Source organism: Dehalococcoidia bacterium (genome assembly GCA_040902535.1).
Taxonomy (GTDB): Bacteria; Chloroflexota; Dehalococcoidia; order DSTF01; family JACRBR01; genus JBBDXD01.
This window is the reverse complement of record JBBDXD010000023.1, coordinates 32,772-82,110: the sequence shown is the minus strand read 5'-3', so window position 1 is coordinate 82,110 and position 49,339 is coordinate 32,772. Positions and strand designations below refer to the sequence as shown.

The following is a 49,339-nucleotide window of genomic DNA, read 5'->3' as shown; positions in this document are numbered from 1 at the left end:
AGTCGTGGAACGAGCCTGACGCGATCTTCATCCGCTTGCCCTTCCCCGGGGCGCTCAGCACCCCGCCGGCCGCGGCCTTGCGCATCTCTTCGAGCTTCGCGTCGCGCACCCGGTACCAGGCCTCGTCGGTCGGCATCTGGTTGCCGTCCTCGTCCGTCTCGTAATCGGCGTCGTCCCACCTGTGGTGATACTCCGTGTAGAGCATCGCGCACTCGTCCAGCGGGATCAGCTCTGCGCGCGCTTCGGCTTCCTTCTTCTTGTACTCCGTCTCGGTGATCGGTTCGCGGGCGCTCATCGCGAACGCGGCCCGCACCGCCCACATCTCCAGCGCGCAGAACGTCGCCCAGCGCAACCAGTTTAAGCGCAGCTCCTCCTGCCGCGCCCGCTCGCGGATGACGAGGATGACGTTCGCCAGGTCGCCGTTGGCGGCGTTCATCATGCCGACGTAGCGGTTGATCTCGTTCGTCTGTCGATCGGGCGCCGCGCGCAGGAGGTTGCGGTCCTGCTCCTTGCCCGCCTTGAAGTCGCGGAGCGTCATGATGCCGCGCTCCTTCGGCGTGAGCAGCGGCAGCATCCGGTCGAGGCGCGAGTCGCTCACCGGCGTCCCTTCCGCTGGTCGCGGGGTTTGAGGATCGCCAGGATCTCCTTCACCTGTTGCTCCAGGTCGGCCGCCTGCAGGAGCCGGCCGGCGACGGTCGCCGCCGAGATCAACAGCCGGATGCGGTTGGCGGACTGCTCCATGCCCAGGGCATCAAAGGTCGCGATCTCCAGGACGCGCCGGACGCCCCTCACCGTGTCGAGGGGCTCCATGTGGTAGGCGCCCACGAGCGTGGACTCCCGCCGCCGTCGCTGGCCGCCGAGGCTCCGCGCCTTCGCCGCCTCCTCGACGTGCTCCGGCGAGTGCCAGAAGCAGAACGGGCTGTCGTGCATGGGCGTCGCGCTGCAGGCTTCGCCGTTCTTGGTAGGGGCGGAACAGGCGCGCGACCCTACCATTCGCTACCTCTGCTAGGCTCGCGCTCTGGTAGTCGGTGGCTATCCAGCGATAGTGACGGTCCCGCGTCGGCGATGATCGCGTCGATGAGTGCGAGCGGGATGCGCTCGTCTTCCTGCGTCGATAGCGCTACTTCGCGGCGGTACGCGATGCGCGGCGGCAGCGCCGCGATCGCAGGAGAGAGAGCGACACGCCCCGCAAGGAGCGCGTCGTTCTGGAGGCGGGTTACTGCGTGTGCGTCATTGCGTGCTTGGTCGCGGCCTTCAGCGTCGGGAACGTCTCGGGGCAGACGCCGCACCCGTACGAATCGTGGCTCGCCGTCTGTGCCGCCTTCTTCGTGGCCTTCTTGGCTCCCTTCTTCGCGCCCTTCTTGGCCCTCGGCTTCACGGTCTTGGCGCTCTTGGTCTTCGCCGTCTTCTTCGCCGGCTTGTCGATCTTGGGCTTGCGCTCCTTCGCGGCCTTCGGCGCCCGCTCCTTGAGCGTCCCTTCGAGCGACCAAAAGCGCCAGCCGTTGACCGCGACGCCGCCCGTCACCTCGCGGCCCGCCGACGACGGGCTGTTGAAGTCCTTCCCGTCCACCCGGTACCGCAGCCCCTCGTCCGTCTGCACGACCTCGCAGACGAACTCCTTCCCTTTGTGACGCGCCACGAGGCGCGTCCCCGCTTCCAAGGTCCTGTTCTCGATCGGCATCTCGCCGCTCCTTTCGCTCGCCCTCGCCAGGGGCACCTTCGTTGGCGAGCGCATACATCGCTCCGCTCCGCGACGAAGTCAACGGCTGTTCCTGCCGTCCGGAGCGATTGTGCAGCGTCGGCTTGTTCATCTCTGGACTCCGTTGACTTCGTTTCCGCACAGAGTGATGTATGGCTCCGCGAAAGGAGCGACCATGAACGACGACGACACACGCGACGTCCTCGAAGGGGTACTGGAAAAGATGGACGAGATCGCCGTGCTCCTGCGCGCCATCGGCAACACTCGCATCAACGCGTACTGCCTCGCCGCGTTCGAGGGTCGCGGCGGCGGCTGGCTCGGACAGTTCGAGCGCGACATCATCGAGCAGGAACTGCGGTCGCTTGACGGCGAGGAGGACGAGGAATAGACCCAACGACTCACTACCATCGCCTTCCTAGCGGCCCCGACCTGGATGCCCTCTTCGGTCGGGGCCGCTACCTCTTCCTCGATCACCGCGCGCACGACTTCGTAGAGGCCGGCCTCGATGCAGCCGATGCACTCACCCGTGTCTCGCCGCCGCACGTGCATCTGCGCGCCCCGTCCGTCCTTCGTGATCACGAACGGCTGAGGCACTGCGCCTCCCTGCCGCTGAACGCTTCCCACCTGGCGATCACTACGCTCGCATAGTGCGGGTCAAGTTCCGTGCCGTAGCAGACGCGTCCTGTGCGCTCGCAGGCGATGATCGTGCTACCCGATCCGAGGAACAGGTCGAGCACGACGTCGCCGCGTGAGGACGAGTTCTCCATCGCGCGTTCGATCAACGGCAGGGGCTTCATGGTCGGATGTGCTGCGCTTTCGGACGGGCGCTCGACGTCCCACACGTCGCCCTGGTCGCGGCCGCCGTGCCACTGGTGCTTGGCGCCCTCGCGCCAGCCGTACCAGAGTGGTTCGTACTGTCGCTGGTAGTCGGCGCGGCCGAGCGTGAAGCGATCCTTGCGCCAGATGATCGTGTCGGACCAGTGCCCGCCCTCCTCTTCGAGCACGCGCGAGACGAGCGGCAGTTCCTTCGACGACATGCAGCAGTAGATCGCACCGTCCACGCTGGCGAGGAGGTTGCGCGTCCAACCGCGGCAGAACGTCTCCCACTGCTCGTTCGGCATGGCGTCGTTCTGGATGCGTCTCTTCTTCTGCCCGCGCTGCTGGCCGCCGTGGTCGCCGAGCGCGACGTTGTAGGGCGGGTCGGTGAAGCACATCGGCGCCCGCTTGCCGTCGAGGAGCCGCTGTACGGCCGCCGTGTCGCCCGCGTCGCCCACCAGGAGCCGGTGGTCGCCCAACGCCCACAGCTCGCCCGGCTTGGCGCGTGTCGCGGCACGTGCCGCCTCCAGCGCCGCGTCCACGTCGAAGGCCTCGGGCTTCTCGCGCCGCTCGCGCACGTCCAGGCTCTTGAGCAGCGCGTCCAGCTCGTCTTCGTCGAAGCCCGAGAGGCTCAGGTCGACAGCCTCGATCGACGAGAGGTCGGCGACCATCCGCGCCAGCAGCTCCTCATCCCAGGCCCCGCTGATCTTGTTGAGCGCGAGGTTGAGGACGCGCGCCTGCTCCTGCGTAACGTCGAGGAAGATCACCGGCACGTCCTTCATGCCCAGACGCCGGGCGGCGGTGAGGCGCTGGTGGCCGCCGATCACCGTCATGTCCTCCCGCCGCGCCAGCACCGGCTGCACGAAGCCGTACTCGCGGAGGCTGCGCGTCAACGCCTCCAGCTCGTCGTCGGAGATCCGGCGCGGGTTCGCGGGGTCGGGCTTCAGGTCGTCGATCGGGACGTGCGCGATCTGCATCCGCGTTTCTGTCTTCATCAAACCTCCAAGCTCCGCTTGTACTCCTCGAAGCCCACCGTCGCGTGGTCTGTTCGTTCGGGTCGGCAGGCCGCTCATGGCGGATGCCGGCGCGCAGCCGCGGTAGCAGAGCGCTGCGCGTTCGCGATCGTTTTGACTTCAAATCAGGGTGCCCCCGCTCGCCCGTCGGTCCCGGTGCCGCTCGAACTCGCTGAACTCGTCCTCCTCCACCTGTGGCACGGCGCTCACGCGCGTGCGGCTCGACGGCGACATGCCGAACTCCCCAAGCAACAGGCGCATCTGGTCGAGCGCCTTGTTCGCGATCGCCAGGTACGGGCTCTGCATCGGGAAGCCGTTCGGCGACTTCACGACAACGCCGTACTTCTGGAGCGCTTGCTGGGCTTCGCACCAGCGTGCCCACGCATCGCAATAGAGCGCGAGCGCGGCGCGGTCGATGCGGGCGAGCAGCCCCAGTTGCGCCAGTTCCGGCGCGATGCGGCGCCATTCGCGCTTCGCCGTCTTGCTCAGTTCACGCGGGCACGTCGGGATGTCCGAGACGACGTCGGGTTCGTCGCCGCGCATCCGGTGCTTGCGCAGCGTGCCCCGCAGCCGCTTCACGTTTGTCGGCAGAGGCTTCGCTCCGGGCTTCACCGACACCCCCCAGGTCTAATGTGGCCACGCACACGCAGCCGCCACGCGCGAGGACGTGGCCGATTCCAAGCCGCAGCTCGCGATCGGCGACTGCGCGCCACTCAACCACGACGCGCCGCTGGTCGAGGGTGACGATGGTCAGGTAGATGTGGTTGCCCCCGGGCTGGAACTCCTCGATCACCTGGCGAACGCGGCCAATGAGGTCGAAGTCCCGTTCCGTGTCGCCGGTTTCGCGGATCGTGAAGCGGATGCTCGGAAGCCGGTCCGCGGCCAGTTCGGCCAAGGGCCGTCCCTCGCGCACGATCCGTAGCACTTCCGACTTTTGCGCGCGCAACTCCTCTTTGACGTCGTCGGTCAGCACGCCGCGGGGCGCGTCCACTACCAGACGGTCGTCCACCGCCTGAAGCCGCACGCCTCTTCGCTCAAGACTTCGCACCAGCGAGGTGGCGCTCATATCTCCATCACCTCGCGACCGTCAGGTGTGTGTAGACTCCCGGGATCGCCGTTCAACCGTTCAACCACGGCGACGGCAGTCCGAGCAGGTGAATCTGGCGCGGGTGCGCGGTCAGGTTGAACGTGCGGTTGAATGCCGCTTTCAACCACGGATTCAACCACCTTTCCAGATTCGCCTTCCGCTTCGAGGGTCCGGCGCGGTTGAACGGTTGAATCGACTGCGGGGTGCCGTGACACACACGCAGACAACTCCTCGACGGTGGGAAGCGCAGGGCGATCCTCCGGCAGCGGGTCTCCGGGGCGGATCTGGGCTGGCCTCCCCTTCCGCGTTTCATCATTAATGAGGTGGCCGAGCGAGATTGCGCGCTTGATGCGGTACCACGCCGTGTCCTTTGAAAGCTTGAGTGCGTCCGCGATGGCCTGTTTTGTCAGGGACACGCCGTCGGCGATGCGGTTCACGGCCTCGACCGTCTCACGAACCTGGGGCGTGACGCCGGCGCTGGACGCCGCCTGGAAGACGTCCATCAGAAGCGTCCGCGCATGTTCGTAATCGTCCAGCGTGGCTACGATCCGTCCGTCTGCGTCCAGTTCACGCTGCTGCTGGTGCAGAATGGCCATCGTCTCGACTGTGGTGAGGAGCTGGCGGAAGTCACGCCGCATCCGAACGTGATCTGCGGGAACCAGTTCGGCGAGCGCCGGCGCGAATGGCACAAGCACCTCGCGCTTTCCTTCGAGTTCCAGCCATCGCTGCAGAGCGACGAAGTCGGAGACATCCGGCAGGGCAACAAGACCGTTCAACGTCGCGGCGTGAGCCCGCATGACGTCGCGCGTCTGTCCCGGTGTGTCGGCAACGGTGACGGTCAGGGTGCGGGTGTCGAACTGGTGCGGAAGCGGCCGCGTGGAGGTCGTGACGAGCCCGGTGGGTCCGGGCTTTGTGATGCGCCGGACATGAAACTCACCCTTGCTGTCCTTCTCGACGACGTCGTAGGTCATTTCGTTGTCGGCCGCGAGTGACCGAACCGCCGATGCGGCGGAACTGTCGTCGTTGGGCAACGAGTCGGCCTCCGCAACGACGACAGCGCGGTGCTCGTAGGAGGCGTCGCTGTAGATGAGCGCGCGGGCGGAGCCGGCCTTCTCCAGGTAGTAGGCGGACTCCGGCATCAACGCTAAGGCAGCATCGATGGCACGATTCTTCCCCGCCGCCGACGGTGCGACGAACGCGAGGTTGAGCGGCCGACGAAGGAGCCGCGATGTGAGCGCGACGTACGCGAGCATCGGAGGCTTGGTGTCGCCGGCGTAGCCCAAGTCGCGCATGGCGGTCTCGACCTTCGCAAGAAGATCCGGCGCGAGAAACAGATCCCACGCCTTGGCGAGCGACTCCCTGGCGTCCTGTCGTGAGGTGTCGGCCTTGATCGCGGACACATATGGCGCGCTCCGAGCGAGTTCAGCGATGCGGGCCTGGAACTCGTCGGCATCACGGTTGCAGACGAGCCACAGGTCTGCCGCGTCCTTGGCGTCGACGGGGGCGGTGATGACCTGGACCGTGGGGAGTGCCGCGGCGACCTTTTCCACGAACGTGATGCCAGCGGGTCCTGGCTCCTGCCAGACGAACAGATGCGGGATTCCCTCGAACAGAGGCGCCCAGTCCGTCTTCATGGTGGAAGCGCCGGGAATCCCGACGGCGGTCACGCCTGCCCGCTTGCAGACCCACGTGTCGGACTCTCCCTCAACAAAGAGGAGGTAGTTCGTGCGCTCGCGTGCTTCCCGCACTGCCCACAGGCCGTAGGGGTAGGGATGGTCGCCGCGTCTCCACGAGAAACGATGCTCGCCCTTGAGGTTGAGACGCTTTCGGACCGCGATCACTTCGCCGGTGCGGTCGTCGTAGGGGATGTCCACGCATGGAGTCCGGCTGGCGCCGACGATGCCGTCCGTGACACCGAGATCGCGGAGGAACTTCTCCGAGAGTCCCTTGGCGTCGGCGAGCTCCGCAACCGATAGTCCGCCGCGTTGTGAGTGCGGAACGCCGAGCAATTCGGCAAGGTTGACGTACCCTCCGCCCGCGCCACAGGCGTCGCAGCACCATACGTGCTTCTCGGGATGCCAGCGTGCCGAGGGCGAGTGGTCGTCGTGGGCTGGGCACAGGAAACGGGTCTCGCGCCCTTCGCGCCGCGGTTGCCTCGACGCAATGGCCTCTTCAATCGCGGCGATGATCTCACGTTCCTGGTCAGCCATCACGCGCCCTCGTCGCTCCGGATTTCAGATCGCAGCCGCTCGACAAACTCCACGAGGTCGGCCACCGCCACTCTTCGGGAACCGCCGACCTTCAAGGAGGGGAGCGTGCCGCGCTGGATCAGGGCGTATGTCGCAGAGCGTCCCAGCGCCAAACGCTGCGCCGCCTCCTTGACGGTAAGTAGAAGCCGTTCTTCCATTCACGTTCCTGCAAGTCCGCCTGGTGCCTCCGGTTGACCCCGGCGTCCGAATCATTCTACACTGTCTTTCAGTGATATGTGTGGTGGACACATGAGGACGGTTTTGGACGAGAGCGAACTGCGCAGTTGGGTAGGCGAAAAGCTCGGGCGCGACGTCCCGGATGCCGTATGGTCCCTGCTCCGGGATGACGGTTTCCTGAACGTCAGCGATGACAACGGACGCGATGATCTCGCGCGCCGCGCCGCGCGGCTCCTCCAAGTCTTTTCGTCGAAGTCCATGCAACACCGCCGCGCTCGCGTCGTTCGCAGCGGTGAGGCGTCGCAGAAGCCAGCACTTTCGGCGTATGAATCGGAGCGCGCTCTGGCGATGTCCGAGTACTACGCCAAATACGCGGCGAGCCTGCCTGAGGTGCGCGCGTTTCGACACGATGTCCTCGGAGGGCACCTTCTCAGTGAGCAGGATGCCAGGGGCCTATTGAACTCCAGCGCTGCGCGCATGCTCACACCAGTCGAGTTCGAGCGGCATGGCATCCCGCTCGTCCACGACAGCGAGGTGCTATCGCAAGATTACGTCCGCGGCGAGAGATATTGCGCGGTGTTGAGCATCAGTCCACCGAATGTCCAGGTTGAATTCGAGCATCTTCTGAAGGATGTAGGAACGTTCTGGGAAGGGATGCCGGGAAACTACGTCCTCGAGTTTCGTCTCAAGGGCATGCGGCACGAGACGACGGTGTTCAACGGATCGGTGCTCGACCGGCTACGTCGAACAGCAACAACGCTTCAGCCTCTGCCATGGCAGAAGGGTGATGCAACTTGGTTTGTCCTGACCGGTGAGCGGCCCCGCACGGTCCCGATGCAGTCTAATTCCACCATTAAGTGGAGCAGCTTTGCCAACTCCGGCCAAATCGAGTTGCAGATCGAACCGTGGGTCTCTGCGGCAAGTGTCGCTGCAATGTACAAGAAGGCGCAGCGACGATTCCTGGGTAGAGAAAATCGCCCAATTAGCGCGCGCCGGCTCGCACTTTTCCGACTAGTCACGTCGGAGACCGATGAAAACCTGGAGATACCAAGCTGGCGTGTGCTCATGGATGAATGGAACGCTCGCTATCCGGCCTGGACCTATAAGAACGTGCGCAACTTCGCGCGTGACTATTGGAGTGCGCTGCGGTTCATCATGTTCCCCGACTACACGTCATTTCTACAGAGACTGGAGAATCAGCATGGCTAAACGAGCGAATGGCGAAGGCTCGATTTACTTCCGCAAGAGCGACGGTCGGTGGTCGGCGTCGATCAGTCTGCCGAGCGGTGATCGAAAGCACTTCTTGAACAAGGATCGCGACGAGGTCGCCCGCAAGCTCCGCGCCGCGCTCAAGGGACAGGACGACGGGCTGCCGGTCATCAGTGAACGTCAGACCGTGGCGCAGTTCATGCAACGGTGGCTCAACGCATCGAAGCCATCTCTCCGCGTCCGGACGTGGGACCGCTACGAGCAGCTCGTGCGGCTACACGTCACGCCGGAGATCGGCAAGGTCCAGCTGACGAACCTCACCCCGCTCCACCTCCAGCGCCTTTACTCGAAGAAGATTGAAGAGCGGCTGTCATCGACCACAGTCCATCACCTCCACGCGATGCTTCACCGAGCCTTGAAGCAGGCCGTGCGCTGGAACCTCGTGCAGCGCAACGTCGCCGACTTCGTGGACGCGCCAAGGGTCGGCCACTACGAGATCACTACGCTCTCCGCTCGCCAGGCATCCGCGCTACTGGCCGCTGCGGAGGGGAGTCGTCTGGAAGCGCTGTACGTCATGGCCCTGACGACTGGCATGCGGCAAGGTGAACTGCTCGGGCTGCGTTGGAAGGATGTCGACCTCGACCGAGCCAGCATCCAGATCCGCGGGACGATGCAGGCGACCAAGGATGGGCTGCGATTCGCTGAGACCAAGACGCGAGGCTCGCGACGCCATGTGCTTCTGCCGGCCCGGACCGTCGAGGCGATCCGCCGGCATCGGGTCGCGCAGAAGGAGGAGCGGCTTCGCATCGGCGCCGCGTGGGAAGACAACGAGCTCGTGTTCGCGAACGAGGTCGGCAAGCCGATCGCCGCAGGCAACCTGCTCAAGCGGTCATTCGAGCCGCTGCTCAAGAACGCCGGGCTGCCCCGTATGCGCTTCCACGACCTCCGCCACAGCGCCGCGACGCTCCTGCTCGAACAGGGCATCCACGCGAAGATCGTGCAGGAGATGCTCGGCCACACGCGCATCAGCACGACGCTCGATCTGTACTCGCACGTCACGCCCACGATGCAGCGGCAGGCCGCGGATGCGTTCGATGCCCTGCTAGGATGAAATCAGTTCGGGACGCCGCGATCACGCTTGGGGTTTGACCTCTCTCAACGTCGACTAGCCGTCAATCAGAAATGAGCGGGTAATCTCCCGCAGAAAGATCTCGGCCCATGCGCAAGAAGACGCAGAAGCGAAGCACCGCGCTCCAGGCGAACCGTAGTGCCGCCAACCGCTCATCATAAGAGAGGTAGACCTCGTCACCATGGCGTGCATCTTTGGACCAACTCTCGCCTTGTCGCCATCGCTCCAGCTGGAGGGCTGCTCTCATTCTGTCCCAGCTAATGCGCCGCGCACGCTGTTCATCGGCGTCCGCACGATCCACAAAGTATTGTCGGATTGACTCTATCGCTCTAAATGTTGAATACGGAGTGTCGGTAGGAGAGAGAATCGAAGTGCGGAGGTCGGAAAGAGATTGCCGGAGAGCTCCATGCCGCGAGGCGAGTTCCCATATCTCCGGCTCGGAGACACCTGAGTCCACCAAAAGCTCCCGTAGGTCGCCAAGCCTCGAATCGAACCTTTCCGTAACGGCACCAGTCACTTCCTCCAGGTGCACGTAGTACGCTGCCCCTTGATAGAAGCCGAGCACATCCACGGCCACCCTTGCGCAATCGGCGACGGAGTCCCTGAGCGTCGACACGCGGGGCGTGCCTCGCCCGACGTCGGGGCGCACGGTAGCGGTGATTCGGCTGTCTTTTACCTTGATATCGACGGAGAACCTTAGCTCCGGTGTCTGTACTATCAATTCCGGCAGGTCCACCAACAAGAACCTGTTCTCGGGAGTAAGCCGACCCGTGAAAACATACTCGGGACGGAGTTCCAGCTCGTCGGCCATTCTTACGCCTAACCTTTTTCCGCCGCGCCCGGCTCCGCCTAACAACGTAAGTAGCCGAGGCACGGCGCGTCCGCAGCCGTCCGTATCGGTTGCTGTCACCCGTTGCTGTCACCCATCGTACACGAACGAAAAACGGCGCCCGAGAGCGCCGTTTGAAGCTACAACATGGTCCCAGGGGCTGGATTCGAACCAGCGATACACGGTGTTACAGACCGTTGCCTTAGGCCACTTGGCTACCCTGGGGCACACGCATGTTATCGCATCGCGCACGACACGCTACGCGACGCCGCCCGCACCGCAATACGAGGCGCGCCCACAAGGCATTCCCTGCGCCATCTGCGTCGTCTGCTTCATCTGCGGACGCCCCGCGCCCGACGACTGACGACTGACGACTGACGACCCATCCGCTACCCTGCCACCGCACGCTGCGAGGTCGTGCGCGCTCCGGATGAATCTGTCCAACATCCGCAATCGCTTGCTCGTGTCGATGCTGCTCGGCATCATCGTGTTCGCCGGGCTGCTCGCGTATGGCGACTTCCGCGAGGTCGGCCGCAGCCTCGGCGACTTCCACTGGGAACTGATGCCGCTCATCCTGCTGGTGACCTGCGGCAACTACCTGCTGCGCTTCATCAAGTGGGAGTACTACCTGCGCCAGATCGGCGTCCGCGGCCTGGCGCGAAGGGACAGCTTCCTCGTCTTCTTTTCTGGCCTGGGCATGACGATTACGCCCGGAAAGGTAGGCGAATGGTTGAAGAGTTACCTGCTGAAGGAAGTACACGGCACCCCCGTCACGCGCTCGGCGCCGATCCTGCTCGCGGAGCGGCTGACGGACAGCCTCGCGCTGCTGATCATCGCCGGGTCGGGCGTGATCTTCTTCGGGCGGGAGCTGTGGCCGGTCGTCGCCGTGATCGCCGTCGGCTCGGGGATCGCGATCGGCGTGTCGAGGCATCGGCCGACGGCGCACGGGCTGCTCGGCGTGCTGGCGCGCGTGCCGTTCATTGGCCGCTTCGCGCCGCGCTTCGAAGAGCTGTACGAGAGCACGTACATCCTGATGAACCCGCGCGGCGTGATCCTCATGACGGCGCTCAGCGTCGCATCGTGGTTCTTCGAGGTGATGGCGTTCTACCTGACGCTCGCCGGGCTGGGCGCCGGCGCCGAGATCGATACGCTGCTCAAGGCGGCGTTCATCCTGCCGATCGCGACGCTGGCCGCGGCGATCCTGCTGACGCCGGGCGGCCTGTTCGTCGCCGAAGCGGGCATCACGTCGCTGACGCAGGAGTTGCTCGACCTCAGCAAGTCGGCGGCGACCGTCGGCACGCTGATCATCCGCATCGCGACGCTCTGGTTCGGCGTCATCGTCGGCCTCGTGGCGTTCGCCATCCTCACGCGCCGCCTGTCGAAGCAAGGCAAGCTGCTCGATGGAAGCGGGACGCGCGATGCGGGCGGCGAGATCGCCGTTGGGTCTGATCCGGCCGGTTGATCCGCGCACGGTGCGCGTTCCTCACAAGGGAGGTCACATGACAGACGTTCGAGCCACGAAGGCGCTCGTGACGGGCGTTGCGCCGATGTTTCTCGTGGACGACGTCGTCGCATCGGCCGAGTGGTACCGGGACACGCTCGGCTTCAACATCGGCGAGTACTACTCCGACGATCACGGCCACGACGAAGACGGCAACGACATTCCCGGCTCCCCCAGCGAGGTGTTCTTCGTGATCGTCGACCGTGATGGGCACCGCCTGATGCTCGGCAAGACCGTTCGGCGCGGACTGGGCGTGATCTCGAACGTGTCGTCCAAACAGTACTCGTGCGATACCTACTTCTGGTGCGAGCGCGTCGACGAGATCTTCGCGCACGCCAGGGCCTCAGGGGCGCAGTTCCCGCAGGAACCCGTGACACAGTTCTATGGCATCCGCGAGTTCCAGATCAGGGACCTCGACGGCCGCGTGCTCACGTTCGGCGCGCCGGCCGCAGGCGGCGCGGAGGCGTAGGTGGGCGAACCAGCGAACCATGCGGCCGGAAGATGACGCGGGCTGAAAGCCCGCGCCACATTAACTTCCTGCGCGCTTCTGCGCCTCGGCGGTTCAGCAACCACTGCCGACTGCCGACTGCCGACTGACGACTGACGACCCCGCGTCTAGACGCGGAACGGATGCGGCCCGAACTCCGCCTCGTAGAACGGCGCCACCGAGTCGCCCCGACGCGCCACGCGGTTGATCGCGCGCAACTCGTCCTCCGTGAACGTGACCTCCGTCGATGCCAGGTTGTCTTCGAGCTGCTCCATCGTCCGCGGGCCGATGATCGGGCTGGTGACGCCCGGCTGCTGCATGCACCACGCGAGCGCAAACTGCGACAGCGTCACGCCCTTCTCCTGCGCCATCGGCTCCAGCCCTTCGACGACGTCGTAGATGCGGTCGTTGAGCCGCCGCCGGTACAGCGGGTTCGACGTGTCGGCGAAGCGCGCGCCCTCCGGCGGCTCCTCGCCGCGCTTGTACTTGCCGGTGAGCAGCCCGCCGGCCAGCGGGCTCCACGGGATGACGCCGAAGCCGTACGTGCGCGCCGCCGGCAGCAACTCGCGCTCGATGCGGCGGTCCAGCAGGTTGTACGGCGGCTGCTCGACGACGAAGCGATTGAGCCCCAGCCGCTCCGACGTCCACAGCGACTCGACGAGTTGCCACGCCGCGAACGTGCTCGTGCCGAGGTAGCGCACCTTGCCGGACCGCACCAGGTCGTCGAGCGCGCGCAGCGTCTCGTCGATCGGGATATCCGGCTGTGGGCGGTGGATCTGGTAGAGGTCGATGTAGTCCGTCTGCAGGCGCTTCAAACTCTGCTCAGCCTGCTCGATGATGTGGCGGCGGCTGTTGCCGAGGTCGTTGACGCCCTCGCCCATCTTGCCGTGGACCTTCGTCGCCAGCACGACGTTCTGCCGCTTGCCGTTGCGCTTCAGCGCTTCGCCCGTCGCTTCTTCGCTGCGGCCGGTACTGTACACGTTCGCCGTGTCGACGAAGTTGATGCCGGCGTCGAGCGCCCGGTCGATGATGTCGTAGGAGTCGGTGGGGTTGGTCTTGCCGCCGAACATCATGCAGCCCAGGCAGAGGCTGCTGACCTTCGTGCCAGTACGACCCAGTGCGCGATATTCCATGCCTGTCTCCTGTCCGTCGATACACGTACGTAGATCGATCGTGGATCAGATGCGCCTTACGCGGTAGCAGCAACGACGTGTGCCACGAAATCCACCGCCCCCGAGAAGCAAGCTCCCCCTCTCCGCTCGGCGGAGAGGGGGCCGGGGGGTGAGGTTCCCCGTCACATCACCGCGATCGGATTCACCGGCGACCCCGTGCCGCCCAGCACGACCAGCGGCGCGATCGTCAGCATGAACTCCCATCGTCCGGCGGCCGCGCACGCCTCGGCAAGCGCATCGAAGTTCGCGTTGTCGAGCAGCGGCAGCCCCATGTACGGGATCGCGATCGAATGGATCGGCAGCGCGGGCGCGCCGTACGCCTCCTGCCCCGGCGCCTCCATCAGGTCCCAGCCAAGCAGCGCCGCGTCGTGCTCGTACAGGAACTCGAGCGCGGATGCGTGCAGCCCGGGCGCCAGCCACGGCGGCTCGAAGTCGGGGTTCGCCGCCCAGAACGCCGCCAGCCCCATGCGCACGAGCACCGCATCGCCGCCTTGCGGCGTCACGCCCTGCTCGCGCGCGATGTCCTCGAGTTCCCAGCCGTGTACGGGCGCGTCATCCGTCACGTAGCCGGTGTCACGGTGCCGCGGCACGTCGTACAGCACGCCGCGCGTGACGATGCCTTCGCGCCACGCATCGACCGAGTTGCACGTCGCGCCTTCCGGCGTGATGTCCGACGACGGGCGGCCGCCGTACAGCTTGCCGTCTTCCGTATAGATGTGGCACAGCGCGTCGATGTGCGTGTTGACGAAGCCGTGATACGAGACGCCGATGTAGTCGCTGCAGCCGCCATCGCCGACGTTCATGCGATGCTCCGCGGGCTGCGCGTTGCGTCGCGGCCCGGCGACGCGCGCCGTTGCCAGCGGATTCGCGAGCGAGACCTTCGTGCCGTTGCGCACGAGCGCCCCCGCCGCAATACGACGCTGAGGCGTGATGTGATTCAGCGTCCCGAGCTGATCGTCGTCGCCCCAGCGCCCCCAGTTGCTGAAGCGCCGCTTGTAGTCCTTGTAGTCCGCCGGCGTCGGTGGTGTGCGGTCTGCCAATGCCAAGACGTGCCTCCCTTCGAGAAAAGTATGCGCTCGGGAAGGCTTGAAGGCATCGGTCGCCTGCATACAGCCTCCGAGCCTGCCGCTCGTCGACGGACGGCGCACGGCGCACTGCGAATCGCGCTCTTGACCGCCCCTTTATTCGAGGGCTACGCTCTCGACACTAACCCCACAAACCTGGCGGGACCGCCAATCTGTCTCCCACGGAGGCCCCCATGCGCCACTCCACCATCCGCCTCTTGTTCATCATGTCCGTCGCCATCCTCGGCGCCCTAAGCCTGAACGTGCGCGCGACGCACGCGCAGGAAGAACCGGCCGACGTCGTCGATGCGTTCGCCGCCGCCGTCGAAGCGGGCGACGCCGCCGCGATTCTCGCCCTCTTTGCCGACGACACGTCCTTCACCGACATCAGCCTGATCGGCGGCTCGTTCGCCGCCATCGGCAAGCCTGCCGTCGCGTTGATCTTCGAGGAGATCGCCGCCCAGAACATCGAGATCGCGCTCAGCGGCGTCAGCGTCGATGAAGACACGGGCGAAGTCACCGGTCTTGCAACGCTTTCCGACAATGACTCCGACGCAGCAGGCGTCGGCCGTTACCTGCAGCCATTCTCGATTACCGTCGTCGATGGTCTGATAACGAGCGCGAACTTCACCTACAACGAGACTGATCCGCAGACCCGCGCGTACCTGGAATACGTCAGTGAGCAGGAAGAGGACGACGGCGGCGGCGAACCCGGCATCGGCGAACTGCTCATCGAACTCGGTCCCGGCCGCGATGGCAGTCAGCTCGGTCAGGCGTTCCTCTTCGAAGCGTCCCCCGAAGTCACCGGCGTCGGTATCCAGATCGCGGCAGGCGCGGCGGGCGCCCTTCAGCCGGCGCACATCCACGACGGCGACTGCCCCGGCGTCGGCGGCATCGCCTCGCCGCTCGCCAGCGTGCTTAATGGTTTCTCATTCGCGTTTGTCAGCATCCCGATCGCTGATTTGTCAGCGGGCGACTACGCCATCAACATCCACCAGTCTGAAGCGCAGGCCGGGCTGTACGTCGCCTGCGGCGAGGTCGGAGCCGTGGCGATCGAGCCGACGCCGCCCGCGCCAGCGCCGAGCCCGACGCCGGCGACGGGTGTGATCGCTCCCGACACGGGGACAGGTCCCTCGGACGGGACCGCCACGAGGCTGTGGCTCATCGCGCTGCTCGTCACGGGCGGCATCGGGCTGTTCGCGGCGGCAGCGGCGGGCGCAACGCGTCTGCGCCAGCGTTAAGCGCGCGCTTTAACACCAACGCCGGGAAGGCCCGCTCATTCGAGCGGGCCTTCTCCAATACCCACGGTCAAAGGGGCTGCTCAGTGACGCCCGTGCATCGCGTCGTTACGGCGCGTCGCTGACGAGCCGGTACCCCATGCCGCGCACGGTCCGAGTCTGGCTGGCTGCGTTTTCCGCCGCAACCGACGCGCGCGTCGTACGTCTCGGCCAGCGAGCGCCCCGGGCGCCACGTGACCTGCGCCGGTCGCGCCGAGAACACGCGCCCGCCGCCGTCTGTCACGGCCGCATCGAGCATGGACGCGGCCTCATCGCCGAGCATGGCGGGAAGCGCCGGCAAGCCCTCATCTTCGATCGCAAGCAGACGCCTTCGAGCTTCGTCCATCCGCCCAGTATGAGTTCGGCGCGTGAGGCGCCGATGAGGCGTACGTGAGAGGACTCTTAGAGTTGGCGCCGGAGCGGTAACTGCGTACAAGCATCGCGATGAGCGACGCGCTATCATCGCCTCGAACTACCGTAGGAGGATCGTTCCATGCCAGACGCAAAGACTGCCGTCACCGCCGATATCGTGCCGTTCCTGCGGTACAAGGACGCGCGCGCCGCCATCGATTGGCTGGAGAAGGCGTTCGGGCTCGAGACGGTAGCCGTCTACGGCGAACAGGACGGCGAGATCGGTCACGCGCAGATGCGCATCGGCAACGGCGTCATCATGCTGTCGACCGCCAAGGACGATGGCATGGGCATGAAGAGCCCGCGCGACTTGCCCGGCGTCAGCATGGGCATCTACGTGATCGTCCCTGACGCCGATGCGCACTACGAACGCGCGAAGGCGGCGGGCGCGCAGATCCTGATGGCGCCCGTCGATCAGGACTACGGCGGCCGCGATTACACCGTCCGCGACCTCGAAGGCAACGTCTGGAGCTTCGGGACGTACCGGCCGGAAGCGTGACGAGCGCGCTCCATGCCTACCGCGTTGCGCGGCGAACGACTGTCAACAGGATATTTTTGCCCGAAAGAGGCAAGCATTTTTCAGAAGGGAGTCTGTGATGATTCGCCGAGCCGTGAGCACCGCCATCACCGTCGCAGTTTTGATATCGCTGGGCGCGCGATTTGGCTACGGAAGTGTCGCCGCCTTTGGCGACGCCACGCCGACACCGGCGATTGATTCGACGCCATCTGCCGTGCCGGCGGCACCCAGCAACGTCACCCTCGATCTGTCCGGCCCGATCACGTGGCAGGACAACTCTGACAACGAGGATGGGTTCCGGATTGTCTACTCACGTCAGGCAGGAGATGCCACGCCACAGTCGGAGGAGTATCAGGTAGGCGCCAACGTCACGTCGGTCGCGCTCTCGGCAACTGCGCGTGCGTTCACGGGTGATATTGTGCGGGTGTCGGTCGTCGCGTTCAACGCGAGCGGTGAGTCGCAACCCGCGGTCCTGGCAAGAGCGCTCGAAGACTCCCCACCGCCGGTTCCCGTGGAGACGGCATCGCCCGCACCGCCCCAGTTGCCTGGCACCGGCACCTCGGAGGAGCCGATCACCGAGTCCCTCTCTCGTTGGCTGCTCGGGTTTGCGTGCCTGGCGTTCGTGATGGGAGCATGGACGGCGCTCGCCGCGCTGCGACGACGGTGACTGCCGCCAGGCGAGTGCGCGCGCCTACCGCGTTGCGCAGCGAACGACTACGCTCAGCCCGTGAACACACGCAAGCTCGGCACCACGGACCTCAGCGTCTCCGACATCTGCCTCGGCAGCATGCAGTTCGGCTGGACTACCGACGAGACGGCGTCGTTCGACGTCATGGACGCCTTCGTCGAAGCCGGCGGCAACTTCATCGATACCGCGGACATCTACAGCAGTTGGTCGCCCGGCAACCCCGGCGGCGTCTCGGAAGAGATCATCGGCCGCTGGATGAAGCAGCGCGGCAACCGCGACTCCCTTGTCATCGCCACGAAGGTGCGCGGCAAGATGTGGTCTGCCCGCGACGGCGAAGGCCTGGGCCGCGCGCACATCACGCGCGCCGTCGCGGACAGCCTGCGACGGCTGCAGGTGGACACGATCGACCTCTACCAGTGTCATTGGCCCGACGATGACACGCCGATCGAAGAAACGCTCACCGTCTTCGGCGAACTGATCGCCGGCGGCAAGCTGCGATACGTCGGCGCGTCGAACTACAGCGCGGATCAACTGCAACAGGCGCTCGACGTCGCCCGCGCGAAGTCGCTGCCGGCGTTCGTCAGCCTGCAGCCGCACTACAACATGGTGCATCGCAGCGAGTTCGAAGCGGACCTCGCCGCACTGTGCGAGCGTGAGCGTATCGGCGTCATCCCGTACAGCCCGCTCGCCGCTGGCTTCCTCACCGGCAAGTACCGCAAGGGCGCCGGCGTCCCGAAGAGCCAGCGCGCGGACCGCATCAAGCAGCGCTACCTGAACGACAGGGGCTTCGCCGCGATCGACGCGCTCGCCGCCATCGCCGGCGCCCACGCGACGACGATCGCCGCCGTCGCGCTCGCCTGGCTGCTCTCCAAACCGGCGATCACCGCCCCGATCGTCGGCGCCAACACGCGCGCGCAACTCGCGGACCTGCTGCCGGCATCAGATCTCCGCCTGTCCGATGATGAGGTCGCCACGCTGGATGGCGTGTCGGCGGAGTTCTGACGGCGCCGACTCCACTTGCCCGGCCCCGTACAATGGTGCGGAGGCGCACCATGGCGATCACGCGCGAAGAACTGGCCCGTCGCACGCGACGCCTGCTCATCAGCGTTGCGCGACGTCGCCAGAAGCCCGGCTCTGGCTCTCTTCTCAAGCTCACGGATTGGAGCGATATGGCGCAGTGGCCCGATCTCACCGGCGCGCTCGAAGGTCTGCGATGGGCGATCGTCGGAGCCGTAGCCACGCGTCTCTATATGCCGGAACGCGCGACAAGCGACCTTGACGTCGTCGTGCTCGCCGGAGATGCGAACACGGCGGAGGCGCGTCTAAGCGCCGCCGGCTACGAGAAGCTGGGCGCGCTCTCGATCGGCGGTTCGACGTGGCGCGCGCCCTCCGGTCAGCAACTCGATCTCATCAGCGTGGATGGCTCGCGGTGGGTGACCGCGTTGGAACTTGCGACAACGAACGCAGACCCGGCTGGCTCGCGTGTTCTCACGCTGCCGTTTCTCGTGCTGATGAAGCTCGAATCGGGGCGGCTGCAGGACGTCGCAGACGTCGGCCGCATGCTCGGCTTCGCCGATGACCAAGGACTCGCGGATGTGCGCAACGTGATCGGCCAGTACGCGCCCGAGGTGGCAGACGACCTCGCGAGCATGATCGAGTTGGGCAAGCTGGAACACGATTCCGGCCCGGATGCCTGAGCGTGCTCACACCGTACGGATACGCCGCTAAACCCCCAGCACGCTCCGCTCAGCCGGCAACGCGTCGCCATCCGCAGCCGCCGCCTCGCGGTCGACGATCTGGCGCTCGTAGATCAGCCGTTCGTAGTACGAAAGCACCCGCTGGCTGACGCGCTCCCACGCGAAGTGCTGTGCGTGCTCGCGGCCGCGCTCGGCCATCGCGTCGCGCCGTTCCGGGTCGCGCAACAACCCGACGATCGCGCCCGATAACGCCGCCGCGTCTTCGGGGCGCACCAGCAGCCCTTCGACGCCGTGCGTCAGCACGCCGGCGAAGCCATCGATGTTCGACGCGACGATCGGCAGTCCCGCCGCCATCGCCTCCAGCAGCACGATGCCCTGGCTTTCGAATCCCGTGTTCGGCGCGCAGAAGACGTGCGCCGAGTGGTGGTAGCGCGGCAACTCGTCGAACGGCACGTTCTCGCGAAAGCGCACGTTCTGCAGTTTGGCGCGCCGCACGGCGCTCTCGTAGCGTCCGAAGTCGCCGGCCCCGACGACGATCAGCCGCGTGCCGGGGATCGCGCGCTGCACGCCGACGAAGGCGCGGATCAGGTGCTTCAACCCCTTGCGCTTCTCCGGCCGCCCGACGAACAGCACGTTGAGCTTGCCGTCGCTGAATTCCGGCATCGCGTCCGCATCCCGCGCAAAGTGCTCGACGTCGACGCCGTTCGGAATGATGTTGTAGTACCCCGGAAAGTACTTTTCGATGTGCTTCACGGCGGCCGTGGATACGGCGATCTTGCCGTCGAGATTCGCCGCCCAGCGCTTGATCAGCCGCCGTCCGTACAGGTAGACGAAGTTCGAGTCGCGCGCGGCGTGCCACGTGCCGACGTTCACGCTCGTCGAATAGCGCAGGAACTGGACCGGCAATTGCGGCATGAACGGCTCGTGTACGTGGATGATGTCGAACTCGTGCTCGTCGAGGAAGCGCCGCACGTGCCCGGCCACGCGCAGCGAGAGCGTGATCCGCGCGACGGAGCCGCTCACGCGCAACGGTATCGCGCGTCCGATCGTCGTGATCGGGCAGATGTCGCTCTGCGCCTTCTTTGATCCCGCCGCGACGATGTGCGGTTCATGCCCGCGTTCGACGAACTGCTCCGCGAGATGGCGGATGTGGTTGTTGACGCCGCCGCTTACGCTCCAGTCGTACGGCGACACGAGCGCGATCTTCATGGCGCCACGTCCTCGCGCGGTGTCTCCGGCGGGTGACGGTAGCGTCCACGGCTCGTGATGAAGCTGCGGATCGTCGGCGCCCAGCCCATGTTGCGCGGCGTCGCCATCATCCCGCGCCACGACTGCACGGCGATGTTCCGGTAGCCCAGTTCGTTCATACGTGGCGCGCGCCCCGCGGCGCCTTCCGTCGTCTTCGCGTCGATCGCGCGGCGCAGTTCGCCGGCCGTCGTGCCTTCAAAGCGTGTGTACGCGCTGCCGACCGATGCCAGGAAGTGCGCATCGCTGCAGCCCAGCGCCGCCAGGTGATAACGTTCGCGGTTCAGCCTTCGCGCGCGTGCCGACGTGACGCGTCCCGCGGGGCTCAGGTTGTACTCCTCGATGCCGTCGAAGTGGATGCCGCCATTCGGCGTCAGCGCCACGCGATCGAGCACCCGCGCGTGCACGCTGCGCGTCAGCCACGACAGCGGATGGGGCACGATCGCGAGCCCGCCCTGGCGGTGGATCGCCTCGAGCGTCGGTTCCATGCGCCGGAACGACGGCACGGGCTCTTCGATGAACAGCGCCAGTAGGTGGCCGTCGAGCGTCGTCACTTCTTCACCCATGACGAGCGCGAAGCGATAATCACGTCGCGCGTGCAGTTCGCGCGCCTCATCGGCGGCGCGCAGCGTGTCGTGCTCGGTCACGGCGATGACATCAAGGTCCGTCGTCTGCTCGACGTACTCGAGCAGGTCGGGCACGGTCGCCATGCCGTCGCCGTAGCGCGTGTGGATGTGCAGATCGGCCTTACCCACGGCGCTCCGTCCAGAACACGATCGGCGCTACAACGCGCCGATCACGATCATTGTACTGCCTGCGGTTCGGACGCCTGTTCGTCGGGGGATGTGCGTTCCGCCTCCGCGACGTCATCCCGCCAGATGCGGTCGAGCACGCTCCACTGCCCCGGATCGTTGCGCAGGTGCGCCTCGAACAGCTTCAGCAGCGCCGCGCTGTTGACCCGCAGATCGTGCTCGTTGTTGCCGGTGCGCACCATCTCCAGCGGCGGTCCGATCTTCGCGTGTACCTTGAAGCCGCCCGTGCGCTTCACCCAACCGGGCAAGACCACGGCGTTCGTGCGCAGCGCCAGGTCGATCGCGCCCGTCGGAAAGCGAGCCTGCGCCCCGCACAGCTCCAGGTCGATGCCGCGGTTCTGGATATCGCGGTCGATCAGGATCGCCACGACGCCGCCGTTGCGCAGCCACGCCAGCGCCTTCTTCACCGCCGCGAAGCTCACCGGCTCGTAGACGTGCCCGTGGACGCGGCGCAGGTTCCACATCAGCCGCCCGAGTTCCGGCGGCTGCAGCGGCTCGACGAGCGCGAATACTTGGATGCCGACTGCCGCCAGCCCCTGCACCGCGAACTCCGGGTTCGCGTAGTGCGCCGATGCCAGCACCACGCCCCGTCCCGCCGCCTGCGCCTCCCGCACGTAGTCGACGCCCTCCAGGACAAGGTCGTTCTCGTAAAAACGCCGCACGTCCATCCGATGCATCCCGATGACGTCGGCGTAATAGCGCCCGGCGTTACGCGTGCACTGCCGCGCGATGCGATTCACCTCGTCTTCGGTTGCATCCGGCCCGAGCACATGTCGCACGTTGCTGCGCGTGTTTTCGCGGATCGACCGGCGGCGGTTGTACAGCCGGTCGCTCACGAAGCGGGCGATGCCGTAACGCCAGCCGAGCGGCAGCCGGCCGATCGTCTGGATCACGGCGACCATCAGGTAGTACTTCCAGAGCCGCGGGCGCGGGATCAACGCCACGCCTCAGGCCTCCCCGGCGACACGCTGCGCCGCCGCCGCGGTCACTCGCTTGCGGGCCCACATGCGGCGGAAGATGAACCACTGCCCGGGATACGCGCGGATCGTCTGCTCCATCGAACGCATGATCAGCCGCGTCAGGTCCTGCACATCGCGCGTAGTGTCGCCGCTCGCTCTGAAGTCGCGCAGCGACGAGTCGATGATCGGCCTGATGATCATGTCATCGTCTGGCCCGCGCAGCACGACGGCCGGCAGCACCCAGGCGTTCGTCCGCAGCGCGATGCGCGCCGGCGCCGACGAAACCAGCGCCGGCGCCCCGAAAAACTCGACGCGAATGCCGCCGGCGTCTTTCGGCGCAATATCGACGAGCATCGCCAGCATCTCGCCGCGCCGCAGCGCCTTGAACACCGTCGGCCCCAGCCGATCGTGCCCGATCACCTTCATGCCGAGCCGCTCGCGCGAGCCCTGCACCAGGTCATTCATCGGCGGGTAGCTGAACGTCTCCGCGATGGCGTTGATCGGGTAGTCGTAAGCCGCGAGCGCCGCCGCGCCCAGGTCCCAGCTACCGAAATGCAGCGTCGCGATGATCACGCCGCGGCGGGAGTCCCGCGTTTCTTCGAGCTCGGCCCACTGGTCGAAGCGCAGCCGCCGGCGCACCTCTTCGCGCGACATCGACGGGTAGTGGATGAAGTCGACGACGTACTTTCCGAAGTTGCGGAAGGAGTCCCGTGCCACGGAGTCGACGAACCTGGCGTCGTCGCTTTGCAGGACGTGCGCCAGGTTCGCGTTCAGCGCCTTGCGGTGGCGGGGAAAGATCACCCAGTAGCAGATGAGGGCGACGCGCTCACCGAACCAGTAGCCCAGGCGAAGCGGCAGCGGCCGGGTGACGAGGATCGCCAGGCGGAACAGCCAGTAGACGAGCCTGTCGAGCAATGCGGCCTCACCCTGCTATGAACTCCTCCACCATGTCGTGGGCCACGTCGTCCGGGAACTGCTGCGGCGGCGACTTCATGAAGTACGCCGATGGGCCAATCAGCGGCCCGCCCAGACCGCGGTCCAGCGCCAGCTTGCAGCACCGGATCGCATCGATCACCACGCCTGCGGAGTTCGGGCTGTCCCACACCTCCAGCTTCAGTTCCGCGTTCAGCGGCACATCGCCGAAGGTCGTGCCTTCCATCCGAATGTAGCACCATTTGCGGTCCAGCAGCCACGGCACGTGGTCAGAAGGGCCGACGTGGACGTCCGACTCCGGCAATTCGTAATCCAGCATGGATGTGACGGCGCTCGTCTTAGAGATTTTCTTCGACTCCAGCCGCTCCCGCTCCAGCATGTTCAGGAAGTCCGTGTTGCCCCCGAAGTTCAACTGGTACGTCCGGTCGACGCGCACGCCGCGCTCGCGGAAGAGCCGCGTCAGCATCCGGTGCACGATCGTCGCGCCCACCTGCGACTTGATGTCGTCGCCGATGATCGGCAGGCCCGCTTCCTGGAAGCGCTTCGGCCAGTACCCATAGTGGTCCCGTGCGATGAAGACCGGGATGCAGTTGACGAAGCCGCACCCGGCCGCCAGCACCTGCTCCACGTACCACTTGGTGGCTTCCTCCGAACCCACCGGCAGATAGCTGACGACGACGTCCGTCTCGGTGTCCTTCAGCAACTTGACGATGTCTTCCGTGCCGCCGCGCGACTTCGTGATCACCTGCGAGAGATACTTGCCGAGACCGTCGTGCGTCATGCCGCGCGAGACGCGCACGCCCTGGTGCGGCACGTCCGAGAACTTGAACGTGTTGTTCGGCGTTTCGAACACCGCTTCGCTCAGATCCTTGCCGACTTTGTTCGCGTCGATGTCGATCGCGGCGACGAAGTTGATGTCGCTGATGTGATAGCCGCCGAGCGTGGGGTGCATCAGGCCAGGGATCAACTGGCCTTCCCCGGCATCCTGGTAGAAGTACCGGCCCTGCACCAGCGATGACGCGCAGTTGCCGACGCCGATGATCGCGACGTTGATCTTGCCCTTCGAGCGTCCGTTCGCCGATGCGGCCGTCTTTGCGCTCGTCTTGCGGGCGGTCTTCGTTGCCATGCTTGTAGCCCCCTCGTCGTAGAACAGCCGGTGCTCGGGCATCCCGAAGATCTCACACACGGCTTCGATGAACTGGCGGCCGGGCTGCTTGGTGCCGGCCTTCAACTGCGACAGATAGCCTTCGCTCACGCGATACCCGCGCCGCTTCAACTCAGACAGCAGCCAGCGCTGCTTCTGGCCGCGCTCTTCGAGCACCTCGAACACCCGCGTGCGGATCATCGCCACCTCAGTTAAGTTTCATGAACCGTACGTGCCCACCTCGGACCCGGTCAAGTCACGAAAACTTTACCTTGTCCACAATATCGCGCGGCACCCAACCGCCCGGAATGGTGCGTACGCACCATCTTTTCTGGCCCCGGCGCCGCCAGCACACACCCAGGGCGCCGTTTTCGCTCGCGGCCGCATGGACCCATCCCCTTTGCTGTTTGCTGTCTGCTGTTTGCTGTTCGCCACCTGGTGTCTGTCTGGTTGTTCTCCGACCGCTGTTCTCCGACCTCCGGTCTCCGACCTCCGATGTCCGATCACGAACTTCCAGCGACCAGTGACCAGCGACCAACCACCAATCAGCTACGCTGCCCCCGCCATGCGCCAGCTCCTGCTCGATGCACGCTTCCGCCAGTACGCGATCGCCAAGCTGCTCCAGCTCGCCGGCCAGAACGCGCTGATCTACGGCCTGTTCATCCTTGTCATCGAGAAGCAGGAGTCATCGCTCAGCACCTCGCTCTTCGTCCTCTGCTCCGTGCTGCCGTCCGTGCTGCTCAGCATCCCCGGCGGCGTCGTCGCGGACGCGACGCCCCGCAAGATGACGATCCTGCTCATGCTCGTCGCGCGGCTTGCCATCATCCTCATGTTCATCCGCTTCGACGTCAGCCTGCCACTCGTGCTCGGCCTGACGCTCTTGATCTGGGCGATCTACCAGTTCTACTCGCCCGCCGAGAACGCCGCGCTCATCGCCGTCACACCGCCCGGCATGATGGTGCAGTCGAACGCCGTGATGTACATCGTCAGCCTGATCGCGCAACTCGGCGGCGCCGGCTTCATCGCCCCCCTGGCGCTGAAGACGTTCGACGCCAGCGGCCTCTTCGTCGTCACGTTGCTGCTCGTGTTCGGCGGCCTCTTCATGTTCGCGGGCATCCGAAACCTGTCCCCCGCCGAGCCGCCCAAGCACCGCGAAGGGCTCCTTCGGTCGTTCTCGTTCGGCCTCCGCTACTTCCGCGCCGACCCGCTGGCCACGCGCGCGATGCTCCAGTTCGTGCTCCTCAGCTCCGCCACGACGATGGTCATCGTGGCGGTGCCGCGGTACCTGGAAGACGTGCTCTCGACCGGCGTCATCAACGCCGTCTACATCTTCTCGCCTGGCGCGATCGGCGTGGCGTTCGGGCTCGCCGTGGCGCCGCTCATGACGCGCCTTCTCGGCGGCCCGACGGTCACCCTGCTGGGGTTCATCGCGTTTGCGGGCGCGCTCGCCGCCCTCGCGGCCGTCGACCCGCTATCGGAAGCGATGCGAGAGTGGGCGTACTTCGAATGGGCGCGCGAGACCTTCAACGTCAACCTGCCCGTCGCCACGACGATGGTCATCGTGCCGTTCGGCGGCCTCGGCATCGCGCTCGTGAACGTGTCATCGCGCGCGCTGATCTACGAACGTGCCGAGACCGCGCGCCTCGGCCAGATCTTCGCGACGAAGTCGGCGATTGGCAGCGTGGCCTCGATCATCCCGACGCTCACCGCCGGCGTCCTCGTCGACCGCGTCGATGTGCGATATTTCCTCGGCGCGATCGCGGCGCTGCTGATCGCATCGCTGATCCCGCTGCTGAGCTACGGCCGCAGCCGCGCCCGCATCCCCGCCGAACTGCTGATGCAAGAAGTCAGCGCGTCAGAATCGCCATAGAGATTGCTAGCAGCGACGGCCAAACCTTCCACGACTGACGGCTGACGGCTGACGGCTGACGGCTGACGGCTTGCGTCCCACCTTGTATCTCCCGCTACCGCAGGTAGCTCTCCAGCCCCTCCCGCAGCGGCGTCAGTCGCGGCTTCAGCACCGCCTCCAGGTTCGACGTGTCCGCCACCGCAGGCTCCGTGATGAAGTCGATCGCGTCCGCGCTCAGCGGCGGCCCGGGCAACACCGACGCGAATCGCCCGAGCGTCTTGCCGACGATCACCGGCTGGTGCAGCAGCCGTCGCTTCTTGCCCTGCACGTCGAGCGCCGTCTTGACGACGTCGTTCATCGACATCACCTCCGGGCCGCCCAGCTCGAAGACCTGACCTGCCGCCTCGGGCTTCAGCGCGGCGTCCGCCACCACGCGGCCGGCGTCGTCGATGAATACCGGCTGCATCGACTGCTTCCCGTCGCCGAACATCGGCACGAACGGCAGCAGCTTCGCGAAGCCGAGAAAGCGATTGAGCGACACGTCGTCCGGCCCGAAGACCCACGTCGGCCGCACGATCACCCACTCGAGGCCGCTGCCGCGTACGTACGCCTCGGCCTCCCACTTGTAGCGAAACCAGTGTTTGTCGGCGTCCTTGTCCGCGCCGGCGCCGCTCACGTACACGAAGCGCTTGACGCCGGCCGTCTTCGCGGCGTCCACCTGGTTGCGCGTGCCCTTCAGGTCGATGTCCTCGAACGTCCAGCCCTTGCGCCGGTTCTCGATCGGCGAATTCGGAAACTGCACGGCATTGACGACCGTATCGACGCCCTGCATCGCCGCGACGAGCGACTGGGGCTCGCGCACGTCGCCCTCGCGCGCCTCGACGTCATGGCCGAACTTCTTGCGGATCTTCTCATCGTCGCGGCCCAGTACCGCCACCGGCTGGTCCCGGCGCAGCAGTTCCTTGACGATCGCCGAGCCCACGAATCCTGTGCCGCCAGATATCAGGATCATCGCATCACTCCCTTTCCTGCGGGCGTCCCTCATCGATTGTGCAGGATTTCTCAATCCATTGTATGCCCGTAGCCATGCCGCGGGGGTCACTTCTCCACGGGAGTTCGCAGTGTATTTCCGTGATGCATCGCTGGCGGTCTTTGTCTTGACGGGCCTGAGTCGGAAGCCGTCGAGGCCCACATCGCCGGTTAACCTAGGGTCCGCGCCAGGCGTTTCTATTTGGTATGAAACGCATCGCCACCATCGGCATGATGCTCTCCGCGCTTTCACTGTTCGCCGCGACCTGCGTGACGGCGACGCGTCAAAACGCCCGGGACGGACCGTGGGTCGGCGAAGTCCTGAACACCGGGCGCGGCGTCGTCTCCGACTCGAAGGTCCACGCGGACATCACCGATGCGGCAGGGGCGCGATTTCAGGCGAGTGCGCGGACGTGTCCTGAGCAGCTTGCCCCCGGCGAGAAGGCCACCTACACCGTCTACATGCCCGGTCGCGAACCGACCGGTTATCCGCGCATCATCCCGACCGACGGACCGATTCCGCCATTCTCCGCCGTCATCCGGACCGAGAGCATCGACCACGACGATCGAGCCGTCGCGGCCGACATCCGCGTCCGCCTGCTCGAGCGGAACCTGGTCCGCGGCTACGCGTACGTCGAACTCAGCAACGACTCCAACGTCGACTACCGCGACGTCAAGTTGTGCGCCAACCTTCGCGCCCCAGATGGAACGCTCATCGAGACAGCGCACGCAGGCGTCTTTCCGTGGGACCTGCGGCGCGGTGCGCGCACGACGGCGATCCTCTACTTCAACGCTGCGCCGGCCGGTCAGCTTGAGTTCGTCACGCAGGCGAAGCTCGACTGCTGCGGCACCACGACGCTCGATCCCGACGACTTCCACGTCGAGTCGCGCCGTGAAGTGACCGACGCCACGGGCCGTCGCTTCGCCCTCGTCGTCGGCCAGTTCGAAAACACCACCGGCCGCGATCTCTACAGCGTCCACCTGGGCGCGCAGGTCGCAGGGTCGCCCGCCGATCGAGCCGATGAAGTTCCCGTCGGCTGCGGCATCGCGGCGCCGGCCGGCGAGCTCGTCCCCGCGACGTTCCTCCTGCCCCTGCCCGATGGCGTGGCCGCGCCGGACGTCGTCATCTCCGGCATCCAGGGCTTCCCCGGTAACACGCCGTCCTGGCGCTCGCTCCCCGTGAGCCACGTCCAACTCAACGGCAACCGCGTCACCGCGACCGTCTCCAATCCCGACGATCGCTTCTATAACATTGACGGCTCCTGTTTCCTGCTCCGCGATGGCAACGGCCAGCTGGTCGGGGCGGCGAGCACGTTCGCTCCCGGCGGCATCGACGCGGGTGAGTCGGCGGGGATTTCGGCAATCGTGCCATCAACCAGGCAAGCGGTGCGCGCCGAAGTCATCGTCTATGCCGCGCTGGCCATCCGCGTGCCCTGACTGCATCCGCCACCGCCGGACGATCGCACCCCGCACGCTAGCCATCGTCGATCAGTTCGTCTTCCATGAGCGCCAGCGGCATCCCGCCGGATGCGTCGTCACGGATCCCTCCGCAGCCACACGCGATCGTCTGCCCGCGCTTCCCTGCCGACACCATCCGCAACTCGTGGCCCTCGCCGTTATGCTCACTCGCGAAGTCAGCGAGCCGGCGCGCATGCTCCGCGAGCTTCGGATCGTCGAGCGGCAACACAACAGCCCCACGCGGAGATCGCGGACGTCCAAACAGGCTCACCTCTAACCTCTAATCTCCAACTTCCAACCCGAGGAATCCAGCCTCCAGCTTCCAGCCTCTAGCCGCCAACCTCCAGCCGACCATCCCGGTCGACCGGCACTTGCTCGTGCCGCACCTTCTGCGGCAACCCCCGCGCGATCGGCTCGCCGCGCACGAACGCCGCAATCGCGTGCGAGAGCGCGTCGGGGTTCTCTTGCCAGTACCCGCGTGTTGGCGCCGCGGCCAGGCGTGCGTGCGGCATAGCCTCGTACAGCATGCGCCCGGAAGCCTCAGGGTGGATCGGATCGCCGGGGTGCGTCAGCACCAGCGCCTGGTGTGCGATCTCCGAAAACCTGTCGACGGGCAGGCGCTCGTCGAACAGCACGCCGCGGATCGCCGGCACGACGCGCTCGCGCCGCTGCGATGCGAAGAACGCTCGCAGGCTGACGCCCGGCGTCGCCGCGTCCGCTGCCCGCACCTGCGGCATCCGCATCAGCATCGCCGACGTCAGCCGCGGCCCCAGGAACTGGTACATCGTCGCCAGCGTCCCGAAGAGCTTCCGCGCTTCGCCCGCTCCTTCGCCCATCGGCGGCGGCGCGCGCAGGATGAGCTTGTCGACCGCCGCCGGATGCGCGAGCGCCAGCACCAACGCCGTGCCCGCCCCCATCGACGCGCCGTACACGCTCGCGCGTTCCAGCCCGCGCGCGTGCATCACGCCCAGCATGTCCTCCGCGAGCGACGACCATCGATAGTCACGCCGCCGCGTCGTGTGCCCCGAGCGGCCGTGGCCGCGCGCATCGTAGGCTATGACGCGCACGCCGCGCTCAGCGATCGCCTCGATATTCTCGCCGAACGCCCGCCCCAGCTCCGTGCTGCCCATCAGCCCGTGCGCGAAGATCAGCGGCGGCCCTTCGCCGTGCTCCTCGTAGTACAGATCGACGCCGTTCACGCGCGCGTACGCCATGCCTACATCGTATCCCGCGACGAATGCCGCCGCGCTCGCGGACGCCGCGGCGGCATAGCAGTAGCATCCACGCAGCGACGCTCGCGGCGTTCGATGCCGCTCGTTGACAGACGCCCGTTCGCTTCGCCCGCCGTTCATTGACAGGCCGATGGCCCGGATCAACGATCGGGCATGCGCCGCCTCGTATCCGCTGCACTCAGGCACGCGCCCGTCATCGCCCTGGCGATGTCCCCGGTGCTCGCGCTCCTCGCCGCGTGCGGCGACGGCACGCCGCGCACGCGATCGGCTGGCGACGTGCCACAGCAGCGCGCAATCGGTCCCGACGCCCGTGACTTCGAGTGCCCCACGCGCGAACCCTCAGATCCGACGCCCATCCCGACGCAGGACATCACCGTCGAAAACCTCAGCCAGTGGTCGGGCACGGTGACGGCGCTGCATCGCGGACGCATGGACGAACTGCAAACACAACTCGTCGAGGCGCGAGCGTCGTTCGCCGGCGTCGAACGCAGGGAGACGCTGATCGACGGCTGGAGCGAGCCGGTCAGCGCAGCAGACGCCGCCGCACGCGCCGATGCCCTCATCGTCGGCAAGGTCACGGCTCAATACCTGGACTACGCGTCGAACGACCGCGGCGACTTCTTCGTGCTGGTGTCGGAGATCGAGACGGCGGACGGCGTCGTGCGTCTCGCGCAGGATGCCTATGTCGGTTGCGTGTCCGACGGCCCGCAAACCGACGCCCACATCGTCCTCGGCAAGAACCCCGTGCACCCGCTCGACTTCGCCGCCCGCTACGCGATCTTCGCCGAGCACGAGCCCGCCGTTGCGATGCGTCGCGCTCGATCCCCGGGCACACCTACGAAATCGACGATGACGGCGCCATTACGCGCAAGAACGCCGATCTGCCCGGCGTCAGCGCGCTCACCCGCCTCGACGACCTGACCGCACTGTTCGAAAGCGCGCACTGACGATCGCGTTTACGCTTGTCGCATGATCCGTGATGCCACACCCGACGATATCCCGTCGATCGCGGCGCTGATCCGCGCCCTCGCCGAGTACGAACGCCTCGCGCATGAAGCCGTGTTCGATGAAGACGAGTTGCGCGCGTACCTCTTCGGCGAGCGGCGGTACGCCGAGGTTATCCTCGCCGAGCACGCCGGCGATGTCGTGGGGTTCGCGCTGTTCTTCCACAACTTCTCGACGTTTCTCGGCAAGCCCGGCATCTACCTCGAAGACCTGTTCGTGCGCCCCGAGCATCGCGGGGGCGGCCACGGCAAGGCGCTGCTGTCGCGTCTCGCGCAGATCGCGGTCCAGCGCGGATGCGGGCGCCTCGAGTGGTCCGCACTCGACTGGAACGAGCCTTCGATCGCGTTCTATCGGTCGCTCGGCGCCGTCGCGATGGACGACTGGACGGTTTACCGCCTGACGGACGCTGCGCTGTCGGCGCTCGCGACGGCGGCTGATTAGCCGCGCTTCCTCGTGGCGAGCAGCAACACCGCGAACGTCGAGTCTATCGCCGGGTGCCGCTAGGCTACCGTCAGGGAGGCGAACATGGAAACACGTTGGGATGAAGTCCAGTCCAATGGCGCCAGGATGCGCTGCTACGTCACGCTGCCCGCCACGACGCCCGCGCCGGCGGTCGTCGTCATTCAGCATGCGGGCGGCGTCGACCAGTTCATCCAGTCGATGACCGAGCGCATTGCCGAAGCGGGCTTCGTCGGCATCGCGCCGGATCTGTATCACCGCGACAATTCCGCAAACGCCGACGATCCGCTCACGCGCATGGGCCGCCTCCGCGACCACAAGATCATCGTTGACGTCTCGGCGGCGGTGGCGCACCTGAAGTCGCTGCCGGAAGCGCGCGGCGACCGCATCGGCATCACCGGCTTCTGCATGGGCGGCCGCGTCGCGTACCTCATGGCGACGCAGGACGCGGAGTTCAAGGCGGTCGTCGTCTTCTACGGCGGCAGCATCATGCAGCCGTGGGGCGACGGTCCGGCGCCGTTCGACGAGTCCGCGAAGATCGGCGCGCCGCTGCTCGGGCTCTTCGGCGAGCAAGACGGCAACCCCAACCCGGACGACGTCGCGAAGATCGACGCCGCGTTGACCCGCCTCAACAAGCCGCACGAGTTCCACTCCTACGCCGGCGTCGGGCACGCGTTCATGAACGTCGGCCGTCCGGGCTATCGAGAAGAGGTCGCGCAGGACGCGTGGCAGAAAACCGTCTCGTGGTTCGAACGCTACCTCAAGTGACCACGCCTGAGCCGATCGGCGCTGGCACGCTGAAGCTGATCGTGCTCGACGCGCGGCGCGATCTGGTCGCGGTCGCCAAAGCCGCGCTTCACGCACACGTCCGCCCGCAAGACATCCGGCGCGCCGGCGCCAGCGCACTCATCGTGTATTGCACAGCCGCGCCCTCCGACGTGCGTGACTGGCTTGCGCCGCTGCTCGCCGAAGACGAGTCGGCGCTCGTCACGGAGTTCGAGCGCTGGTCCGCGCGCGGCGCTGCCATCGATCGGCGCTGGATGTTGCGCCGCGGCCACTAGTGATGTCACCCGCCGCGCGCTGGACGGCGATGGCCGTCGCGACGCTGATCGCCGCGGTCACGCTGTCGATCGCCGTCGCGCTCGACGACGTGCTGCCCGGCGAAGCGCGCGTCCTGCGCGAGATCCAGTCGTGGGACTGGCTCGGCGGCGCGTTCGCCGACACCGTGCGCTTCGTGACGACGACGCAGGTCGTCGTGATCAGCGGCATCGCCGTCGCCGTCGCGCTCTGGTTGCTCGGCGAGCGTCGTGCGGCCGTCACGCTCGCGATCGCGCTGGCGCTGCTCGAGATCGCGCAGCCATCGATCAAGGAGATCGTCGATCGCCCGCGGCCGAGCGCCGGTCTCGTGGAGATCCGCGGCAGCATCACGAGCCCGAGCTTTCCGTCGGGGCACGTCATGAGCCCGACCGTGCTCTACGGCGTGCTTGCGACGCTCGCGATGAAGCGCGGTGCCTGGTCGAGCGCGCTACGCGCCACGATCGTCGTCTTCAGCGCACTACTGCTCCTGGCGACGGCGCTCGTGAACCTTTACCTGGGAGTCCACTGGCCGACCGACGTGATCGGCGGCTGGCTCTGGGGCGCCGTCGTCGGGTGCGCCGCCTTCGCCATCGCGCGATGGCTGCCGCTGGAAGATCGACCGCGCTGAATCTTCGCCGACGGCCCGGACGTATACTTCGACGTTGCAGGCAGGGAGGTACGCGATGCGTGAGTTCACACGACGCAGATTTATCGTCGTCGGCGCGGCTGGCATCGCTGCGGCGTACGTGAGCGCCGCCTGCGGCGACGACGGCAACGGCGGCGTCGCTTCGCCTGCCCCCGACGCGACAGCCCCCGCAGCCGCGGCATCGCCCACGGTCGACGCAGGCGCCGACCGCGGCGCCGCCGGACTGCAGTGGTTCGGCCAGTCGATGTTTCTGCTCACGAGCCCGGGCGGCACGACGGTGCTGCTCGACCCCTTCGGCGAAATCGGCTACACGCTGCCGCCGCCCCTCAACAGCGACGTGGCGACGATCACGCACGAGCATCCCGACCACAGCAACGACGCGCTCGCCGGCACGGCGACCGTGCTGCGCGGACTCACCGCCGACGGCTGGGCGGACATCGACGAGACGATCGGCGACGTCAACATCCGCACGGTCCAGACGTGTCACGCCGCGTCGCAGGGCAGCGAACGCGGCCGCAACGCCGTCTTCGTATTCGAGACTGGGGGGCTGCGTATCGCGCACCTCGGCGACCTCGGTCACGTCCTTACCGACGAACAGCGCACCGGCATCGGGCAGGTCGACGCGCTGATGGTGCCCGTCGGCGGCGGATTTACGCTCGATGCCGCCGCCGCCACGCAAGTGGCAGGCCAGCTCGACGCGAAGATCGCCTTTCCCATGCACTACCAGACGGAGCGCGTGACGTTCCTCCGGGACACCGCCGAACCGTTCCTCGTCGGCAAGACCGTCGAGCGCGCCGGCAGCACCACGATCCGCCTCAGCGCCGCCGACTTGCCCGCCGCCCTGACCGCGTACGTCCTCGATTATGAGTGAACGCCAATCGCGTCATGCTGAGCGCGGCGAAGCATCCCGTCACGCCGCCGCACCCCACGCCCGATCGCCATACCGCCGATCGTAGGGACGTAGCTTTAGCTGCGCCCGAATGAAGTTACGTGGCGCAGCGAAGAATCCCGGCGTGCAACGCACCACCACACCGACCGGCCGCACACTCGATCGTCCCTCTCCGCCTCGCGGAGAGAGGGATAAGAGGGTGAGGTTCCGTCTTACCCCGCACACTCGATCGTCCCTCTCCGCCCGACGGAGAGGGATAAGAGGGTGAGGCTCCCCGCGCCCGTCGCCTCGCGTCATCCGTTATGCGATAATCGCCGCCACACGTCGAGAGCGAGAGCGGAGCACACGCATGGACTGGAAAACCCGTCACGCCGATAAGCTGATGTCCGCCGAGGACGCCGCGAAGATCGTCCGCTCGAACCAGAGCGTCTACCTGGGCATGTTCGGCAGTTGCCCCGAGGGTCTCGCGAAGGCGTTGTACGCGCGCCATCCGGAACTGGACGACGTCCGCATCTACCACTACGTCGCGCCGTTCCTCTGGTCGACGCCGGAGACGCAGGGCCACTTCCGCCTCGTCACGTCGTTCTCAACGCCCGCTGATCGCAAGCAGGTGCACGCAGGGCTCGCTGATTACCAGCCGGTCGGCGTGTTTCGCGAGTCGTACATCATGCAGCTCTTCAAGGACATGGACGTCGCCATGGTGAAGACGTCCCCGCCCGACGAGAACGGCTACATGAGCTTCGGCGGCTCGCTGTGGATCAACCGCACCGCCTGCAACGCCTCGAAGCAGATCGTCTGCGAGGTCGACGAGCGCTTCATCCGCACCTACGGCGAGAATTACGTGCACATCTCCGAGGTCGCCGCGCTCGTCGAGCACGTCGCCTCCGACGATCGCGCGGCGCCGATCCCGCCCCGCACCGACGAAGTGATCGCCGCCGCCGAGGTGATCTGCACGCTCGTCGCGAGCGAACTCGTGCGCGACGGCGACACGCTGCAGATCGGCATCGGCGACGTGACCGCAGCGATGGCGCTCTATCTCGGCGACAAGCACGACCTGGGGATCCAGACCGAACTGATCCCGGGCGGCGTCGTCGACCTGGTCGAGCAGGGCGTCGTCACCGGCCGCAAGAAGCGCATCGCGCCCGGCAAGGTCATCGGCTCGGCGTTCGCGGTGTTGCCGCCCGAGGAACTGCAGAAGGCGCACATGAACCCGAAGTTCGAGCTCTGGGACTTCTGCCACACCGATGACCTGCGCACGCTGCTGCGCGAGGAGAACTTCGTCGCGATCAACAACGCACTGCAGATCGACCTCACGGGCCAGGTGACGGCCGAGACGCTCAATGGCCAGGTCTACAGCGGCCCCGGCGGCCAGACCGTCTTCGCCACCGCCGCTTGTTCCGTCGAAGGCGGCCGCTCGGTGATCGCCGTCCCGTCCAGCTCGGCGGTCGATGGCCAGCGCTACTCACGCATCGTGCCCGAGTTGCCGCCGGGCACGGCCGTCACCGTCCCGCGCACGTTCGTCGACTACGTCGTGACCGAGCACGGCATCGCGCACCTGGGCGGCAAGACCGTCCGCGAACGCGCCGCCGAACTCGTCAGCGTCGCCCACCCCGACTTCCGGGGCGAACTCAAAGAGCACGCAAAGAAGCGCGGCTGGATGTAGCTGTACCTGCGCCACCCCGCACACGACTGCGCTGCATACCGTCATCCTGAGCGAACGCGAAGGATCCCGTCACGGCGACCCCCGCCATCCCGCAACCGGCGCGCCGCACACCGTCATCCTGAGCGTTGCATATCGTCATTCAGAGCGAAGCGAAGAATCTCCCAGCACGACACTCTCGACCGCGCACCAACCGCCGCATAGCGTCATCCCGAGCGAACGCAAGGATCCCGTCACGGCGACCCCCGCCATCCCGCAACCGGCGCGCCGCACATGTGATCCTGAGCGTTGCATATCGTCATTCAGAGCGAACGAAGAATCTCCTGGTGGACAGTCGCGTCGCGCACACCAACTCCGTTCACCGTCATCCTGAGCGTTGCATATCGTCATTCAGAGCGAAGCGAAGAATCTCCTGGCGGACAGTCCCGTCGCGCACACCAACTCCGTTCACCCTCATCCTGAGCGAACGCGAAGGACCCCCTCACGGCGACCCCCGCCATCCTCGCAGCCCACCTGCCGCACACGAGCGCCAGCGAAAAACAAAAACCGGCGATGAGTCGGAACCTCATCGCCGGCTGCTACTCGCTCTATGCCCGCCGCGCCCGCTACCCCTCGTCCTCGACAATATCGATCGCGCGCTCAGGACAATTCTCAACCGCCCGGTTCGCCAGCTCGACATCCTGTGGCGTCTTCAACACGCCGTCGCCGCGCGGTGTTGCGTATCCCAGTTCGTCGACCTTGAACATGCCCGGCGCCATCGCGTAGCACCGGTTGTGCCCCTGGCACTTTTCGCTGTCGACCGTCACCTTCTGAACCTTCATGACCCCCACACGATTGGCATGATGCGCGGGCCGCGGACCTGCCCGCCCGCCCACGTTACCACATCCGGATTCTCGAGCTTGAAGTTCGGAATCCGCTTCAACAGCTCCTCGATCGAGACCTTCATCTCCATCCGCGCCAGGTTCGAGCCGGCGCAGCGGTGAATCCCGACGCCGAACGCGATGTGCGGATTCTTCGCGCGGTCCAGGATCACCTTGTCCGGATCCTCGAACACCTTCGGGTCGCGGTTCGCCGCCGGGAAGTTCATCAGCACCTTGCTGCCTTCGGGGATCGGGCAGCCCGCGTACTCCGTGTCCTGCGCCACGTAGCGCGCCATCGTCACCGGCGAGTACGCGCGCAGCAACTCTTCGATCGCGTTCGGCATCAGCTCCGGCTGCTCGATGAGCCGCTTGCGGTCCTCCGGGTGCTGCGCCAGGTGCCACACCGCCGACCCGATCGAACTCCACGTCGTGTCGATGCCCGCGACCAGCAGCAGAAAGCACGTGCCCAGTACGTGCGACTCCGGCACCGGCTCGCCTTCGACCTTCTCGGCGAGCAGGCGCGTGATCAGGTCGTCGCCGGGCTTCGCCTTCCGCTCCTGGATCTGGTCATTCATAAACATGAAGATGTTGCGCGCCGACTCCTGCCGGAGCTGCGGGTTCGTCAGCCCCAGCTCCAGGAAGCCCCGCACCCACTCCGTGAACGTCGCCGTCATGTCCTTCGGAATGCCCAGCATGCTCGCGATGACGCGCGGCGGGATCTGCTGCGCGTAGTCCACCGCGCCGTCCGCACGCCCCTTGTCGATGAACGCGTCGATCAGTTCGTTGCACAGCTCGCGCGTCTCTTGCTCATACTCCGCCACTTCCGTCACGGAGAACGGCTTCAGCAGGAGCTTGCGCGCCCAGGTGTGAACCGGCGGATCCGACGTGATCGGCGGCGCCCCGACGTTGTACGTCTCGACCATCTCGGGCTCTTCTTCAAGCTCTTCGCCCGGCTGCGGCATCACGTCCGCGACCAGCACGTTCCGCGAAGAAAAGTTCTCGATGTCGCGCGCGATGTTGAAGAGGTCTTCGTAGCGCGTCGGCATGAACGACCCGCCCCAGCGCTCCGTGTGCGCGATCGGGCATTTGCCGCGGATCTCGTCCCAGATCGGGAACGGATCCTTCACGTACTCGGGGGAGAAAATGTCGTAGTCAGCCGTCCAGTTGCCTACAGGTTCAGCCATCGCGGTCGATCCTCCGTCGTCTGCCACGCCCGCCGCCGGGCGGCCTTTACTTAGCGAGCGCTAAATAGAATAATACGACATCCGTCCCGTGTGCAACATCATTCGTCGCCGGGCTGCCAGCTTCATCCTAAGCCGGCCTCAGCTTCGCGAAAAGCCCCCCGCGCTGCGATTTTCGTCGCCCCGGCGCCCGGCTTGACAAGCCGCACCCTCATCGACGGGTCGACGCCCCGCCCGGTTGGCGCTCCGGACGCCGCTACCGGCCGTCGCTGAGCCGGGCGGGGCGGCGATGCCAGCCGGCGCCCTGCCTACCCCGTACCGCTTCCGCAAGATCGCCGCTATGATCGCCAACGCGCGGCCACGGTCCGCCTGCAAGAAAAGACAAAGCGCCACCTGTGCGAGGAGAACGTCGACGATGAAAGCCGCAGTGTTCCACGGCCCCCAGCAACCCCTGACGATCGAAAACGTCGACATCGATGTGCCGGGCCCGCGCGAGATCGTCGTGCGCACCGTCGCGAGCGGCGTCTGCCATAGCGACCTCCACTTCGTCGATGGCTACTACGGCCACCCCGCACCGGCCGTGCTCGGCCACGAAGCAGCCGGCATCGTCGAGGCCGTCGGCAGCCTGGTCACCTACGTGAAGCCCGGCGACCACGTGATCTCTTGCCTCTCCGTGTTTTGCGGACAGTGCGAAATGTGCATGACCGGCCACCCCAGCCTGTGCGCTGACCCGTCGACCCGCCGCACTCCCGACCAGCCGCCGCGCCTCAACCAGCAGGGCGACGTGATGCACCAGTTCCTCAATATCTCGAGCTACGCGGAGAAGATGCTGCTCCACGAGAACGCCGTCGTGAAGATCCGCGAGGACATGCCGCTCGACCGCGCCGCGCTGATCGGCTGCGGCGTCATGACCGGCGTCGGCGCCGTCCTGAACACCGCCCGCATCGAAGCCGGCTCGACGGTCGCCGTCTACGGCGCCGGCGGCGTCGGCCTCGCCGCCATCCAGGGCGCGCTCATCGCCGGCGCCCGCATGATCATCGCCGTCGACATGATCGAAGCGAAGCTCGCGACCGCCCGCGAACTCGGCGCGACGCACATCGTCGACGCTTCGTCGAAAGACCCCGTACCGGCGATCATCGAGATGACGGGCGGCGGCGTCGACTACGCGTTCGAAGCGATCGGCCTCAAGATCGCCGCCGAGCAGGCGTTCAACAGCCTGCGCCGCGGCGGTACCGCGACGATCATCGGCATGATCCCCGTCGGCCAGAAGGTCGAGCTCGACGGCTACCAGTTCCTCTCCGAGAAGAAGATCCAGGGCTGCACGATGGGCTCGAATCGCTTCCGCGTCGACATGCCGCGCTACATCGACTTCTACCTGCAGGGCAGGCTCAAGCTCGACGAGATGATCAGCCGCCGCGGCAAGCTCGAAGACGTCAACGAAGCGTTCCGCGCCATGAAGGCCGGCGAGGTCGCGCGCACCGTGCTTATGTTCGACTAGCGCGCATACGGCGACCGTCGATCATTGCGACGCGCTTATAGATATAGAAGGCGACTAGCGCTCGTCGGATGACATCGAAGGGTGCAGCGCATTCGGCGCTATGCCATCGCCGGGCGCGCCTGCCCGCGACTCCTGCGCGAAGGAGATGCGCACGACGTCATCGCCGGCCGCGACTTCGTCGCCGTCCTCGAGCACGATGATCGGCGATGCCAGGAGCGCGCCGCCGACCGAAACTGCCGGTCCGGAGACCTGCTGCAGCAGGTAACGCCCGCCCTGACGCCAGATTTGTACGCGCGCCGGATCCGCTTCGCTGCCCAGCAGGAAGTCGCAACCCTCGTCTTCCGTCAGTTCCAGCTCGACAGGCCCCGAGGCTGCGGGGCGCAACTGCGGCCGCAACGCAAACGGTTCGTCCGCGCTGTCGTGGCCGTGACCCTTGGTGTGCTCGTGCACGACGGGCGCGTCACCGTCCACGCGCAGCGACAATATCCGTTCGTTCTCCGCTTCGATCCTCGCGTCGCGGTCGTCCGATCGCCCGCGGATGCGCTCCATCCAGGATCGCGGCGCTGGCCGCGCGTCCGGCGTGCGATCGACTGCCGCGGACGCTTCGATGTCTGCTGCGGCCGGACGCACGTACTCCGGCACGGGCGCTATGTCCGCCGCCTGCGAAGCGAATCGATCCATCGCGTGTGCGTCCGTCCGGACCGCATCCGCGCTGATCGCATCGACCGCAGCTTCGAACGACGTCGAATCGCTCATCTCAACGTCGTCCAGAACAACCGCCGTCGATTCCTCGATGTGTGCCGCGATCACGGGCTCCGACTCCGCCGAGTCGCTCGCCAGATCAACGGCGCTGGCCGTCGCGACCGCCGGATCCGCCGCGGACGCATCGTCCTCTGCCGCGTCGACGCAACTCGCGTCTTCGGGCTGAGCGACGGGCGCGGGTTCTTCGACGGCTGCTCCCCCGGCTGCCTCCGGCGCCGTCTCGACGCCCGCCGGTTGCGCCGCGCTGAGCCGATCATTCGCCTCGGCAGGCACCGCGTCATCGACGAGCGCTCCGCCGTGTCCGTCTTCGCCCGGCGGCGACTGCGCGGCGCGCCACGTCGGGTCGCATAGCTTGCCCGCCGCGTCCGCCACGGCGCGATCCCACTCCTGGCGATCGATGTCGCCCGGCGGACGGCCAGCGAGCACCTTCGACGCCAGCAGCGCGATGTCGAGGTCCGCCTCCTCCGTCACGAAGAGCGTCTCGTAGGGGTCGAGCGCTATGTGCGGCCGCTGTCCGCGGCGCGACCACCATCGCCGTCCGTTGCCGCCCTCGACCGGCAGCGGCTGCACGTGCACGCCGTTGCGCGCGATCGACTCGTACGCCGTGTTCAGCCGGTCGAGCTGGCGCAGTCCCTCGACGTCGTCGATGACGCCGTACTTCAGCCGGCGCACCAGCAGCCAGTACGTCTCCTCGACAAGCTCGCGCGGCGCTCCTTCGCGCAGGCGCAGGACCGCGTACGGCCCGGGGTTTGGTGCAACAGCCGTCTCATCCATGGTCGGCTTTCGCCCTTACGCCTCCTGGAACGAGCGGATAACAGCCAGGATCACGGGTCCGATGGTGATCAGAAACAGCGAAGGCATCAGGAACAACACCATCGGGAAGACCATCTTCACCGGCGCCTGGTGCGCGATCTGCTCGGCGCGCTGACGGCGGCGCATCCGCATCTGCTTCGCCTGCACGCGCAGCACGTCACCGATGCTTGTGCCCAGTTGCTCCGCCTGCACTAACGAGTTGATGAACGTCGTCACGTCGGGTAGCTGGATCCGTTCCGTCATCTCGGTGAGCGCTTCTCGTCGCGGCTTGCCGAGACCCATCTCGCGGAGCACGCGGTGGAATTCTTCGGAGAGCGGCCCCGGGTACTTCTCCGCGACGCGCTGGATGCCGAAGTCCAGGCTCAGGCCGGCCTCGACGCACGTCGTCAGCAGGTCCAGCGCGTTCGGCATCGACCGCCAGATGATCTGCTGGCGCTTGCGGGAGGCGCGCTTGAGGAGCAGGAACGGGAACAGGAATCCCATCACCGCCGCCAGTGGCACCGGCAACCAGACGAAGAACGGCGCAGAGCCTCCACTCGCTGCCCAGATGAGCAGAAACAGGATCGCCGGTGGCGCCGTCGCTGCGATCAGGACGATCGTCAGGAACTGCGAGATCACCATCTTGTCGCCCGCGATCAGCAGCCAGCGCCGCGCCCGCCCGATCAACGCCGTCGGCAAGATCGCCATCAGCACGTTCACCAGCGTGTTCACCACCGGAAATGCGACGCGCTGAGAGAACGGATCGCTTTGCTCCGCGAGCATGCGCTGCGGCTCCATGAGCGTGCGCAGGCGTACGTCATGACGGCTCCTGCTCTGGCCGTACCACACCGCCAGCACAAGGACCGACGAAGAGGCCGCTATGGAAGTAATCAGGGCGAGCATGTCACCTCTCCTCTAAATGTCGATAGCCAGGATCCGCCGGATCGAAAGGTATCCAGCCAGATTCAGCGTCAGCATGATGACCAACATGATGATGCCCGCCGTCGTTGTCCACATCAGTGACATCATGCTCGGATTGATGGCCGTGAAGATCAGGCCCAGCACCACGGGCCAGCCGCTGAGAATAATTCCGGCCAGCCGCTGGGATGCCGTAAGCGTCTTGATCTCGCCCCTGATGCGCTCGCGGTCCCGCATCGTCTCTGTCACGTTGTCCAGGATCTCCGCCAGGTTGCCGCCGGTCTGCCGGTGGATGAGGATCGCCGTCACCACCAGGTCAAGGTCCTCGCTGCCGATACGGTCGTTCATGGCGACCAGCGCATCTTCGGTGCTCGCGCCCAGGTTCAGGTCGAGCAGCATTCTGTTCAGCTCGATCGAGATCGGCGGCCCGGTGCGCTGCGCCGCAAGCTCTACGGCCTGCGCGAACGCGAATCCGGCTCGCTGCGAGTTCGACATCAGCGTCAGCGTCTCGACGAGCTGATCCTCGATGCCTTTCACGCGTCCCTTGATCTTCATACCGACCCAGAAAGCCGGCACCATAAATCCCGCGGCGCCCGCAACGCACGCCAGGATGAGACCCAGCGGACTGAGGAATATGAGCATCACGATGAGAAACGCCACGCTCGCGGTCAGCACGCGGATCAGGATGTACTCGATCGGTCGCAGCGTGAGCCCCGCTCGCTCAAGGTCGGCGCTCCATTGCATCGCGTACCCGCGGTTCGTCAGGAGCCGGCCGATGGCGGGGATCGACGAAGGATTGCGGCGCAGGATCGAGCCGTCGCCGCTCTGGTCGATCGTCACGTTGCGGCTCGCGCTCAGCCGGTGCAGCCGTGACTCCGAAGGCCGAAGCGACTGCGCCCGCACAAGAAACGTAAACAGGCAAAGGACCGCCAGCCCGGCGCCGGCGGCTGCTAGATACTCCATTACACCAACCTCACGCCCGGAACGCCCATCTCAATGTTGAAGCCCGCGGAGCGGAACTTGTCTGCGAACGTCGGCGTGATGCCCGTCGCGACGAAGTCTCCGTTGATCGTGCCGTCGCTGCTCACGCCCTTCTGGTCGAACCGGTACAAGTCTTGCATCGTCACCGTCCCGCTCTCCAGCCCGGTCACCTCCGAAATGTTCACGATGCGCCGCCTGCCGTCCGAGAACCGGATAAGCTGCACGACGATGTGCAACGCCGAAGCGATCTGCTCGCGAATGGCCCGCACCGGCAGGTCGAAGCCCGCCATCAGCACCATGTTCTCGATGCGGGCGAGCGCGTCGCGCGAGCCGTTCGCGTGTACCGTCGTCATCGATCCCTCGTGACCGGTGTTCATCGCCTGGAGCATGTCGAACGCTTCCGCGCCACGCACCTCGCCGACGATGATGCGGTCCGGACGCATGCGGAGCGCGTTGCGCACCAGGTCTCGCTGCGTGATCTCGTTGCGCCCTTCGATGTTGGCCGGTCGCGCTTCCATCGGGATCACGTGTGCCTGCTGCAGCTTCATCTCCAGCGGATCTTCGATCGTCACGATGCGTTCCCGGCTCGGAATGAACTCCGAGATCGCGTTGAGCAGCGTCGTCTTGCCGGAGCCGGTACCGCCGGAGATCACGATGTTCAGTCGCTGGTGGACGCAGGCACGGAAGAACTCCTCCATCTGCCGCGGCAGCGTGCCGTTCGCCACCAGGTCCTGCACGTGGTACTTGTCGGGGCGGAACTTCCGCACGGTGATCGTCGGGTGCGGCACGATCGGCGGGATGACGACGTTCACGCGCGAACCATCCGGCAGGCGCGCGTCCACGTACGGCGACGACTCGTCCACTCGGCGCCCGAGCGGCGCGATGATCCGCTCGACGATCCGCATGATGTGCTGGCTGTCGCGAAACCGCGCCGGCGCCTCGAAGATCATGCCGTCGCGCTCGTAGTACACCTCGCGAGGCGAGTTCACCATCACTTCCGAGATCGACGGGTCCCTGAGCAGCGAGTCGATCGGCCCAAACCCCACCGCTTCCTCGATGACGTGCAGGACGATTTGCTCGCGGTCGTCGCCCATGATCGCAGGGAACATCTGCGTCAAAAGCTGCCGCGTCGCCGATTCGACGGCCGCCCGCGAGCGCGAAGCCTCCAGCTTCTCCAGCGCTGCCGGATCCATGTCCTGCAACAGCCGCAGGTGCAACTGGTACACGACTTCAATCCAGTTCGAGCCATCGGCGTGTTCCATCCGGCTCGGAGTCAGTACCGTCTTCTCAGCTACCATGTCGCCTCCACATCGCCTTCGATGTCAGATCAGCTGCCTTCTGCGTTCGCCGCCCGCGTGCGCCCCGCAAACTTCACCCCGTTCGATGGCTTGCGTCCGTTGTCCGGGCGCCCGCCCGCCAGCACCGTCGCCAGATCGGCGATGCTGCGCGCCGCCGCCGATTGCGGCTGCGAAACCGCGATCGGCTGCCCGAAGTGCGTGCCCTGCCGGACGCGCTTGTCGTACGGGATCTGCCAGAATACGTCCTTCTGAAACACGTCCTGGAGCGTCTTGGGCCGCACGTTGTCTTCGGGCGAAACCGTATTCAACACGACGCGCATCCGCTCTTTCGGCAGCGCCAGCGTCTCCATCGCGCGCATCGCTTCCAGGCTGTCGCGCACGCTCGTGAATTCCGTCGTCGTCACCCAGAGCACGATCGTCGCCAGCTCCAGCGCCAACTCCGACACTTCGTTCAACGAGCCCGACGTGTCGAGCACGATCTTGTCGTAGTACTTCGACAGCAGCTCGATCGACTGGCGCAGGTCATCGACCGACAACTGCCGCCACTCCAGCACCGGCGGGCTCGCCACAATGTCCAGCCCCGAAGCCACATGCGTCGCCACGTAATCCCGCAGCTCCTCGCGTCCCACGTGGTCGACGTCGCGCGCAAGGTCGCCCAGCGTCCGCTCCGGCCGCACGTCGAGCATCGACGTCACATCGCCGAACCCCGTATCGAGGTCGACGATCACCGTCGAGGTGCCGTGCTTCGCGAGCGATACCGCCAGGTTCGTCGAAATAGTCGATTTGCCGATGCCGCCCTTCGCCCCGAACACCGTGATCACCGTGCCCAGCGCCGTCGGCCCCGAGACGTGGCCCTGGTGCCGCAACCGCCGGTTCTCTTCCGCCGCCATCGACCGCACGATCGACTCGCGCAGCGTGTCCGGCTTCAGCGGCAGCGGCAGAAAGTCCCGCACCCCAGCGAGCATCGCCGCGCGCACGGCATCGATGTCACGCGACTGCGAGTACGCGATCACCGGCGTCTCCGGGAACAGCCCCAGCAGCGATTCGATGGTCTGCAACGGACGCTCCATCGGTGTGTTGAGCGCGATGATCATCACGTCCGGGCGCGTGTCCGTCGCCAGCGTGATCGCTTCCTGCCCGAAGTCAGACTCCCCCGCGAAGGTGAACCCCGTCGGTCGGAGCATCTGCTTCACTTCAAAGCGAGCCTGTACATCGTGGTCGATGATGATTGCTGCTGGTGTTCGTGCCACTGCGCCTCCGGTTCCTCGTCGCCTCTGTCCCTGCGCTTATTCGTAAATCAGTTGCCGCACGTCTTCGATGGGCACGATGCTGTCTTCGCCGAACTTCCGCAGCACCAGCGTCACCTCGCCCAGCGAATCCGCCAGGATGAAGCTCTGCACGTCTGCCGGCGTCAGCGCCAGCGTCACGACGCTCACGCCGCCGTCCGGCTCGAAGTCTTCCGGCCGCTGCTCGAACGCCTCGCCGCCGGCCACCGCAGGCTCTTCGCCCGCTGCTGTATCTTCTTCGCCCGGCAGCGGATCGACGCGCTGGATGTCCGTCTGCTCGCGCGCCAGCACCAGCACGTTCTGCAGCACCGTCGAGATCCGCTTGTACGTCGGCGCGTCCGTGAAGTTCCCTTCCTTCTCTTCGTACGTCACGATGATGTCCACGCGGTCGCCCGGCACGACGAGTCCGCCGAACGTGCTCACGTCGTTCACCGCCACACCGACGCCACGGTGCCCGTCCGGCACCTTGAACGTCAGTTGGTCCGCGCGGTCGTCGTCTGTCGCCGCCGCGATGTGCGAGCGCGAGAGCTGCTGTCCCTTCAAGATGTCCGTCGTCGCCGTCTGTCCGACGATCGTCTCGGGGTTATCGATCGCGCTCGGCACGAGGTCCGCCTCGGCGAACGTTGCGACGCGGAACTGGTCCGCTTCGAGCTTCGAGCCCTGGCGGATCGTCTCCTTCGCTACCAGTACCGGCGAATCTCCCGTCGCCGCCGCTGACGATGCCGGGGCGTCGTCGCCGCTCATGCTCGACACCGCAGCGAACACCAGGATGCCCGTCACCAGCGCCAGTGCCACGCCGGCGATCAGGAGCCACCGATTCGTGCGTTCCGAATTTGCGTTTGCCGCGATGCTGCTCATAGTCCCTTCCTCCTACTCCACCAACGAAATGCTGAAGATGGTTGTTGCTTCCGTGGGCGCCGTAGTCCCGGAGCCCGCCGTGATCAAGTTCACGAACTTCCCATACACCACTACGTGTCCGACGCCCCCACCGGGACCGCCCCCGCCAGGTCCACCCCCGCCAGGTCCGCCGTCGTCAGGCGTCGGCGTAGCTGTTGGCCCTCCCGGGATTGGCGTGCAAGTTGCCTGGTTGCCGCGTCCGCACTGGCCCTGGCCCGCGTTGAACTGCACGAACTCCGCGTTCGCGGATCCCAGCGGCGCTGCCGACGAGTTCCCGTTGCTGTTGTCGATGTCGCACTTCTTGTTCAGGTCTGGGTGGTCCTCGTCGATCGAGTCGATCACCTCCGACGCGCACCCGATGAGATAGAAGCCCGCGAACGCCCAGATGGGCCGTCCTTGCGATGCATTGCCGCTTGGCTTTTCTTCCAGCACGACGATCGTCACCATCCGGGGACTGATCTGATCGCCCTCGGTGTCCAGGTCGCAGTCCACTGCCTCATAGATGCTTGTCGTCGGGTTCCCCGTGTCCGTCACGATACGCACGACATCGGCGAACTCGTGGATGCCGTTGCCGTCCGGGTCGCACGGCGTGCTCGGAAACAGTTCTTCCTTCGCGATCCGCATCCGCACGCCGTCGAGAATCTTCTGCGCATTGCCCGGCTGGATCGAAACACAGTCGTACCAGGGCCCGACGTTCGTCGGATCGCAGTCACCTGACGTGTTGATCTCGCAGTCCCCGAGGTCCACGTTGCCCGCGATCATCTCGTCTACGTTCGATACGCCGCCCTGCGTGTCGCTGCAGTAGTCATCCGGCGCTGACATGTCGATCAAGCCGCGCGCCGCCGGCCCGCCCTGCGCGCCGTACTCGATCCCGCACATCTTCGTGAACACCGGCTGCCCCACTTCGAAACACGGGCTCGTCTCGTGGTCAATCTCGAACGGCACGAAGTTGTTGAGTGTCGCCGTGCCCGCCGCCCCCGCGCACGCCTTCGCGTGCGCGCCGATGTCCGGCGCCAGCTCCATGCCGAAAATGCTCGAGAAGAACGTTCGCGATTCGTGCGTGAGGTTCACGGACACACCGTCATCCCGGTCATCGTTTGGGAAACAAGAGTTATCGACCGTCACGTCCACCTTCAATGGGTCTTGTCCTGCATTCCCCGCCTCATCGTTCGTCGCCGCCGAAGCGTATGCTTCGTCCTCGGCTCCGACGCCGTCCGGCACAGGCTTAGCCAGCTCCAGCGCCCCAGCCAGCGCCGACAGGTCGGCGTCCTTGTACGCCCCCCGCCGCTCGCTCTGCCAGATGCTCGCATCGACCGCCACCGCGCCGAGCACGAACGTGATCGGCACCACCAGCAGCGCGAACATCATGATCATCTGGCCGCGCTCGCCGCGCGACCATCGCGCCCGCGCCCGCACCCGGCGGGCAATCCGCATCCACTTCCTCTGTCCGTCCGTCATCGTCGTCTCCACGACTGGTCGCCCATCGCGGGCCCTACTCCCACAACGCGATCGTCTTCTGCCCGTATCCGTTGAACGCGCCGATCGTGCCGATGTTCAGGATGTTCATGAAAAACCCGTACAACGACGCGTGGCCCAGCGGTGTGCCGTTCGGCGGGTTGCAGTCCACGTAGAACGCGGCCTCAATCTCGCAAGCGTCTATAAAGAAGGATGCGAACGCCAGGATCGGTGCCGGCCCGTTGCCGTTGTCCGTGAACGACTCGATGATCACCAGGTTCACCAGCCGCGGGCTCGTGCAGTCCCGCCGCCCGAACGTGGTTTCCGGTCCCGGCGTCGGGTCGCCGTTGACCGGCTCCACGACCTCCAGCCATTCGTCGATGCCGTCGCCGTCGCCGAAGAGCGTGTCGCACTCACCTTCGCTGCCGATCAGATCCGAGAACGCATTCTGCGTTGGATTGTTCAGCGGTTGCGTCTTCGGCCAGACACAGAAGTTGACCGTCTCCCCGTACGCCCAGTCCACCGGCACCGTCTCGCAGCAATCCGGATCGCCGTTTGCGCATGCGGAGATCTCCGCGGGCGGCGCCACGTAGCAGGTCGTATTCGCCCCGCCCTGCTCAATCTCGTCATTCAGAGTGTTACCGCCGCCCGTGCTGTTCGAGCTGCAGGTCGTATCGCCATCGTCAAACATGCGAAGGAATCCGCCCTCGCCCGATGTCGTGTCGTTGCCGTCATAGCCGAGCCGGCAGTACTCGCCGAACAGCGGTAACTCCGGCGTATTCGGCGCCGGCGTGTTTCCGTCGCTGTCGTGATCCTGGAAGCAGTCGCTGTCGAACCCAGACACCTGCACGCCGATGGGGATCAACCCCTTGCCCTCGATCGGCGAGCCCATGCACGCACGCGCGTGCGCGCCGATGTCCGGCGCCAGGTCCAGCCCGAAAATGCTCGAAAAAAACGTCTGCGACTCGTGCCGCACGTTCACCGTCACCGAATCCAGTTCATCGCTGTTGAAACATGTCTTGTCGACGATCACGTCTTCGATGTCGTCCTCGTCGATGATCTCTGCGTTGCCGCTCTCATCGTTGATGTCTTGATTCGTATCTACCGCCTGCTGCGCCGCATCGCGCGTCATGCTTTCGCCGGCCGACTGCTCCAGCAGCTCGTACGCCCCCGCCAGCGATGCCAGGTCGGCGTCCTTCTGCGCGCCCCGCCGCTCGCTCTGCCACAAGCTCGCGTCCACCGCCACCGCGCCCAGCACGAACGTCACCGGCACGACGAGGAGCGCGAACGTCATGATCATCTGTCCGCGCTCACCACGGACCGTGCCCCGGTGTCGGCGGCTCAGGTGCATGTGGGTATCCCCGAAACGGACTGCTCGAGCCGCGCCGTCGCCCGCGGCGACATGTTCACGGTCAGGCTGCTCACCCCCATCGCCGAAAAGATGCCGGTCGAAGGGATGATCGTGTAGTCGTAGCCTTCGCTGCCGTTGTTGCCTTCGTCCACGTACACGCGGATCGAGTCGCCGACGCTGCCCGTCGAACCGGCAGGCAAGCACCAGTCGATCTCGTTGTCGTCGAGCGTGCCGCCGGAGTTGCCCGCCGCCAGCGACTGGACGTCTGCCAACGACTTGCCGACCGCCGCCTGCCGCGCGCCTTCGCGCACCGCCTGCTGCAGGTTCGAACGGTCGTGCAGCCCCAGCGCCACCATGATGATCGCGCCGATCATCAGGATCAGCAGCGGCATCATGAACGCAAACTCGATGAGGTTCTGCCCGCTTTCGAAAGTAGCGCGGCCGCGAGGCGTTGCGCGCCGTTCCGGCAGCAGCGCGCGGAAACGAATGCCCCCGAGCGCAGCCCTTGCGCTCGCGAACACCATGTGCGGCCTCTTGATCAGCGTTGTGGTCATTGGGAGCTGCATACGTTGGATCTGCTCAGTTCTTCGTAGCGAGACGCGATTGGTCGTTGGGGGGGGGGGGGGCACCCCCCCCCCCCC

51 protein-coding genes and 1 tRNA gene are annotated in these 49,339 nt (G+C 66.2%); 20 read left to right on the top strand and 32 right to left on the bottom strand.

Annotated elements, in window-relative coordinates:
- From WEB52_13665 to WEB52_13655, 3 genes are all read right to left on the bottom strand, one after another.
- Positions 1-598: hypothetical protein (locus tag WEB52_13665; protein ID MEX2227485.1), on the bottom strand; the 598-nt coding region annotated here is incomplete at its 3' end.
- Complete coding sequence (locus WEB52_13660; GenBank protein ID MEX2227484.1) at positions 595-930, bottom strand: hypothetical protein; 336 nt, start codon at positions 928-930, stop codon at positions 595-597. The genes WEB52_13665 and WEB52_13660, both read right to left, overlap by 4 nt.
- A gap of 286 nt (positions 931-1,216) precedes the next feature.
- Positions 1,217-1,735, bottom strand: coding sequence for a DUF2924 domain-containing protein (locus WEB52_13655; protein MEX2227483.1), 519 nt, complete (start codon positions 1,733-1,735; stop codon positions 1,217-1,219).
- Positions 1,736-1,874: 139 nt separating this feature from the next.
- Between WEB52_13655 and WEB52_13650 the strand changes: the two genes are divergently transcribed.
- Positions 1,875-2,087, top strand: a complete 213-nt coding sequence (locus WEB52_13650) for a hypothetical protein (protein ID MEX2227482.1) — start codon at positions 1,875-1,877, stop codon at positions 2,085-2,087.
- 187 nt (positions 2,088-2,274) lie between these two features.
- Here the strand turns inward: WEB52_13650 and WEB52_13645 are convergent, their stop codons facing one another.
- The 5 genes from WEB52_13645 to WEB52_13625 form a co-directional block, all read right to left on the bottom strand.
- Positions 2,275-3,510 carry a DNA methyltransferase gene (locus tag WEB52_13645; protein MEX2227481.1) on the bottom strand — a complete coding sequence of 412 codons (1,236 nt, stop codon included), beginning with the start codon at positions 3,508-3,510 and terminating at the stop codon, positions 2,275-2,277.
- A 138-nt stretch (positions 3,511-3,648) separates the two neighbouring features.
- Positions 3,649-4,071 carry a phage terminase small subunit P27 family gene (locus WEB52_13640; GenBank protein MEX2227480.1) on the bottom strand — a complete coding sequence of 141 codons (423 nt, stop codon included), beginning with the start codon at positions 4,069-4,071 and terminating at the stop codon, positions 3,649-3,651.
- Complete coding sequence (locus tag WEB52_13635; GenBank protein ID MEX2227479.1) at positions 4,019-4,594, bottom strand: hypothetical protein; 576 nt, start codon at positions 4,592-4,594, stop codon at positions 4,019-4,021. Before WEB52_13635 ends, WEB52_13640 begins: the two co-directional genes overlap by 53 nt.
- Positions 4,591-6,825 carry a CHC2 zinc finger domain-containing protein gene (locus tag WEB52_13630; protein ID MEX2227478.1) on the bottom strand — a complete coding sequence of 745 codons (2,235 nt, stop codon included), beginning with the start codon at positions 6,823-6,825 and terminating at the stop codon, positions 4,591-4,593. The genes WEB52_13635 and WEB52_13630 overlap by 4 nt, the downstream gene beginning before the upstream one ends.
- Positions 6,825-7,022: a helix-turn-helix domain-containing protein gene (locus WEB52_13625; protein ID MEX2227477.1), complete on the bottom strand. Its 198-nt coding sequence runs from the start codon at positions 7,020-7,022 to the stop codon at positions 6,825-6,827. The genes WEB52_13630 and WEB52_13625 overlap by 1 nt, the downstream gene beginning before the upstream one ends.
- A 103-nt stretch (positions 7,023-7,125) precedes the next feature.
- Here WEB52_13625 and WEB52_13620 point away from each other — a divergent pair, with 103 nt between their 5' ends.
- Positions 7,126-8,250 (top strand): hypothetical protein, encoded by a 1,125-nt coding sequence (locus WEB52_13620; GenBank protein ID MEX2227476.1) that lies wholly within the window; start codon positions 7,126-7,128, stop codon positions 8,248-8,250.
- Positions 8,243-9,361 carry a site-specific integrase gene (locus WEB52_13615; GenBank protein MEX2227475.1) on the top strand — a complete coding sequence of 373 codons (1,119 nt, stop codon included), beginning with the start codon at positions 8,243-8,245 and terminating at the stop codon, positions 9,359-9,361. The genes WEB52_13620 and WEB52_13615 overlap by 8 nt, the downstream gene beginning before the upstream one ends.
- Positions 9,362-9,422: 61 nt before the next feature.
- On the opposite strand, the gene WEB52_13610 is transcribed toward WEB52_13615, so the two are convergent.
- Positions 9,423-10,190, bottom strand: a complete 768-nt coding sequence (locus tag WEB52_13610) for a hypothetical protein (protein ID MEX2227474.1) — start codon at positions 10,188-10,190, stop codon at positions 9,423-9,425.
- A 166-nt stretch (positions 10,191-10,356) separates the two neighbouring features.
- Positions 10,357-10,433 (bottom strand) — tRNA-Tyr (locus WEB52_13605).
- 205 nt (positions 10,434-10,638) lie between these two features.
- On the opposite strand from WEB52_13605, the gene WEB52_13600 reads away from it, so the two are divergent.
- On the top strand, positions 10,639-11,670 hold the full coding sequence (locus WEB52_13600; protein MEX2227473.1) for a lysylphosphatidylglycerol synthase transmembrane domain-containing protein: 1,032 nt from the start codon (positions 10,639-10,641) through the stop codon (positions 11,668-11,670).
- 37 nt (positions 11,671-11,707) lie between these two features.
- Positions 11,708-12,178 (top strand): VOC family protein, encoded by a 471-nt coding sequence (locus WEB52_13595; protein MEX2227472.1) that lies wholly within the window; start codon positions 11,708-11,710, stop codon positions 12,176-12,178.
- A gap of 146 nt (positions 12,179-12,324) precedes the next feature.
- Here WEB52_13595 and WEB52_13590 read toward each other — a convergent pair whose 3' ends face one another.
- Together WEB52_13590 and WEB52_13585 are read right to left on the bottom strand one after the other, a co-directional pair.
- A complete protein-coding gene (locus tag WEB52_13590) occupies positions 12,325-13,329 on the bottom strand; it encodes an aldo/keto reductase (protein ID MEX2227471.1) in 1,005 nt (334 codons plus the stop codon).
- Between the two features lie 161 nt (positions 13,330-13,490).
- Positions 13,491-14,414 (bottom strand): cyclase family protein, encoded by a 924-nt coding sequence (locus WEB52_13585; protein ID MEX2227470.1) that lies wholly within the window; start codon positions 14,412-14,414, stop codon positions 13,491-13,493.
- A gap of 212 nt (positions 14,415-14,626) precedes the next feature.
- Here WEB52_13585 and WEB52_13580 point away from each other — a divergent pair, with 212 nt between their 5' ends.
- Complete coding sequence (locus WEB52_13580; GenBank protein MEX2227469.1) at positions 14,627-15,673, top strand: hypothetical protein; 1,047 nt, start codon at positions 14,627-14,629, stop codon at positions 15,671-15,673.
- Between the two features lie 67 nt (positions 15,674-15,740).
- Here the strand turns inward: WEB52_13580 and WEB52_13575 are convergent, their stop codons facing one another.
- Complete coding sequence (locus tag WEB52_13575) at positions 15,741-16,055, bottom strand: hypothetical protein (GenBank protein MEX2227468.1); 315 nt, start codon at positions 16,053-16,055, stop codon at positions 15,741-15,743.
- 147 nt (positions 16,056-16,202) lie between these two features.
- Between WEB52_13575 and WEB52_13570 the strand changes: the two genes are divergently transcribed.
- The 4 genes from WEB52_13570 to WEB52_13555 all read left to right on the top strand — a co-directional run bounded on the left by WEB52_13570 (position 16,203) and on the right by WEB52_13555 (position 19,022).
- Complete coding sequence (locus tag WEB52_13570) at positions 16,203-16,619, top strand: VOC family protein (GenBank protein MEX2227467.1); 417 nt, start codon at positions 16,203-16,205, stop codon at positions 16,617-16,619.
- A gap of 97 nt (positions 16,620-16,716) precedes the next feature.
- Positions 16,717-17,304 (top strand): hypothetical protein, encoded by a 588-nt coding sequence (locus tag WEB52_13565; protein ID MEX2227466.1) that lies wholly within the window; start codon positions 16,717-16,719, stop codon positions 17,302-17,304.
- Between the two features lie 60 nt (positions 17,305-17,364).
- Entirely contained in the window at positions 17,365-18,327 is a 963-nt protein-coding gene (locus WEB52_13560; protein MEX2227465.1) for an aldo/keto reductase, read from the top strand.
- 50 nt (positions 18,328-18,377) lie between these two features.
- Positions 18,378-19,022, top strand: a complete 645-nt coding sequence (locus tag WEB52_13555; protein MEX2227464.1) for a hypothetical protein — start codon at positions 18,378-18,380, stop codon at positions 19,020-19,022.
- 27 nt (positions 19,023-19,049) lie between these two features.
- Here WEB52_13555 and WEB52_13550 read toward each other — a convergent pair whose 3' ends face one another.
- The 5 genes from WEB52_13550 to WEB52_13530 are packed head-to-tail and all read right to left on the bottom strand — an operon-like array spanning position 19,050 to position 24,097.
- Complete coding sequence (locus tag WEB52_13550; GenBank protein MEX2227463.1) at positions 19,050-20,231, bottom strand: glycosyltransferase family 4 protein; 1,182 nt, start codon at positions 20,229-20,231, stop codon at positions 19,050-19,052.
- A complete protein-coding gene (locus WEB52_13545; protein ID MEX2227462.1) occupies positions 20,228-21,022 on the bottom strand; it encodes a PHP-associated domain-containing protein in 795 nt (264 codons plus the stop codon). Before WEB52_13545 ends, WEB52_13550 begins: the two co-directional genes overlap by 4 nt.
- Positions 21,023-21,069: 47 nt before the next feature.
- On the bottom strand, positions 21,070-22,023 hold the full coding sequence (locus WEB52_13540; protein ID MEX2227461.1) for a lysophospholipid acyltransferase family protein: 954 nt from the start codon (positions 22,021-22,023) through the stop codon (positions 21,070-21,072).
- Positions 22,024-22,026: 3 nt separating this feature from the next.
- A complete protein-coding gene (locus tag WEB52_13535; GenBank protein ID MEX2227460.1) occupies positions 22,027-22,953 on the bottom strand; it encodes a hypothetical protein in 927 nt (308 codons plus the stop codon).
- A gap of 7 nt (positions 22,954-22,960) precedes the next feature.
- On the bottom strand, positions 22,961-24,097 hold the full coding sequence (locus WEB52_13530; protein MEX2227459.1) for an inositol-3-phosphate synthase: 1,137 nt from the start codon (positions 24,095-24,097) through the stop codon (positions 22,961-22,963).
- A 583-nt stretch (positions 24,098-24,680) separates the two neighbouring features.
- Between WEB52_13530 and WEB52_13525 the strand changes: the two genes are divergently transcribed.
- Positions 24,681-25,985, top strand: a complete 1,305-nt coding sequence (locus WEB52_13525) for an MFS transporter (GenBank protein MEX2227458.1) — start codon at positions 24,681-24,683, stop codon at positions 25,983-25,985.
- Positions 25,986-26,079: 94 nt separating this feature from the next.
- On the opposite strand, the gene WEB52_13520 is transcribed toward WEB52_13525, so the two are convergent.
- Entirely contained in the window at positions 26,080-26,976 is an 897-nt protein-coding gene (locus WEB52_13520) for a complex I NDUFA9 subunit family protein (GenBank protein ID MEX2227457.1), read from the bottom strand.
- 224 nt (positions 26,977-27,200) lie between these two features.
- On the opposite strand from WEB52_13520, the gene WEB52_13515 reads away from it, so the two are divergent.
- Positions 27,201-28,430 (top strand): hypothetical protein, encoded by a 1,230-nt coding sequence (locus WEB52_13515; GenBank protein ID MEX2227456.1) that lies wholly within the window; start codon positions 27,201-27,203, stop codon positions 28,428-28,430.
- 37 nt (positions 28,431-28,467) lie between these two features.
- Here WEB52_13515 and WEB52_13510 read toward each other — a convergent pair whose 3' ends face one another.
- Together WEB52_13510 and WEB52_13505 are read right to left on the bottom strand one after the other, a co-directional pair.
- Complete coding sequence (locus tag WEB52_13510) at positions 28,468-28,677, bottom strand: hypothetical protein (GenBank protein ID MEX2227455.1); 210 nt, start codon at positions 28,675-28,677, stop codon at positions 28,468-28,470.
- A 103-nt stretch (positions 28,678-28,780) separates the two neighbouring features.
- Positions 28,781-29,665, bottom strand: coding sequence for an alpha/beta hydrolase (locus WEB52_13505; protein ID MEX2227454.1), 885 nt, complete (start codon positions 29,663-29,665; stop codon positions 28,781-28,783).
- 171 nt (positions 29,666-29,836) lie between these two features.
- On the opposite strand from WEB52_13505, the gene WEB52_13500 reads away from it, so the two are divergent.
- From WEB52_13500 to WEB52_13470, 7 genes are all read left to right on the top strand, one after another.
- On the top strand, positions 29,837-30,604 hold the full coding sequence (locus WEB52_13500) for a hypothetical protein (protein MEX2227453.1): 768 nt from the start codon (positions 29,837-29,839) through the stop codon (positions 30,602-30,604).
- 48 nt (positions 30,605-30,652) lie between these two features.
- Entirely contained in the window at positions 30,653-31,129 is a 477-nt protein-coding gene (locus tag WEB52_13495; protein ID MEX2227452.1) for a GNAT family N-acetyltransferase, read from the top strand.
- Positions 31,130-31,213: 84 nt separating this feature from the next.
- The gene (locus tag WEB52_13490; protein MEX2227451.1) at positions 31,214-31,915 is read left to right on the top strand and encodes a dienelactone hydrolase family protein; all 702 of its coding nucleotides are present in this window, start codon (positions 31,214-31,216) and stop codon (positions 31,913-31,915) included.
- Positions 31,912-32,208, top strand: coding sequence for a hypothetical protein (locus WEB52_13485; protein ID MEX2227450.1), 297 nt, complete (start codon positions 31,912-31,914; stop codon positions 32,206-32,208). The genes WEB52_13490 and WEB52_13485 overlap by 4 nt, the downstream gene beginning before the upstream one ends.
- Before the next feature lie 2 nt (positions 32,209-32,210).
- A complete protein-coding gene (locus tag WEB52_13480) occupies positions 32,211-32,852 on the top strand; it encodes a phosphatase PAP2 family protein (protein ID MEX2227449.1) in 642 nt (213 codons plus the stop codon).
- A gap of 55 nt (positions 32,853-32,907) precedes the next feature.
- Positions 32,908-33,741, top strand: coding sequence for an MBL fold metallo-hydrolase (locus WEB52_13475; GenBank protein MEX2227448.1), 834 nt, complete (start codon positions 32,908-32,910; stop codon positions 33,739-33,741).
- Positions 33,742-34,108: 367 nt separating this feature from the next.
- Positions 34,109-35,422, top strand: a complete 1,314-nt coding sequence (locus WEB52_13470; GenBank protein MEX2227447.1) for an acetyl-CoA hydrolase/transferase C-terminal domain-containing protein — start codon at positions 34,109-34,111, stop codon at positions 35,420-35,422.
- Positions 35,423-36,024: 602 nt separating this feature from the next.
- Here the strand turns inward: WEB52_13470 and WEB52_13465 are convergent.
- Together WEB52_13465 and WEB52_13460 are read right to left on the bottom strand one after the other, a co-directional pair.
- Positions 36,025-36,240, bottom strand: a complete 216-nt coding sequence (locus WEB52_13465) for a ferredoxin (protein MEX2227446.1) — start codon at positions 36,238-36,240, stop codon at positions 36,025-36,027.
- Positions 36,237-37,463, bottom strand: coding sequence for a cytochrome P450 (locus WEB52_13460; protein ID MEX2227445.1), 1,227 nt, complete (start codon positions 37,461-37,463; stop codon positions 36,237-36,239). Before WEB52_13460 ends, WEB52_13465 begins: the two co-directional genes overlap by 4 nt.
- Before the next feature lie 412 nt (positions 37,464-37,875).
- On the opposite strand from WEB52_13460, the gene WEB52_13455 reads away from it, so the two are divergent.
- Complete coding sequence (locus WEB52_13455) at positions 37,876-38,958, top strand: Zn-dependent alcohol dehydrogenase (protein ID MEX2227444.1); 1,083 nt, start codon at positions 37,876-37,878, stop codon at positions 38,956-38,958.
- Between the two features lie 54 nt (positions 38,959-39,012).
- Here the strand turns inward: WEB52_13455 and WEB52_13450 are convergent, their stop codons facing one another.
- Genes WEB52_13450 through WEB52_13410 form a run of 9 tightly spaced genes read right to left on the bottom strand, consistent with a single transcriptional unit; the run spans position 39,013 to position 49,252 of the window.
- Positions 39,013-40,494, bottom strand: coding sequence for a hypothetical protein (locus tag WEB52_13450; protein MEX2227443.1), 1,482 nt, complete (start codon positions 40,492-40,494; stop codon positions 39,013-39,015).
- Between the two features lie 15 nt (positions 40,495-40,509).
- Positions 40,510-41,415: a type II secretion system F family protein gene (locus tag WEB52_13445; GenBank protein MEX2227442.1), complete on the bottom strand. Its 906-nt coding sequence runs from the start codon at positions 41,413-41,415 to the stop codon at positions 40,510-40,512.
- A gap of 12 nt (positions 41,416-41,427) precedes the next feature.
- A complete protein-coding gene (locus WEB52_13440; GenBank protein MEX2227441.1) occupies positions 41,428-42,393 on the bottom strand; it encodes a type II secretion system F family protein in 966 nt (321 codons plus the stop codon).
- Entirely contained in the window at positions 42,393-43,709 is a 1,317-nt protein-coding gene (locus WEB52_13435; protein MEX2227440.1) for a CpaF family protein, read from the bottom strand. Before WEB52_13435 ends, WEB52_13440 begins: the two co-directional genes overlap by 1 nt.
- A 29-nt stretch (positions 43,710-43,738) precedes the next feature.
- Entirely contained in the window at positions 43,739-44,959 is a 1,221-nt protein-coding gene (locus WEB52_13430; GenBank protein MEX2227439.1) for an AAA family ATPase, read from the bottom strand.
- A 36-nt stretch (positions 44,960-44,995) separates the two neighbouring features.
- The gene (gene cpaB / locus WEB52_13425; protein ID MEX2227438.1) at positions 44,996-45,853 is read right to left on the bottom strand and encodes a Flp pilus assembly protein CpaB; all 858 of its coding nucleotides are present in this window, start codon (positions 45,851-45,853) and stop codon (positions 44,996-44,998) included.
- A 12-nt stretch (positions 45,854-45,865) separates the two neighbouring features.
- Complete coding sequence (locus tag WEB52_13420) at positions 45,866-47,350, bottom strand: Tad domain-containing protein (GenBank protein ID MEX2227437.1); 1,485 nt, start codon at positions 47,348-47,350, stop codon at positions 45,866-45,868.
- A 34-nt stretch (positions 47,351-47,384) separates the two neighbouring features.
- The gene (locus tag WEB52_13415; GenBank protein MEX2227436.1) at positions 47,385-48,698 is read right to left on the bottom strand and encodes a pilus assembly protein TadG-related protein; all 1,314 of its coding nucleotides are present in this window, start codon (positions 48,696-48,698) and stop codon (positions 47,385-47,387) included.
- Complete coding sequence (locus WEB52_13410) at positions 48,689-49,252, bottom strand: TadE/TadG family type IV pilus assembly protein (protein ID MEX2227435.1); 564 nt, start codon at positions 49,250-49,252, stop codon at positions 48,689-48,691. The genes WEB52_13415 and WEB52_13410 overlap by 10 nt, the downstream gene beginning before the upstream one ends.
- Positions 49,253-49,339 lie beyond the last annotated feature (87 nt).

What these genes read in the sequence shown, in the direction of transcription:
- WEB52_13660 (MEX2227484.1), bottom strand. Translation starts at nt 930, where the DNA reads ATGCACGACAGCCCGTTCTGCTTCTGGCACTCGCCGGAGCACGTCGAG.
- WEB52_13655 (MEX2227483.1), bottom strand. Translation starts at nt 1,735, where the DNA reads ATGCGCTCGCCAACGAAGGTGCCCCTGGCGAGGGCGAGCGAAAGGAGC.
- WEB52_13650 (MEX2227482.1), top strand. Translation starts at nt 1,875, where the DNA reads ATGAACGACGACGACACACGCGACGTCCTCGAAGGGGTACTGGAAAAG.
- WEB52_13645 (MEX2227481.1), bottom strand. Translation starts at nt 3,510, where the DNA reads ATGAAGACAGAAACGCGGATGCAGATCGCGCACGTCCCGATCGACGAC.
- WEB52_13640 (MEX2227480.1), bottom strand. Translation starts at nt 4,071, where the DNA reads ATGCGCGGCGACGAACCCGACGTCGTCTCGGACATCCCGACGTGCCCG.
- WEB52_13635 (MEX2227479.1), bottom strand. Translation starts at nt 4,594, where the DNA reads ATGAGCGCCACCTCGCTGGTGCGAAGTCTTGAGCGAAGAGGCGTGCGG.
- WEB52_13630 (MEX2227478.1), bottom strand. Translation starts at nt 6,825, where the DNA reads ATGGCTGACCAGGAACGTGAGATCATCGCCGCGATTGAAGAGGCCATT.
- WEB52_13625 (MEX2227477.1), bottom strand. Translation starts at nt 7,022, where the DNA reads ATGGAAGAACGGCTTCTACTTACCGTCAAGGAGGCGGCGCAGCGTTTG.
- WEB52_13615 (MEX2227475.1), top strand. Translation starts at nt 8,243, where the DNA reads ATGGCTAAACGAGCGAATGGCGAAGGCTCGATTTACTTCCGCAAGAGC.
- WEB52_13610 (MEX2227474.1), bottom strand. Translation starts at nt 10,190, where the DNA reads ATGGCCGACGAGCTGGAACTCCGTCCCGAGTATGTTTTCACGGGTCGG.
- WEB52_13600 (MEX2227473.1), top strand. Translation starts at nt 10,639, where the DNA reads ATGAATCTGTCCAACATCCGCAATCGCTTGCTCGTGTCGATGCTGCTC.
- WEB52_13595 (MEX2227472.1), top strand. Translation starts at nt 11,708, where the DNA reads ATGACAGACGTTCGAGCCACGAAGGCGCTCGTGACGGGCGTTGCGCCG.
- WEB52_13590 (MEX2227471.1), bottom strand. Translation starts at nt 13,329, where the DNA reads ATGGAATATCGCGCACTGGGTCGTACTGGCACGAAGGTCAGCAGCCTC.
- WEB52_13580 (MEX2227469.1), top strand. Translation starts at nt 14,627, where the DNA reads ATGCGCCACTCCACCATCCGCCTCTTGTTCATCATGTCCGTCGCCATC.
- WEB52_13575 (MEX2227468.1), bottom strand. Translation starts at nt 16,055, where the DNA reads ATGGACGAAGCTCGAAGGCGTCTGCTTGCGATCGAAGATGAGGGCTTG.
- WEB52_13570 (MEX2227467.1), top strand. Translation starts at nt 16,203, where the DNA reads ATGCCAGACGCAAAGACTGCCGTCACCGCCGATATCGTGCCGTTCCTG.
- WEB52_13565 (MEX2227466.1), top strand. Translation starts at nt 16,717, where the DNA reads ATGATTCGCCGAGCCGTGAGCACCGCCATCACCGTCGCAGTTTTGATA.
- WEB52_13555 (MEX2227464.1), top strand. Translation starts at nt 18,378, where the DNA reads ATGGCGATCACGCGCGAAGAACTGGCCCGTCGCACGCGACGCCTGCTC.
- WEB52_13550 (MEX2227463.1), bottom strand. Translation starts at nt 20,231, where the DNA reads ATGAAGATCGCGCTCGTGTCGCCGTACGACTGGAGCGTAAGCGGCGGC.
- WEB52_13530 (MEX2227459.1), bottom strand. Translation starts at nt 24,097, where the DNA reads ATGGCAACGAAGACCGCCCGCAAGACGAGCGCAAAGACGGCCGCATCG.
- WEB52_13525 (MEX2227458.1), top strand. Translation starts at nt 24,681, where the DNA reads ATGCGCCAGCTCCTGCTCGATGCACGCTTCCGCCAGTACGCGATCGCC.
- WEB52_13520 (MEX2227457.1), bottom strand. Translation starts at nt 26,976, where the DNA reads ATGATCCTGATATCTGGCGGCACAGGATTCGTGGGCTCGGCGATCGTC.
- WEB52_13515 (MEX2227456.1), top strand. Translation starts at nt 27,201, where the DNA reads ATGAAACGCATCGCCACCATCGGCATGATGCTCTCCGCGCTTTCACTG.
- WEB52_13505 (MEX2227454.1), bottom strand. Translation starts at nt 29,665, where the DNA reads ATGGCGTACGCGCGCGTGAACGGCGTCGATCTGTACTACGAGGAGCAC.
- WEB52_13500 (MEX2227453.1), top strand. Translation starts at nt 29,837, where the DNA reads ATGCGCCGCCTCGTATCCGCTGCACTCAGGCACGCGCCCGTCATCGCC.
- WEB52_13495 (MEX2227452.1), top strand. Translation starts at nt 30,653, where the DNA reads ATGATCCGTGATGCCACACCCGACGATATCCCGTCGATCGCGGCGCTG.
- WEB52_13490 (MEX2227451.1), top strand. Translation starts at nt 31,214, where the DNA reads ATGGAAACACGTTGGGATGAAGTCCAGTCCAATGGCGCCAGGATGCGC.
- WEB52_13480 (MEX2227449.1), top strand. Translation starts at nt 32,211, where the DNA reads ATGTCACCCGCCGCGCGCTGGACGGCGATGGCCGTCGCGACGCTGATC.
- WEB52_13475 (MEX2227448.1), top strand. Translation starts at nt 32,908, where the DNA reads ATGCGTGAGTTCACACGACGCAGATTTATCGTCGTCGGCGCGGCTGGC.
- WEB52_13470 (MEX2227447.1), top strand. Translation starts at nt 34,109, where the DNA reads ATGGACTGGAAAACCCGTCACGCCGATAAGCTGATGTCCGCCGAGGAC.
- WEB52_13465 (MEX2227446.1), bottom strand. Translation starts at nt 36,240, where the DNA reads ATGAAGGTTCAGAAGGTGACGGTCGACAGCGAAAAGTGCCAGGGGCAC.
- WEB52_13460 (MEX2227445.1), bottom strand. Translation starts at nt 37,463, where the DNA reads ATGGCTGAACCTGTAGGCAACTGGACGGCTGACTACGACATTTTCTCC.
- WEB52_13455 (MEX2227444.1), top strand. Translation starts at nt 37,876, where the DNA reads ATGAAAGCCGCAGTGTTCCACGGCCCCCAGCAACCCCTGACGATCGAA.
- WEB52_13450 (MEX2227443.1), bottom strand. Translation starts at nt 40,494, where the DNA reads ATGGATGAGACGGCTGTTGCACCAAACCCCGGGCCGTACGCGGTCCTG.
- WEB52_13445 (MEX2227442.1), bottom strand. Translation starts at nt 41,415, where the DNA reads ATGCTCGCCCTGATTACTTCCATAGCGGCCTCTTCGTCGGTCCTTGTG.
- WEB52_13440 (MEX2227441.1), bottom strand. Translation starts at nt 42,393, where the DNA reads ATGGAGTATCTAGCAGCCGCCGGCGCCGGGCTGGCGGTCCTTTGCCTG.
- WEB52_13435 (MEX2227440.1), bottom strand. Translation starts at nt 43,709, where the DNA reads ATGGTAGCTGAGAAGACGGTACTGACTCCGAGCCGGATGGAACACGCC.
- cpaB (MEX2227438.1), bottom strand. Translation starts at nt 45,853, where the DNA reads ATGAGCAGCATCGCGGCAAACGCAAATTCGGAACGCACGAATCGGTGG.
- WEB52_13420 (MEX2227437.1), bottom strand. Translation starts at nt 47,350, where the DNA reads ATGACGGACGGACAGAGGAAGTGGATGCGGATTGCCCGCCGGGTGCGG.
- WEB52_13415 (MEX2227436.1), bottom strand. Translation starts at nt 48,698, where the DNA reads ATGCACCTGAGCCGCCGACACCGGGGCACGGTCCGTGGTGAGCGCGGA.
- WEB52_13410 (MEX2227435.1), bottom strand. Translation starts at nt 49,252, where the DNA reads ATGACCACAACGCTGATCAAGAGGCCGCACATGGTGTTCGCGAGCGCA.